Source organism: Azospirillum brasilense (genome assembly GCF_003349955.1).
Taxonomy (GTDB): Bacteria; Pseudomonadota; Alphaproteobacteria; order Azospirillales; family Azospirillaceae; genus Azospirillum; species Azospirillum brasilense_B.
The window spans coordinates 1-51,740 of the sequence record NZ_QLKQ01000051.1; the positions used below are offsets into that span (position 1 = coordinate 1).

Here is a 51,740-nt window from a genome sequence, read left to right on the forward strand (position 1 = left end):
CGCAGGGGAGGGGATAAGCTCCCTCTCCTGCGAAGCGGGGGAGGGAAGGGGCCCACGCGTCAGCGTGGGAAGGGTGGGGGCTCCGTGTGCAATGCGAAAGCTACCCCTCCAACAACCCCACCGCCTCCCGCAGGATCGCCACCTTCGGGCCGAAGCGCTTCGCCGGGTCGCTGTCCTCGATGAAGCCGATCATCATGCGCAGGGCGTGCGCCACCCGCGGGGCGAGGTCGGGATGCGCCGTCACATGCTGCGCCAGATGGGCCAGCGCGTCCCGGTAGGGGCGGCCTTCGAACCCCTCCGCGGCGATCGCCTCGAAGCGGTTCGCGTGCTCGATCACCAAGCTGTGGTCCACCGGGCTGTGGTCGTCGGTCATCGCGCTCACACGAACAGGATCGCGCCGGTCTTCGGCGCGTCGTTCAGGAAGGTGACGACTCCGCCGGTCGTCACCGGCACGTCGGGGCGCAGCGGCACGCCAGCGGGCAGGCCGAGCGCGCGCAGCCCCATCTCGCAGGCCATGACCGTGACCTTGAGCATCACGCAGGCCTCCAGCAGCTCTTCGAAGCCGGCCAGCCCGTTGGCCGTGAAGGCGGCGTCGCGCTCCGCCGGGCGGCTGCCGTCGTCGGCGGGGTCCAGCCGGTGCCAGCCCGGCGCGCCGTCCGCGTCGCCGGCCAGCAGCGTGTTCAGGGCGCGGCCGGTGAAGAACAGCGTGACCTTGCGGTTGGTCGCCGCTGCGGCGCTGGCCATCACCAGGGCGTAGTGAACCCGGTCGAAACCGCCCGCGAACAGGACGATGGACAGGTTTTCAGGACCTTCCATAAGGGGGAGCCTCTCAGCCGCCGCTCAATGGGCGGACAGGTCGTGGATGGTCGGGTGGGCGCCGCACAGCGGGCAGTCGGGGTCGCGGCGCACCGTGATGCGCTGGAACGAGGCGTGCAGCGTATCGAGCATCATCAGGCTGCCCGACAGCCCCTCGCCGATGCCCATGATCTCCTTCAGCACCTCGGTCGTCTGGAGCGAACCGACGAAGCCGGCCAGCGCTCCCAGAACGCCGCCTTCGGAGCAGGACGGCACCAGCCCGCGCGGCGGCGGTTCCGGGAACAGGCAGCGGTAGCAGGGGTGCGGGTCGCCGAGATGCGCCTTGAAGGTGGACACCTGCCCGTCGAAGCGCAGGATCGCCGCCGACACCAGCGTCTTGCCCGCGAAGTAGCAGGCGTCGTTGAGCAGGAAGCGCGTGGCGAAATTGTCCGACCCGTCGGCCACGATGTCGTAGCGCCCGATCAGGTCCAGCGCGTTGTCCTTCGTCAGCCGCGCCTTGTGCACCTCCACCGCCACGTCGGGGTTCAGCGCGCGGATGCGGGCGGCGGCGCTCTCCACCTTCGGAACGCCGAGCGACGACTCGTCGTGGATGACCTGCCGTTGCAGGTTGGACAGGTCCACCGTGTCGTCGTCGATGACGCCGATGGTGCCCACCCCCGCCGCGGCGAGGTAGAGCAGCAGCGGCGCGCCCAGCCCGCCGGCCCCGACGACCAGGACGCGGGCGCGCAACAGCGCCTCCTGTCCGATGCCGCCGACCTCCGGCAGGATGATGTGGCGGGAATAGCGGTGAAGCTGGGTGTCGGTGAATTCCATGATCCGCAGAATAGCGCGGAACGCCCCGTGCCGCGCAAGTCCCCTCGCGCAAGTCTCCTCGCCGCGGAGCGGCGGCGTCAGGCGAGCAGGCTCATCTTGTAGGGGGTGGTCTTCGAGGTGCTGGACGACTTGGCCGCATCGTCCGCCGCCCACTGCTTCAGCCGGGCCTCGCGCTCCCGCATGATCTTGTCGAACGGGCGTTCCTCGCTGGTGTCGTCGGGCGACTTGGCGACCTTCTGGATGAAGTTCAGCTGGTAAGGGATTTCGCCGACCACGTTCTTCGGGGGGACGATCACCAGCTCGTACTGGCCGGGGTCGATCTTGAAGCTGGGCTTCTTCAGCATGTCCTGGCCCGACTTCGCCGGGTCCATCGTGTCGCCGGAGGCCACGACCTTGCCCTCCTTGCTCATGAGGGCCCAGCGCGTGTAGGGCAGGGACATGTTGCCGACGAACTCGCCGCCCTGGGCGACGGTCAGCGTGTGCTTCTGGACGCCGCTGTCGTTGCCGACGACGGCGCGGGCGATGCCCTTCATCTGGGCACCGGTCCCCACCATCATGATGTTCTGGCGTTCGGTGATGTCCAGCGTGTATTCGCGCTCGTTCACCCCGCGCACGGCCTGGGAAATGACCGCGGTGTAGGTGCCGGGGCCGAGCTTGGCGCTGGTTTCCGCCGATTCGTTCTTGGCCTTCGCCTCGGCGACGACCTTGTTGTTCTGGTCGACGATCTTGATGTTGGTGTTGATGTCGGCGATTTTGAAATTGAATTCGCCGGTCTTCGACACCGTGAACTGGCGGTAGTCGGTGGATGCGAGGTTGGAGTCCAATTCGTTGGTGATGCCGCGGAACTGGAACCAGTTCATCGTCGAGGCATTCGGAATCGCGACGCCCATGGTGGCCTCCCCCGCTGGTCCTGTGCCGTCCGCTCCGCATCGTCGGGCGGCCGCGCCGCGAACCGGGCGGTCGCCTCAGAGGGCGGAGCGGCGCCGGCCGCAACTCCTGGCGCAGACTGGCCGGCGCTGACTGGGTAGATTACTAAAATCCAATCTTTTTGTCAAAGCGCCGACCGGTGTGGTCGTCGCGCAAAAAGACCGGACGAGTCCCACTCTACAGCAGGATGCGCGCCAGCGCAATATTCGCCGCCCGGTTGCGCGGGAAAGCGTGCCGGACATCCCTCTCCCACACCCGTGACGGATGCGGGAGAGGGGAGGCCGCTTTACTCCAGCCCTTCGAACAGGGCGGTGGAGAGGTAGCGCTCGGCGAAGGACGGCAGGATCACGACGATCAGCTTGCCCTCGTTCTCCGGGCGGGAGCCGATCTCCAGCGCCGCGGCCAGAGCGGCACCCGAGGAGATGCCGACCGGAATGCCTTCCAGCTTCGCCACCTTGCGGGCCGTCTCGAAGGCGCGCTGGTTGGAGATGCGGACGACCTCGTCGATCAGGTCCTTGTTCAGGACGTCCGGCACGAAACCGGCGCCGATGCCCTGGATCTTGTGCGGGCCGGGCATGCCGCCGGACAGGACGGGGCTGTCCTCCGGCTCCACCGCGATGGTGCGGAAGCCGGGCTTGCGGGCCTTCAGGACCTCCGACACGCCGGTCAGCGTGCCGCCGGTGCCGACGCCGGAAACCAGGAAGTCGGCCTTGCCGTCGGTGTCCTTCCAGATCTCCTCCGCCGTGGTGTTGCGGTGGATCTCCGGGTTGGCGCCGTTCTTGAACTGCTGGAGCATGTAGGCGTTCGGATCGGTGGCGACGATCTCGTCGGCCCGGCGGATGGCGCCCTTCATGCCCTCCGCGGCCGGCGTCAGCACCAGCTCGGCGCCCAGCAGCTTCAGCATCTTGCGGCGCTCGACCGACATGCTTTCCGGCATGGTCAGGATCAGCCGGTACCCCTTGGCGGCGGCGACGAAGGCCAGCGCGATGCCGGTGTTGCCCGACGTCGGCTCGACCAGGGTGGTGCGGCCCGGCTCGATGGTGCCGGCGCGCTCCGCCGCGTCGATCATGGCGAAGCCGATGCGGTCCTTCACGCTGGCCAGCGGGTTGAAGAACTCCAGCTTGCCGACGATCTGGGCCTTGGCCCCGGCGTCCTCGGCCAGCCGGTTGACGCGCACCAGCGGCGTGGCGCCGACGGTGTCGAGAATGCTGTCGTAGATCTTACCGCGAAACTCGGAACCCGGCATTTTTCACTCCTCCGGTGTGTGGTATTTTCCCACTTTCTACATCATGCGTAGAATTTAACCGTTTTCCGGGTGGGATCAAATCGTAAAATCGATGCGGTCTTCGGTCTCGCTCTCGACGCCGGCGGTGCGGGCGCGCAGGCAGAGATCCTCGATGGTGATGTCGTCGAGCTTCTTCATGCATTCCTCCTGAAGCTCGTTCCACAGCGGGCGCACGACCTTGTGCCCCAGGATGGAGCCGGCCGGCTCCTCGATGGGGTCGGTCGCGGTCTCCATGGAGCGGACGACCTTCACGATCTCGCCCAGCGTGATCCGCCGGCGCTCGCGGGCCAGCCGGTAGCCGCCGCGCGGCCCGCGCACGCCGGCCAGGACGCCGTCGCGGACGAGTTGCTGGAGGACCTGCTCCAGATAGCGCTTGGGAATGCCCTGGCGGCGGGTGATCTCGCCGGACTGCACGGGTTCGGTGCCGGCGTTGTAGGCGATGTCCAGCACCGCCTCGATCGCGAACATCAGCTTCTTGGAGATGCGGAGCATCAGTGCTTCTCCTGCGCGGGGGAGGGCGGGGCGAACTGGCCGGTGGAGCCGAAGCCCCCGGCGCCGCGGGCGCTGTCGGGCAGAGCGGCCGACTCGGCCCAGGCGGCGCGCTCGTAGCGGGCGATCACGAGCTGGGCGATGCGCTGCCCGCGCTCCACCGTGAAGGGCTGGTCGCCGTGGTTGATCAGGATCACCCCGACCTCGCCGCGGTAGTCGGCGTCGATGGTGCCCGGGCTGTTCAGCACCGTGACCCCGTGCTTCAGCGCCAGGCCGGAGCGCGGCCGCACCTGCGCCTCGTACCCGTCGGGCAGGGCGAAGGCGACGCCGGTGGGGATCAGCGCGCGGCGGCCCGGTTCCAGGACGACCGGCTCCGCCAGCGCGGCCAGCAGGTCCATGCCCGCCGCGTGTTCGGTCGCGTAGGCCGGCAGGTCCAGCCCCGCGGCGTGGGCGAGCCGGACGATGGGAACGGGAATGGCGGATGCCGTTGCGCTCACGGAAGGGTCTCCTGGGGGGCAGGGGGGGGAGGCGGATTGAAATGCCGGGCGATGGCCTCGGCCAGGCGGGCGGCCACGGCGTCCTTGCCCATGGTGGGCCAGTCCTCGGCGCCGTCGGCGCGGATCAGATGGACGGTGTTGTCGGCCCCGCCGAAGGTGGTGGTGCCCGGCGACACGTCGTTGGCGACGATCCAGTCGCAGCCCTTGCGGGCGCGCTTGGCGGTCGCGTAGTCGACCACGTTGCCGGTCTCCGCGGCGAAGCCGACGACCAGCGCCGGGCGGCGCGGCCCGGCCTGGGACAGCGTCGCCAGGATGTCGGGGTTCTCGGTCAGGGTCAGGCTCGGCGGGCCGCCGCCGTCCTTCTTCAGCTTGCGGTCCGACTCGCCGGCCACGCGCCAGTCGGCGACGGCGGCGGCGCAGACCGCGATGTCGGCGGGCAGGGCCGACTCGCAGGCCGCCAGCATCTCGCGCGCCGTCTCGATGGGGCGCACGGTGCAGCCGGGCGGGTCGGGCAGGCGGGTCGGGCCGGTGACCAGCGTCACCTCCGCCCCCAGCCGCCGCAGCGCCTCGGCGATGGCGTGGCCCTGCTTGCCGGAGGAGCGGTTGGCGATGTAGCGCACCGGATCGATGGGTTCCACCGTCGGGCCGCTGGTGACCAGCGCGCGCTTGCCGGCCAGCGGCTTGGGCGCGTCCAGCTCCTCGAAATGGCTGGCGATGGCCTGGACGATCTCCATCGGCTCGGCCATGCGCCCGAATCCATACTCGCCGCAGGCCATCTCGCCCTTGTTCGGGCCGACCCGGCGCACGCCGCGCTTTTCCAGGAGCGCCAGATTGTCGCGGGTCGCCGGATGCTCCCACATGCGCACGTTCATCGCCGGCGCGACGAGCACCGGCTTGTCGGTGGCCAGCAGCACGGTGGCGGCCAGATCGTCGGCCATGCCGGCGGCCATGCGGGCCAGCAGGTTGGCGGTGGCCGGGGCGACGACCAGCAGGTCGGCGTCGCGCGACAGCTGGATGTGCCCCATCTCCGATTCGTCGGTCAGGGACCACAGGTCCTGGTAGACGGTGTCCTCGGTCAGCGCCTGCACCGACAGGGGCGTGACGAACTGCGCCCCGGCCCGGGTCAGGACCGCGCGCACGCGCACGCCCCGCTCCTTCAGGCGGCGGATCAGCTCCAGGCTCTTGTAGGCCGCGATGCCGCCCGCGATGACGAGCAGGATGCGCTTGCCGGACAGCACGGATGTTTCGGCCACGGGGGTCCGCCGCTCCTTGCTATGGATTTTGTAGAATTCAGATATTCCATCACGGCGTCCGGTACAAGCGTCCTTCGCTCATCCTCACAGCAAATCCGGTGTGAAATGCACATCCATGACCGGAATGTGAAACCATGGATGGGATATTTCGTTGCGCGGCCGCATTCCGGGTCTTTCGTCCAAGACCCGTCATCGCGTAGAGTGCATTTTTAAGGATTTGCTGATAACCAAGGCAATCCGGAGGCTCTTTTCCCTATTTTCCATTTGAATTCAAACGGTCCATGCCCGCGCGCTCCACGCCCGTTCTGCTCGTCGAAGACACGCCGTCGCTGGCCCGCGTCTATGCGGAGTTCCTGAAGAAGGACTGCACCTCCGTCACAACGGTGGAGACGGGGGCCGCGGCGCTGGAGCAGCTGGCCGACGGCGTGCCGCGGATCGTGCTGCTGGACCTCCAGCTTCCCGACATGCACGGGATGGACGTGCTGAAGCGGATCAGCGCCCAGGCGCTGCCCTGCGCGGTCATCATCATCACCGCCCACGGGTCGGTCGGGGTGGCGGTGGAGGCGATGCGCTACGGCGCCTATGATTTCCTGGTGAAGCCCTTCTCGGCGGAGCGGCTGACCGTCACCGTGCGCAACGCCATGGAGCGGCTGCGCCTCGCCCAACTGGTCGACAGCTTCGAGAAGGACCTGGGGCGCACCCGCTATCACGGCTTCCTCGGCTCGTCCCTGGCGATGCAGGCGGTCTACCGGATCATCGACAGCGCCGCCTCCTCCCGCGCGACGGTCTTCATCACCGGCGAGTCGGGGACCGGCAAGGAGGTCTGCGCCGAGGCCATCCACCGGCAGAGCCCGCGGGCCGACCGGCCCTTCATCGCCATCAACTGCGGGGCCATCCCCAAGGACCTGATGGAGAGCGAGATCTTCGGCCACATGAAGGGCTCCTTCACCGGGGCGGTGGCCGACCGCGAGGGCGCGGCGGCGCGGGCCAACGGCGGCACCCTGTTCCTCGACGAGATCTGCGAGCTGGCGCCTGACCTGCAAACCAAGCTGCTGCGCTTCATCCAGACCGGCACCTTCACGCCGGTCGGCGGCAGCCGGCTGGAGAAGGTCGATCTGCGCATCATCTGCGCGACCAACCGCGACCCCCTGCGCGAAGTCGAGGAGGGACGCTTCCGCGAGGATCTCTATTACCGCCTGCACGTCATCCCCATCCACCTGCCGCCGCTGCGCGAGCGCGAGGACGACGTCCTGGAGATCTGCCGTCAGTTCCTGGCCGACTACACGCGGGAGGAGGGCAAGGGCTTCGTCCGCTTCTCCCCGGCGGCGGAGCAGGCGCTGCGCACCTACCACTGGCCGGGCAACGTGCGGCAGGTGCAGAACGTGGTGCGCAACATCGTGGTGCTGCACGACGGCGACACGGTGACGCCGGCCATGCTGCCGGCCCCGCTCGGCACCCCGGCGGGGACCGCCGCACCGCCGCCCGCCAACGGCGGCGCGAACGGTCATGGCGGCGGCCATGCCCACAGCCAAGGCTCCGTGGCCCAGGCGCCGTCGCCCAAGACGGTGAAGCCGCTGTGGGAGGTCGAGCGCGACGCCATCGAGGAGGCCATCGCCGCCTGCGACGGCAACATCCCCCGCGCCGCGGCCCTGCTGGAAATCAGCGCCTCGACGATCTACCGCAAGCGCCTGGCCTGGCAGGCCGAAGGAAAACTCTGAGTCCCGGCCCTTCCGGCAGCCCCATCCCCCGTTCCCGCCCCCGCGCCTCTGGTCCTGCCGAAGCATAGACTTCGTGTGCGTTCAATTCGTGCAAGACCATCGAAAGTCTTGCCGTGCCGGGACCTGCCGCCATCGGCTTATTTCCAAATGACCGGTTTGGCTACATTGGGCATATGCCGTGAAGCCGCCTTGCCGGTTCCGGTGCCATCCGGCTAGCCTCCCCTCGCGTTGCTTTGCTTGCGCTTCCGCGTGGCGCCACACCGGATCGCCACCTATGACCGCCGCCCGGCCCGCGCACAGCCCGCGCACAGCCCATCGTCCTTCGCCGGCTCCTGGCGCCCCGCGGCGCGGACCGGCGGCGGGCCCCGACCAAGGAGCAGGAGTTCGCCTTATGACCACCGGCACCGTCAAATGGTTCAACACCACCAAGGGCTATGGCTTCATCGCGCCGGAGGCCGGCGCCAAGGACGTGTTCGTGCACATCACGGCCGTGCAGAAGTCGGGTCTTCACGCCCTGTCCGAGGGCCAGCGCGTCGAGTTCGAGGTGGCGCGCGGCAACAACGGCAAGGACGCCGCGGTCAACATCAGCGTCATGGAGTGAAGGGACGTCATGACGTGACGTAGCCGCGGAGCCGGTAGGCCTCCACGGCTTCCCGGGTCAGGCGGGGGATGTCGCGGCACAGCGACGTCACCTCGCTCACCGCGTTGCTCCGGCAGGCCAGCTCCAGCGACCGGGCGGCCGCCGACAGGTCGCGGGCGCCGAAGGTCCCGGCGGTGCTCTTCAGCGTGTGGGCCTCCTTCGCCAGCCCGGCGAGATCGGGCGGGCGTCCCTCCGCCGCATCCGCCCCGCCGCGGGCGATGCGTTCGGCCCGTTCCAGCGTCTCCTCCACGAACTGCCGGATGACGTCGGCCAGCAGGTCCGTGTCGAGATCCCGGGCGAGCTGCTGCAGCACCTCCATGTCCAGAACGTCCATCTGCAGCACGCCCATCTCTGCCGCGCCCGCCGGGGGCGGGGCGGTGGCGTCCGACGAAGCGGCGGCCGCCGGGGGAGCGTCCAGCCAGCCGGCCACGGTTTCCAGAAGATGCGGGCGGTCGATGGGCTTGGCGACGTGGCCGTTCATTCCGGCGGCCAGACAGCGTTCCCGGTCGCTGTCCATGGCGTCGGCGGTCATGGCGATGATCGGGACGGTGCCGGCCGGCGGCGGCAGGGCGCGCAGCCGGCGGGTGGCGGTCAGCCCGTCCATCTCGGGCATGGCGAGATCCATCAGGACCAGCCCATAGGGGGACGGGCCGGACGCCGCGGTTTCCACCGCCTCCAGCGCTTCCCGCCCGTTGTTGGCGATGTCCACCCGATAGCCGGCGCCGCGCAGCAGCAGGGCGGCGACCATCTGGTTGGTCGGACTGTCCTCGACCAGCAGAATCCGCCGGCCCGTTCCGGTGGGGTGGGATGCGGCGGCGCTGTGGGGACCCGGCTCCGCGGCGGGCGGTGCCTCCGCCGCGCTCCGCCCGGTCACGGCGGCGAGCAGGCGGGAGGGCCGGGCCGGCTTCGTCACCGTGGCGTCGGCGCCGTTGCCGTCCCCGCCCACGGTCCGGTGCGGCAGGGCGAGACGGACGATCCGCCCCACCCCCCGCGCGCGCAGCCGGTCCGGCAGGGACCCGGCGACCGGGGTTTCCACGCTGCCGATCACCGCGATGCCGGCGGCGGGCAGGGTGCCGGCGTCCAGCCCGGCCACCATCGCCACCACGTCCGGCGCGCTCACCGTCGCCCCCCAGGAGCGGAACTGCTCGGCCAGCGCCCGCCGGGCGACGGGGTTGGATTCCAGAAGCAGGACCGTCTGCCCGGCGAGCGGCGGCGGCCCGTGCTCCAGCGGCCCGTGCTCCAGCGGCAGGGTGAACCAAAAGCGGCTGCCTTGGCCGGCGGCGCTGTCGAAGCCGATGGCTCCGCCCATCATCTCCACCAGCCGCCGGGAGATGGCCAGCCCCAGCCCGGCGCCGTCGTGGCGGCGCGACAGGCGGGGATGCACCTGGGAGAATTCGGTGAAGAGGTCGGCCTGGGCGTCCTGCGGAATGCCGACGCCGGTGTCGGTCACCTCGAAGCGCAGGCGTGACGGCGCGTGGGGGGCGTCCCCGCACAGCGACAGGGTGACGGCGACGCCGCCGCGGTCGGTGAACTTCACGGCGTTGCCGACAAGGTTCAGCAGGACCTGCCGCACCCGGCCCGAGTCGCCGCGCAGCGCCGCCGGCAGGCCGCCGGGGATGCAGACGGCCAGTTCGATCCCTTTGGCGAAGGCGCGGGCGGCCTGCAGCTCGGCCACGCTCTCCACCACCTCGGCGGGGGAGAAGCGGCCCGACTCCAGGGTCAGCTTCCCGGCCTCCATCTTGGAGATGTCCAGGATGTCGTTGAGCATGGACAGCAGCGCCTCCGCCGATTCGCGGGCGGTGTGGGCGTAGGCGCGCTGCTCCTCCCCCAGCGGGCCGTCCAGAAGCAGCCCGAGCATGCCGAGGACGCCGTTCATCGGGGTGCGGATTTCGTGGCTGATGGTGCGCAGGAACTCCGACTTGGCGCGGCTCGCCAGCTCGGCCTGCTCCTTGGCGAGGCGGAGCTGCGCCTCGGTGCGGCGGTGGGCGGTGATGTCGCGAAAGGACACCATCGCCATGGTCCGCCCGCGGTAGAAAACGTAGCGGGTCTCCCCCTGCACCGTCAGCCGTTCGCCGTTGCGGCGCAGGCAGACGGTCTCGAAGGGAGTCTCGTCGCGGGCGCGGATGCGCTGCCAGGCGAGCTCGCGGTCCTCCGGCGCCATCAGCGCGGTGATGGACTGCCCCGTCAGCTCGTCCGGCGCATAGCCCAGGATGATGGCGGCGGCGCGGTTGGCGTCGGCGATCACCCCCTGCTCGTGCACCAGGATGCCGTCGATGGCGGCGTCCGACAGCTTGCGGAAACGGTCCTCGCTCTCGCGCAGGGCCTGCTCCACCCGGCGGTGGTCGGTGATGTCCGTGTAGGTCATCAGGACCGAGCGGTCGGGCAGGAAGCTGGCGGTGATCTCCAGCACCCGGCCGTCGGGGCGCGTGCGCTCGATGCGGCTGACGCCCTCGGGACGCAGGTTGGTCAGGTGGCGGGCGACGATCTCCGCCGTGTCGCCGGTGCCGAACTCGCCGCGCTCGGCCAGGAAGCGCAGGAAGCCGGCCATGCTCAGGCCGGGATGGAGCGCGCCGTCCGGCAGGTCGAGCATCTCGCGCAGGCGCCGGTTGCAGGTCAGGAAATGATAGTCCGCGCTCCACACCACGAGGCCCTGCGACATGGCGCTGAAGGTGGCCTCCAGCAGGTCGGACTTGTGGGCCAGCTCCTGCTCGCGCCGCTTCAGCTCGCTGATGTCGGTGCGCAGCCCGACATAGCCGCCGTCGCTGGTCCGCCGCTCCTCGATCTTGAACCAGCGCCCGTCACCGATCCGCAGCACTTGCGGCCCCTGCGGGTTGCGGTGCCGCTCCATCTCCCGCCCGACCCAGCGGTCGATGTCGGCGGGGCCGCAGTCGGGGTAATGGCCGGTGGCGGCGGCGCGACGAATCAGCGATTCGAAGGGGATGCCGGGCTCCAGAGGCCCCAGCAGGGCGTAGATCTCACGGAAACGGGCGTTGCACTGGACCAGCCGGTCGTCGGCGTCGAACAGGGCGAAGCCCTCGTTGATGACCTCGATGGCCTCGGACAGGCGGCGGTGGGCGTCGGCCGCCCGGCTGTCGGCGGCGCGGGCCTCCGCCTCGGCGCGCTGGGTGGCCTCCCGTTCGCGCAGCACCGCCAGACCCATCACCGCACCGGCCAGCCCGATCCCGAAGAAGGGCCAGATCAGCTCGTCGCTCCCATGCTCCAGAAAATGCTGCAGCGTGTGCAGCGCGCTCGCCATCAGAAGGAGGAACGCGACCAGGGTGAGCCAGCTCCAGCGGCGCGGCTGGCGGTGGGGGAACGGCATTCGGCGCTCCGCATGGGACGAGGCGAAAACGTTACGGCTTTTGCGCCTCCGGAGCAACGAATCCGGGGGCGGCGCGCAGCCGGCCGACGGCGCGGCGCCGGCCCAGCAGGCCGTGGCGCGGCCCGAACAGGACGGCCAGTGCCAGGATCAGCCCGGACGCCACCGCGATCATCCCCGCCGCGTTCAGCGAGTGGGAAGCCCCGAGCAGCATCGGCCCGAAGGCCGCGGCGCCGTAGCCCACCAGCGCCGCCAGCACCCCCAGGGCGACGCTGAGCAGAATCTGCGCGGCCAGCCGGTCGGTCAGCAGGCGGGCGGCGGCGGGCGGGGCGATCAGCATGGCGATGACCAGGATGGAGCCCACCGCCTCGAAGGCGGCGATGGCGGTGGCCGCAACCAGAAGCACCACCCCGTAATGGAACAGCCCGGCCGGGATGCCCAGCGTGGAGGCCAGCGCCGGGTCGAAGGTGGTGATCTTCAGCTCCTTGTAGAACAGCCCGACCAGGGCGACGCAGAGCGCGAAGACGGCGGCCAGCGTCAGCACCTCGCGCGGCAGGGCGGCCCACACCGCGGGATCGGCCAGCGATGCCCAGCCCGTGGGGGCCAGCCACAGGATGGTCTCCAACTGGCCGTAGAGGACGCAGTCGGCGTCGAGGTCGATGCCCCCGGCCGACGCCTGCTCGATCATCACCACGCCGGCGGCGAACATCACGGTGAAGACGACGCCCATGGCGGCGCCGGACTCCAGCCGGCCCAGCCGCCGCACCGCCTCGATCAGCAGGCCGGCCAGCGCCGCGGCGGCCAGCGCGCCGAGCATCATCGGCAGCGTCTCCCGCGTGCCGGCGACCAGGAAGCCGCCGACGATGCCGGGCAGGATGGCGTGGCTGACCGCGTCGCCCATCATCCCCTGGCGCCGCAGCACCAGGAAGTTGCCGACCAGCGCGCAGGCGGCGCAGGCCAGCACCGCGGCGAGCAGGGCGGGGGCGTCGATCTGCAGGAATTCCTGGACGTCGGGCATCATGACGGGGCGCTCCGCTCTTCCAGCAGCCGGACCATGTCGCCGGGCAGGACCGAGTCGATGGGGTCCACGCCCCAATTGGCGTGGGCGGGCAGCAGGGCCGGGTAGTCGGCCAGGAACCGCTCCCACAGCCGGCGGTCGCGCGCCGCCGCGCGGGCGGCGGTCTGTCCGGCGGCGGTCAAGGCGCCGTCCTGGATGTAACCGCGCAGGCGCAGCCAGAGCGCCACAGAGCTTTCCGCCGGCCGGCCGTCCAGAAGGTCGGTCAGGGCGCGCCGCTCCGCGAAGGTCAGGCGCAGCCGCCCTTGGCGCAGCGCGGCGGCGACCAGCCCGCGCGCCGGGGCGAACAGGAAGCTGAGCAGGAAGAAGCCCCCGGCGACCAGGACGATCACCGCCCCCGCCGGCAGCTTGGGCAGCAGGGCCGACAGGGTGGCGCCGAGCCAGCCGGACAGCGCCCCGATCACCGCGGCGATCAACGTCAGGGCGGGCAGCCGGTCGGTCCAGAAGCGCGCCGCGGCGGGCGGGATGATGAGGAGTGCCACCACCAGGATCAGCCCCACGGTCTGAAGCCCGATCACCGTCACCAGCGTCGCCAGCCCCATCAGCGCGAGGTCGAGCGCCCCCACCGGCCAGCCCTGCACGGCGGCGAAGCCGGGGTCGAAGGCCAGCACCCGCAACTCCTTGAACAGCAGGGCGACGGCCAGCGCCGCCCCGGCGGCCAGCAGGCCGATGGCGATGGCCTCGCCCTGCGCCATGGCGGCGGTCTGGCCCAGGATGAAGGTCTTCAGCCCGGCCTGCCCGCCCAGCTCCAGGTTCTGGATAACGCTGAGCAGCACGACGCCCAGCCCGAAGAAGACCGACAGCACGGCGCCGATCGCCGAATCCTCGGTCAGCCGGGTGAAGCGGGACAGCGCCTGCACGGTCAGCAGCCCGACCACCCCGCTGGCCACCGCCCCGGCCAGCAGCAGCGGCAGCGAGCGCTCCGGCAGGCCGAGCGCCGCCCCGACCAGGAAGGCGACGGCGATGCCGGGCAGGGTGGCGTGGCTCAGCGCGTCGCTGACCAGGGCGCGGCGGCGCAGCAGCAGGAAGGTGCCGACCGTCCCGCCGGCCAGCCCCAGCGCGGCGGTCCCGGCGACCACCACGGCGCTGTTGAAGCCGGACTGGAAAGTGAGGATGCGCAGGGCCTCCTCGAACATGGGATCGATCATGACGCCTCCGCCCCGAATGCCCCCAATGCCGCCGGGGCAGGCATCGGCCGTCCGCCGTAGGTGCGGGACAGCAGGTCGGGCGTCATCACCCGCGCGACCGGCCCCTGGGCGACCACGCGGGTGTTGAGCAGCAGGGCGTGATCGAAATAGTCGCTGACCGTCTGGAGGTCGTGGTGGACGCAGATCACCGTCCGCCCGGCGGCGTCGAGGTCGCGCAGCACCTGGAGCACCGCACGCTCCGTCGCCGCGTCCACCCCGGCGAAGGGCTCGTCCATGAAGTAGAGCTGCGCCTCCTGGGCCAGCGCGCGGGCCAGGAAGACGCGCTGTTGCTGCCCGCCGGAGAGCTGGCCGATCTGGCGCTTGGCGAAGTCGGCCATGCCCACCCGCTCCAGCGCGTGCAGCGCCGCCTCCTTGTGGGCGCGGGTGACCGGGCGGAACCAGCCGATCTTCCCGTAGCGGCCCATCGCCACCACGTCGAGCGCCGAGACGGGAAAGTCCCAATCCACGCTTTCGCGCTGCGGCACATAGCCGATCAGGCGGCGCTGCTTCGCGATCGGGCGCCCGAACACCTCGACCGATCCCGACACGCTCGGGACCAGCCCGAGGCACGCCTTGATCAGCGTCGACTTGCCCGCGCCGTTCGGCCCGACCACGGCGATCAGCCCGCCCGGCGGGGCGGCGTAGTCGACGTTCCACAGCACCGGCCGGCGGTGGTAGGCGACGGTCAGGCCGCGGATCTCCAGGGGCGGCGGCCCGATGGGCGAGGCCTCTTCGGGGGCGGTGCGGCTGCCGGGGGTGCGCCAGAGATACTGCATGGTCCGTTCCTCCTCCGCCGCGTCAGCGCTGCGCCAGGGCGAGCTTGCCCTGGAAGCCGCCGGCCGGCGCCTCGCCGCCCAGCGCGCGGGCGATGGTCGTCACATTGTGGTCGATCATGCCGATGTAGGTGCCTTCGTAGCTGCCCGGCGCGCCCATGGCGTCGGAGAACAGGGCGCCGCCCAGCGTCACCCGGTGGCCGCGCGCCCCCGCCCCTTCGACCAGGGCGCGGACGTTGCGGTCGGACACGCTGGTTTCCGGAAAGACCGCCGGCACGCCGCGCTCCGCCAGCAGCGCGGCCAGCTCCTCGATGATCCGCAGCCCGGCCTCGGATTCCGTGCTGATTCCCTGGATGCCGCGCACCTCGATCCCGTAGGCGCGGCCCAGATAGTTGAAGGCGTCGTGGGCGGTCACCAGCACGCGGGCCTTGCCGGGGATGGAGGACAGGATGCGCCGGGCGTACGCGTCGAGCCGCGCCAGCTCCGCCCCGTACGCGTCGGCGTTGCGGGCGTACGTCTCGGCGCCCGCGGGGTCGAGCCGGACCAGCCCGTCGCGGATGGACGGCAGGGTGCTCGCCCAGATGCCCACATCCATCCAAATGTGCGGGTCGTGGGCGCCCTCGAACTCGGGCGGGCTGAGCAGCCTCTCCCTGGGCACCGCGTCGCCCAGCGCCACCACCGGCTTGCCGGACTCGCGCAGCCGGTCGAAGGCGGCGGTCATCTTGCCTTCCAGATGCAGGCCGCTGATGAATACTGCGTCGGCCCGCAGCAGCTTCACCGTGTCGGAGCGGGTGGGCTTGAACAGGTGCGGATCGACGCCTTCGCCCATCAGCGCCTCCACCGCCGCCCGGTCGCCGGCCACCGCCCGCACGAGGTCGGCGACCATGCCGGTGGTGGCGACGATCTTCGGGCGCTCGCCCTGGGGCCGTTCACCCTCGGCCCGCGCCGCTCCCGGCAGCAGCAGGGCGGCGGCCAAGCCGATGATGGCGATAAACTTCGTCAGGCTCTTCGTCGCGAAGGTTTTTGAACATATGTTCATATTCATTGGTCCCGACAAAGATCGGCAAGGTTAGGGTGGGAAGACCAAGTAAACGGGGTGGAGTGCATTTGCGTTCCAAGACTATATGAAGCGTCTTTCCGGCCTTGCAAGGCGGCTCGTGACGATCGGTGTCTTACCGAACGGGGTGGAGTGCGCTACAGTGGCGGGATGATCGTGCTCTTTACGGATTTCGGGTTGTCCGGCCCCTACACCGGGCAGATGAAGGCGGTGCTGGCGCGGATGGCGCCGGGCCTGCCGGTCATCGACCTGTTCGCCGACGCCCCCGCCTTCGACCCGCAGCTCTCGGCCTATCTGCTGGCCGCCTACGCTCCGGAATTCCCGGCGGACAGCGTCTTCGTCTGCGTGGTGGACCCCGGCGTCGGGACCGACCGCCGCCCGCTGGTGGTGGAGGCCGACGGGCGCCGCTTCGTCGGGCCGGACAACGGCCTGTTCGAGCTGCTGCGGCGCCGCGCCGAGTCGGTGCGCGCCTGGAGCATCGGCTGGCGGCCCGAGCGGCTGTCGGCCAGCTTCCACGGGCGGGACCTGTTCGCCCCGGTGGCGGCCAGCCTCGCCATGGGCAACCCGGTCGCGCTGGAGCCCGTCGATCCGGCCGGCCTCGCGCGGCCCGACTGGCCGGACGATCTGGCGCGGATCGTCTATGTGGACGTCTACGGCAACGCCATGACCGGCCTGCGCGCCGACCGGCTGCCGGAGAACGCGGTGCTGCGGGCCGGCGGGCGCACGGTGCGCCGGGGCCGGACCTTCGCCGACGTCCCGGTGGGGGAGGCGCTGTGGTACGCGAACTCCAGCGGTCTGGCGGAGATCGCCGTCAACCGGGGCCGCGCCGACCGTGATGGGGGGCTTGCGGCGGGGACGCCGGTGGAGGTCGTCCTATAGCCCGTCCTATAGCCCATCCAGGCAGCGGTCGAGCAGCGCCAGATCCACGGGGCGGGCCAGCACGGTGACCGGGCTGTTGCCCGGCTCAGCGTCCCATTGGGCGTCCCACTGGGCGTCCAACTGGGCGTCCAACTGGGCGTCCGGCGCGCCGGCGGTCAGGATGATCCGGGTGTGCGGGTAGAGCATGCAGGCCAGCGCCGCGGCCCGGTCCCCCTCGTCCTCCAGCCGGTGGCGGCGCAGCAGGGCGACGGCCGGGCCCTCGGCCCCGATGAGGCCGAGCGCCTCGAAGCCGCCGGACACCGTGGACACGGTGAAGCCGCGCTCGGCCAGATGACGGGCCAGCGCGTCCCGCTGGCCGGGATCGTCGTCGGCGACGACGGCGCCGCGGCCACCCTGGCCGGGGGGGCGGATGTCGGCGTCGATGGAAAAGCCGGTCGTCATGGGGGGCTCACCACGGGCTTCCCTGAACCTCAGGGCTTTCTACGCCACGCGGGGGCCGGTTGCAAATCCCCGTGGGCGGTACGCGTCGTCCGATTGCCCGGTCAGGGAATCTTGACGTCAGCGGATCTTGACGACGGTGGGGCGGTCGACGATGGACAGCATGGGCAGGTCGCTGGGCCGGTTGCCGTAGCCCCAGGTCTCGCCGAAGGGGCCGTTGGCGGCGATCCAGCCGCGCACCCGCTCCAGCTTGTCCAGCCGCACGCAATTGCCGGTGCACAGCCGCCCGGTCAGGGCGCCGTCCTCCACCTCCATACCGGTGGCGAGCAGGTCATCGACCTCCAGCCCGCGCAGCAGGGCCGGCATGTAGACATCGAGCGCCCCGGTGGCGACCACCACGCGGCGGCCCTCGCGCCGGTGCATCTTCAGGGTTTCGACCAGCGGGGCGTGCCAGCGGATGCGGTGGACCAGCCGTTCCGCCGCGGCCAGCGCGTCGGCCACCGGCACGCCGCGCAGCGTCCGGCGCAGCAGGATGGTCTTGACCGACCCCGGAAAATCCACCCCCGGCCCACGCCCGCGCGCGTGGCGGTGCAGGCCCGAGCGCAGGGCGTCCAGGAAGGCCAGCCGGGCGCGGTTGCGCCCGATGACCTCGCCGATGAACATCAGCAGGCTGTCGCCGTGGATCAGCGTCCCGTCGAAGTCGAAGAAGGCCACCCCCGGCGCGATGGAGGCCAGGGGGCCGGCGCCATATGTGGTGGGGCTTCCGGTGGAGGGACCGGAGGCGACGGCGTCGAAAACGGGAGTAGCGCTGGTCTGCATGCGCCCTTATCCGGCGGAACGCGCCGCGTCACAAGTCAAATGCGATGCGGAGGGCCGCCCGCCGCCGCTTAGTGCAGCGACGGGCTGGGGGAATCGTCCGAGTCGTCCGCCTCGATCAGCATTTCGCCCATGGCGATGTCTCCGGCGCATTCCTCCAGCCCGGCCTTGACGGCGATCAGGAGGTTGATGATCTCGCCGTTGTCCTGCTCCAGGATGCGCAGGCGTTCCTCCAGCTTGTCGAGACGGCGGGTGACGCTGTCGGTCAGCCGGTCGAGGCGGGCGAGAACCGGGTCGTTGTTCGTGTCGTCCATGGCGGCGGTTGGTCCGTCGATGATTCGTGTGCGTTCCTGAAGCTAGGACCACGCACCGCCTCTGGACAGACCCGCGCCCGGCGCAACCCGCAATTGATGGGATTATCGTCCGGATGGTGCCCGGTGAGTCCCAAAGGACTCAGCAACGGGCACGCCCGGTCGTTACTCCCCCTCCGATGTGGTGGTGCGGCGGCTCAGCGGAACACCATACAGTTCGAGCCTATGGCCGAGCAGTTCATAGCCCAATTCGCGGGCTATGACTTCCTTCAGCCGTTCGAGATCTTCATTCTGGAACTCCACCACCTTTCCGGATTCGAGATCGATCAGGTGGTGATGGTGCTCCGACCCGGCTTCCTCGTAGCGGGCGCGGCCGTCGCCGAAGTCCAGCCGGTCGATGACGTTCGCGTCCTCGAACAGGCGCATCGTCCGGTAGACGGTGGCGATGGAGATGCGCGGGTCGATGGTGGACGCCCGGCGGTGAACCTCTTCCACATCGGGGTGGTCGGCGGCCTCCGACAGCACGCGCGAGATCACGCGGCGCTGGTCGGTCATCTTCAGCCCTTTCTCGATGCAGAGCTGTTCGAGGCGCGAAGGCATGGAAGTCCCCTTGTTGTCGTCTCATGGGCGCGCATATTCCGGCCGATGTGGCCCGGTCCTTGCGCTGGCCGCCGTCCCTCCCCGGTACGGCCACCCGAATGTCCGAGCACCATACTGTGATTCGGAACCATTCACAAACGCCGACGTTTGGTGTCGGCTTACGGAAAGGGCGCGCGCCATGATGACCCTGGACATCCACCACACCACCACCTACCGCTACGCCAACCCGGTGACCTTCGGCGACCATCGCCTGATGTTCCGGCCCCGCGACAGCCACGATCTGCGGTTGATCGAGACGGGTCTGGTGATCAGCCCGCCGCCCGCCTCCGTGCGCTGGCTCCACGACGTCTTCGGCAACTCCATCGCGGTGGCGAGCTTCGACCAGCCGGCGACGGAGCTGCGCTTCGAAAGCCACATCCGGGTCGATCACTTCCCGATGGGCGAGCTGGAATTCCCGATCGAGGACTACGCGCGTTCCTACCCCTTCAGCTATTCCGCGGAGGAGGTGCCGGATCTGGCGCTGACCACCCAGCGGCACTATCCGGACTCCGAGCATCGGGTGGACGAATGGGCCCGGCAGTTCGTGACGCTGGGCGAGGGCGGGCCGCCCGACACGCAGGACATGCTGGTGTCGATGACCCGCGCCATCAAGGAAACCTTCACCTATCAGGCCCGTGACCTGGAAGGCACCCAGAGCCCGGTCGACACCCTGGCGTCGAACAGTGGCTCCTGCCGCGATTTCGCGCTTCTGATGATGGAGGCGGTGCGCTCGCTCGGCTTCGCGGCGCGCTTCGTGTCCGGCTACCTCTACGATCCCGCGCGGGACGGGCAGGAGGGGGCGATAACCGGCGGCGGGGCGACCCACGCCTGGGTGGAGATCTACCTGCCGGGCTGCGGCTGGGTGGAGTTCGACCCGACCAACGGCATTGTCGGCGGCAAGAACCTGATCCGCGTCGCCGTCGCCCGCGACCCGTCGCAGGCGGTACCGCTCGGCGGCTCCTGGACCGGGGCGCCCGCGGATTTTCTCGGCATGACGGTGGACGTGCAGGTCACGGCGACCGGCGGGACGGGCGGAAACGGTGCCGCTGCGCAAAACCCGGTGCCGGCGGCCGGGACGGTTTGACGCGGCAACCAATTGCAAACGAACGTCTGGCAGGATGGACGGTCCGGGCCCTTTCCGGACCGACCGTTCCATCCGACAGACGAGGCTGCGTCACCCCGTGCTCGATTCCGATCCGACCAGCCCCGCCCCCGGCGGCACGCCGGAAACGGAGGCCGCTCCCGTCCTGGTCGCGGCCCTGCTGGCCGTCCATGAGCCGCCCATGGCGCCGGACGCGCCCTGCCGCACCCTGCGGGACCGGCTGGACGCCCAGCCCGGCCTGCCGGCGCTCGCCGTGACGGCGGCGGACGGGCGCGTCCTGGGGCTGGTGGACCGGCTGGCGCTGGCGGGGCTGGCCGATCCCGAGGCTCCGGCCTCGACGGCGATGGACCCCGCGCCGTTGCTGGTCGAGGCGGACCTTCCGCTGTGCGAGGTCGCGCGGCGGATCATGCAGGACAAGCCCGGCGCGCTGGCTTCCGGCTTCGCCGTGCTGGAGAAGGGGCGGTACCTCGGCATCGGGTCGGGGGTGGCCCTGCTGGCGCGGACGGACGAGCAGATCATCCAGCGGACCCGCCAGTTCGAGGAGGCCCGCCGCGCCGCCGAGCGCGCCAACCGCGCCAAGACCGCCTTCTTCGCCTGCATGAGCCACGAGATCCGCACCCCGCTGAACGCCATGATGGGCTTCGCCGAGCTGCTGGAGCAGGAGGTCCTGGGGCCGATCGCCAACCCGCTCTACCGCGACTACGCCCGCGACATCGCGGAGAGCGGCCGCCATCTGATGGACCTGATCAACGACCTGCTCGACCTGTCGAAGGCCGAGGCCGGGCGGCTGGAACTGGCCGAAACCGTGGTGGACGTGCCGCGGGTCGCCGTGGGCAGCGCCCGCCTGCTGTCCGACCGCGCCGGGCGGGCCGGGGTCGGCATCGAGACGGACCTGCCGGCCGACCTGCCGCCGCTGCGCGCCGACGAGCGCAAGCTGCGGCAGATGCTGCTGAACCTGCTGTCCAACGCGGTGAAGTTCACGCCGCCCGACGGGGTGGTCACCCTGAACGGCCGGGTGGCGGCGGACGGGACGCTGCGCCTGTCGGTGCACGACACCGGCATCGGCATGACCGCCGACGAGCTGGAAAAGGCGCTGGAGCCCTGGGGCCAGATCGACAGCGCGCTGGGCCGCAACCACATCGGCACCGGCCTCGGCCTGCCTCTGACCAAGCGGCTGGTGGAACTGCATGGGGGGAGGCTGGACATCGACACCGCCCCCGACCGCGGCACCACCATGACGCTGGTCTTCCCGGTGGAGCGGGTGGGCGGGTAGCCATTGCCCCCACCCCGGCCCTCCCCCGCTGACGCAGGGGAGGGAGATTTGGTCCCCTCCCCTGCGAAGCGGGGGAGGGTTAGGGAGGGGGCAACGGGAACCCTTACGCCAGCCCCTTCTCCATCGCGCTCGCCAGACGGCGGGCGAAGGCGGCGGGGTCGGGCAGGGTTTCGCCCTCCACGATGCGCGCCTGGTCGAGCAGCAGCCACGCCGCGTCGTCCAGCGAGGTTGCCGCACCGCTCGCCTTGGCGCGCTCGGCGAGGCGCTTGATCAGCGGGTGGGCGGGGTTGACCTCCAGGATGCGCTTGGCCGCCGGAGCGTCCATGCCGAGCTGCTTGTGCTGCTTCAGCAGGCGCTCCAGATGCATGTCCATGTCGTTCTCGTCGGCGACGAGGCAGACGGCGCTGTCGGTCAGGCGCTCCGACGGGCGGACGTCCTTCACCACGTCCTGAAGCGTCAGCTTCAGCAGGACCAGCAGGTCGGTCAGCTCGCCCTCGGAGGCCTTCTCCTCGGCCGGCTTCTCCTCGCCGCCCTGGATCTTGCCGAGATCGGCGCCGCCGCGGGTCACCGACTTGAAGGGCTTGTCCTGGAAGCTGCCGACCGACGGCACCCAGAACTCGTCCACCGGGTCGGTCAGCAACAGCACCTCGACGCCCTTGGCCTTGAAGCCTTCGAGCTGCGGGCTGCGCTTCAGCGTCTCGATGTCGTCGCCGCTGATGGTGAAGATGGCCTCCTGGCCCTCCTTCATGCGGCCCAGATACTCCTCCAGCGAGACCAGACCGTCACCGGCGGTGCTGCGGAAGCGCATCAGCTTCAGCAGGTCGTCCCGGTGCTCGTAGTCGTCGTAGAGGCCTTCCTTGAGGACGGCGCCGAAATTCTCCCAGAAGGCCGCGTATTCCTCTGCCTTCTCGGTGTCGCGGGCCTTCTTGCCCAGCTCCGACAGGACGCGGCGGGTGATGCCGGCGCGGATCTTGGCCAGCATCGGGTTGTGCTGGAGCATCTCGCGGCTGATGTTCAGCGGCAGGTCCTCGCTGTCCACCACGCCGCGCAGGAAGCGCAGGTAGGGCGGCAGCAGCCCTTCCGCCGAATCGGTGATGAAGACGCGCTTGACGTACAGCTTCACCCGGTGGGCGCGCTTGGGGTCGAACAGATCGAACGGCTTGCTGGACGGCACGAACAGCAGGTTCGTGTATTCGATGGCGCCTTCGGCCCGCCAGTGCAGGGTCAGCCACGGATCGTCGAAGGCGTGCCCGACATGGTGGTAGAACTCCGTGTACTGCTCCGCCGTGATTTCGTTCTTGGAGCGCATCCACAGGGCCGACGCGCTGTTCAGCGACTTGGCCTCATCGCCCTCGCCGAACAGGATCGGGATGGCGATGTGGTCGGAGTATTTGCGGACGATGGCGGAGAGGCGGTGCTCCTCCAGATACTCGTCGTCGCCTTCGCGCAGGTGCAGCTTGATCTGCGTGCCGCGCGGCAGGTCGGCGACGTCGGAGATGGTGAACTCGCCCTTGCCGTCGGACAGCCAGCGCCAGCCCTGCGTCTCCCCGGCCTTGCGGGTCAGAACCTCCACCCGGTCGGCGACCATGAAGGCGGAGTAGAAGCCGACGCCGAACTGGCCGATCAGGTTGACGTCCTTCTTGGCGTCGCCTTCCTTTGCGCTGTCCTTCAGGTTGCGCATGAAGGCGGCGGTGCCGGAGCGTGCGATGGTGCCGAGGTTCTCGACCAGATCCTCGCGGTTCATGCCGATGCCGTTGTCGGCCACGGTGAGGGTCCGCGCCTCCTTGTCCACGATCAGCCGGACCTTCAGGTTCGGGTCGTCGGCGGACAGTTCGGGCTGCGTCAGCGCGGCGTAGCGCAGCCGGTCGCAGGCGTCGGAGGCGTTGGAGACCAGCTCGCGCAGGAAGACTTCCTTCTCGCTGTAGAGCGAGTGCGCGACGATGTCGAGCAGGCGGCTGACCTCGGCCTGGAAGCTGAGCCGTTCCTCGGTCATGGTGTCATCCTTGATCGTTCTTGTTGGTGGTGGGCTTGTTGGTAAGCTTGCCGATGGGTCCGAAGGACGGCGCAGATATGTGCGAGCGCGCCGCCCCATGCAAGAGCGATGGGCTGGCGTTGTGCGGGAGTTTCGCAACCGGAGTGGGTGGGGTGGGGGAAGTATTGCCCCCTCCCTGACCCTCCCCCGCTATCGCAGGGGAGGGGACTAAATTTCCCTCCCCTGCGATAGCGGGGGAGGGAAGGGGCCCATGCGCAGCATGGGAAGGGTGGGGGCAAAAGCCGCCCCCGAGCCTCAGCGCTTCTTGCCCTGGGTCGGCTCCAGCTCCGGCGCCGGCTGGCCCATGCCCATCAGCGCGCTCATGTCCGCCCCGTTCAGCAGGAACTGGCCGGTCTCGGTCACGTCGATCTTGTAGCTGCGCACGTCGTTGCCGGCGTCGTCCTTGGACGCCTGCCCGAAGGCCTGGAGCATGGCGATCACCCCCAGCGCGTTCTGGGTGCTCTCGTCGGCCTTCTTGCCCGGCTTGGGCTGCATCGCCTTGGTGGCGGCGTCCAGGCCGCGCAGCAGCACGGTGCTGCTGCCCACCGCGCCGAAGGCGGAGTTGGCGGCCATGCGCATGGCGCCGGTCATGGTGCCGGAGGCCGCCGGGGTGTTCACCACGAAGCGGTCGATGCGCAGCTCCGTCCCGACCTCCGCCATGGCGCCCATCAGCCGGTTGCCGATGGCGGCCACCGCCGCCTCGTCGGTCCCGTCGTCCGGCAGGGCGGCTTCCTCCTCGCCCTCGCCGTCCTCCTCGTTCTCCTCACCGGCGGCGGCCTGGGACTCGGCCAGCGCGGCGAGGTCGGCGAAGGCCCGCCACAGCGAGGCGGTCGGCAGCTTCGCGGTGCTGAGCTGGATGTCCAGCTTGTCCGGCATGAAGGCCTTCGGCGCCACCTCCGGCTCCAGCGTCAGGCCGCTGGACTCGATCCCGAAGGTGGTCGAGGCCATCGGCTTGTCCAGGTCCTCGGCGCTGCCGCGCAGGACGAGCTGGCCCAGCGCGAGGCGGGTGCCGTCCTCCGGGTTCAGGGCGGTCAGGCCGGACAGGCGGACGCGCCCGCTGGCCCCGCCCATCAGGTTCTGCATCAGCGGGATCAGCTCCGCCGCCGGGGGCTGGGTGCCGGCCAGGGCGTGGGTCTGGGTCAGCCGCTGCATGGCGTCGGCGCGGGCGAGGTCGACGCGGGTGTAGGTGCCCTCCACGGTCAGGCCGCCGAGGTTCAGCACCTCCTTCTTCGTCTCGTCGAGGAAGCGCAGGTTGCTGACGGACAGGGCGCCCGGGCCGCTCCACAGCGGGGTGCCGGCGGTGGCGGTGCCGTCCGGCTTCAGCTCCCCGGCGACGGTGATGGCGCCGACGGTCAGGGCGCTCTCGTCCTTCTTGCCCTTCTTGCCCTTGCGGTCGCTGGTGACCGACAGGTCGCCAAGCTCCGCGTCCATGGACAGCGCCGTCTCGTAGGCGCCGGACCACAGGGCGCTGATGCGCTGGCGGCCCAGCCTGACGGTGGCCGACGGCTTGCCGTTGTCCAGGATGGCGACGCGGTCGGGCAGGGTGGCGGTGACGGCGTGGGTGTTGCCGTCCTGCGGCTTCACCGTCAGGCGGATGGTGCCGATGTCGGCGGTGGTGCCGTCGTCCGACACCGCGGTCAGGGCGGGCAGCGCCACCTCGTAATGGTCGCCGGCCGGGGTGGCCACCGGCTCGCCGGTCCAGCGCAGCTCGGTCGCGCCCTCGCCGCTCTTGGGGAACCAGCGGGCCAGCCCGTCCTTCAGCGCGGCGGCCAGCGCCCTGGCCCCGTCCTCGGTCACCGGGGGCGCCTCGGCGCGGGCGGCGGCGGGCGGCAGCGCCAGGGTTGCGAGCATCAGCGCGGCGGCGAGCGGACGGGCGGGAAGACGGCGCATGAGGAATCCCTTAGGGTGGAGCGCGCCAGGGTAGACGGGATAACCGGCGCCCGTCCATCGGCCCGAGGTTTTATACCGTTTCCGGAAGAGTGCGGCCCCAGATGGGCGTTGCGGCATGGCACGGCCGCCCTGACGCTTGCATTGCCGGTCCCCAGGCCCAAAACTTACGCTTATGACCTCTGTCCTTTCTTCGTCCGGGGGCGGTCTGGGTGCGGGTGGCCGGGTGGTCGCCGTGCTGGGGCCGACCAACACCGGGAAAACCCATCTCGCCATCGAGCGCATGCTCGGCCACCGGACGGGGATGATCGGCTTTCCGCTGCGCCTGCTGGCCCGCGAGAACTACGACCGCATCGTGTCGATCAAGGGCAAGAACGCCGCGGCCCTGGTGACGGGGGAGGAGAAGATCCTGCCGCCCAGCCCGTCCTACTGGGTGTGCACGGTGGAATCCATGCCGCTCGACCGGGCGGTGGACTTCCTGGCGGTGGACGAGGTGCAGCTCTGCGCCGATCCGGAGCGCGGGCACATCTTCACCGACCGGCTGCTCAACGCGCGCGGGCTGGTGGAGACGATGTTCCTCGGCTCCGACACGGTGCAGCCGCTGATCCGCCGGCTGGTGCCGCGGGCCGAGTTCATCAGCCGCCCGCGCTTCTCCCAGCTCACCTACGCCGGCTACCGCAAGCTGACGCGCCTGCCGCCGCGCTCCTGCGTCGTCGCCTTCTCGGCCACCGACGTCTACGCGTTGGCCGAGATGATCCGGCGCCAGCGCGGCGGCACCGCGGTGGTGCTGGGGGCGCTGTCCCCACGCACCCGCAACGCCCAGGTCGGGCTCTATCAGGCGGGGGAGGTCGACTATCTGGTGGCGACCGACGCCATCGGCATGGGGCTGAACATGGACGTCGACCATGTCGCCTTCGCCCGCATCGTGAAGTTCGACGGCTTCGCCCCGCGCCGCCTGCGCGCGCCGGAGGTGGCGCAGATCGCCGGGCGCGCCGGGCGGCACATGCGCGACGGCACTTTCGGCACCACCGACGAGGTGGGGGAGCTGGAGGCCGACGTGGTCGACCGCGTCGAGAACCACCAGTTCGAGACGATCAAGACGCTGATGTGGCGCAACAGCAAGCTGCGCTTCGACACGCCGGGCTTCCTGCTGAAGTCGCTGGAGGAGCGCCCGCCGATCCCCGAGTTGCTGCGCGCCCGCGACGCCGACGACCATCTGGCGCTCCAGGCGCTGGTCCGCGACCATGAGGTGATGGACCTCGCCAAGGGCCGCGACAACGTGCGCCTGCTCTGGGAGGTCTGCCAGGTCCCCGACTTCCGCAAGGTGCTGTCGGACGCCCACACCCGGCTGCTCGGGCAGATCTTCCGGCAGCTGCGCACCGGCATCGGGCGGCTGGACGAGGATTGGGCGGCCAAGCAGATCGCCCGGCTCGACCGCACCGAGGGCGACATCGACGCGCTGGTCGCCCGCATCGCCCACATCCGCACCTGGACCTACATCTCCAACCGGCCGTCCTGGCTGACCGACCCGGTGCATTGGCAGGCGCGCACCCGCGCCATCGAGGACAAGCTGTCCGACGCCCTGCACGAGCGGCTGACGCAGCGTTTCATCGACCGCCGCTCGGCCACGCTGGCGCGCACGCTGAAGGACGGGCGGGACCTGATCGGCGGCGTGCGCGCCGACGGCGAGGTGGTGGTGGAGGGCCACCCGGTGGGCCGGCTGGAGGGCTTCCGCTTCGTCCCCGACGCCCCGGAGCGCTCGGAGGAGGCCAAGTCCCTGCTGACCGCCGCCCGCCGCGCGCTGCGCGAGGAGGTGGCGTCCCGCCTGCGCGCCTTCGAGCAGGAGCCGGACGATGTGTTCGCGCTCGGGCCGGACGGAGTGCTGACGGCGGATGGGCTGCCGGTGGCCCGGCTCGGCCCCGGCCCGTCGGTGCTGACCCCGGCGGTCCTGCCTTTCGACGAGGGGCTGCTCGACCAGGGGCAGCTCGACCGCGTGCGCGTCCGGCTGGAACGCTGGCTGAAGGACCGCGTGGCCGCCCGGCTGCGCCCCCTGCTGGCGCTGCGCGATGCGGACGATTTGACGGGCGCCGCGCGCGGGCTGGCTTTCCAGCTCGTCGAGAACATGGGGGCGCTGCCCCGCGCGCCGGTCGCCCCGATGGTGGAAGGGCTGGAGAAGGCCGATCGCAAGGCGCTGTCCCGCCACGGGGTGCGGCTCGGCGTGTCGCACCTCTATCTGACGGCGCTCGCCAAGCCGGGGGCGGTGGAACTGCGTGGCCTGCTGTGGGCGGTGAAGCACCGGCTGCCCCTGCCGGTGCCGATCCCGCCGCCGGGCCGCGTCTCGGTGGAGGCGACCGGTGCGCCGCCCGCCTTCTGGGAGGCCATCGGCTACCCGGCGGCCGGGCCGCGGGCGCTGCGGGTGGACATGCTCGACCGGCTTGAGACCGAACTGCTGACCGCCGCCAAGGAGAACCGGGCGGTGACCGAGCCGGCGCTGGCCCAGATGATCGGCGCCAAGCCGGACGAGCTGGGCGCCGTGATGAAGGGGCTTGGCTACACCCGCTCGGTGGGGGAGGATGGGGCGGTCTCCTGGCGCCGCCGCCGCAACCCGCGCCACAAGCCCCGCCGCGAGGCCCCCGTCAACGCCGACCACCCCTTCGCCAAGCTGCGCCAGCTTTCGGGAATTGGATGAAGAGATTCGCTATTGCCCCCACCCTGACCCTCCCCCGCTGGGCGGGGGAGGGAATGAAGTTTGCGCGGTGGATAACTCCCTCCCCTGCTCAGCGGGGGAGGGAAGGGGCCCACGGCGTCAGCCGTGGGAAGGGTGGGGGCCCCGCATGACCGACCTCGACGACGACGACCTCCCCGACTCCGACCCCACCCCGGCGGGCCGGCTGCGGATCGACAAGTGGCTGTGGTTCGCGCGCTTCTTCAAGACGCGCAGCCTCGCGGCGAAGCTGTGCAACGGCGGCGGCGTTCGGGTGTCCGGCACGGTGGTCGGCAAGGCGCATTACGCGGTGAAGCCCGGCGACGTGCTGACCTTCGCCCAGGGGCGGCACATCCGCGTCATCAAGGTGGTCGCGCTGGGCAGCCGGCGCGGCCCGGCGCCGGAGGCGCAGGCCCTCTACGAGGACCTCGCCCCGCCGGTGCGCGAGGAGGCGATCCAGGACCCCTACCGCGCGCCGCCGGCCCCGCGGGAGGCCGGCGCCGGGCGCCCGACCAAGCGCGACCGCCGGGCGCTCGACCAGTTGCACGGAGAGGAGTAAGCCGGAACAGCCGGGGAAAGCGGCGGGCAAACGCGGGCAGGGCCATTGCCAATTGGTGGCCGCACCCTCATCTGCGCAAAATAATCCCGCAACGGCCGACTTTTTCGGAGCCCGCCGCCCCCATGCTCGAACTGTTCTCCGACCCGCAGGTCTGGGCCAGCCTTCTGACGCTCACCGCGTTGGAGATCGTGCTCGGCATCGACAACATCATCTTCATTTCGATCATGGCGGCCAAGCTGCCGGTCCACCAGCAGCAGAAGGCCCGGCAGCTTGGTCTGGCGCTGGCGCTCCTGATGCGGCTCGCGCTGCTCGCCTCCATCTCCTGGGTGGCGACCCTGACGGAACCGCTGGTCACCGTGCTCGGCATGGGCTTCTCGGGGCGCGACCTGATTCTGCTCGGCGGCGGTCTGTTCCTGCTGGCCAAGGGCACCATCGAGATCCACAACACCGTGGAAGGCCACGAGGAGGACAGCGCCGCCCCCAAGCTCGCCAGCTTCGGCGCGGTGGTCGGGCAGATCATCGTGCTGGACATCGTCTTCTCGCTGGACAGCGTGATCACCGCGGTCGGCATGTCCAACGACCTGCCGGTGATGGTCACCGCCGTCGTCATCGCCATGGCGGTGATGCTGTTCGCCGCCCGCCCGGTGGGCGACTTCGTGAACCGCCACGTCACCGTGAAGATGCTGGCCCTGTCCTTCCTGCTGCTGGTCGGCGTGGCGCTGATCGCCGACGGCTTCGGCTTCCACATTCCGAAGGGCTATCTGTACTTCGCCATCGCCTTCTCGACCCTGGTCGAGGCGCTGAACCTGATGGCCGCCGCCCGCCGCAAACGGAAGAAGGCCGAAGCGCACTGACGCTCCGGCCCTCCTGAACGGGTCCTCCGACGGGCCGTCCCTTCGCGGGGGCGGCCCGTTCGCCGTTCCGGGTCAGGTCCGCATCAGACCGTCGCGGAACTCCACCTCCTCCACCAGATGCTCGTAGGCGAGCTTGAACAGGTCGCGGATCGAGACGATGCCGACCGCGCGCTTGCCCTGGGTGATCGGCAGGTGGCGGTAGTGCTTCGACTGCATCAGGGTCAGCGCCTCGATGGCGTCCGCGTCCGGCGGCAGGGTGTCCGGGTTGCGGGTCATGATCGTCGACACCTCAGTCTCGAAGGCGTCGATCTGGGTGGAGAGCACCTTGTTGTTCAGGTCGCGCTCGGTGACGATGCCGACGAGGTCGCCGTGGTTCACCACCAGGACGGCGCCGATGTTCTTCTCCGCCATCAGCTTCGACACGGTCAGGACGGAGGTGTCCTCCGTCACCAGGATGAGTTCCTGCGACTTCACCACGTCCGGAACCAGCTTCCGCTTCATCATTTCCCCCAATTTGTAATTTGTTTACAAACTCAAGCGCTGCAGGGAAACAATAGCAAATCTCGCGGGTGCAAAACTGCGGCAGAAGACCGCACCTCGGATGGGGGGCGGAGTGGACGCTCAGCGGCGCCGCAGCACGACGGTCAGGTTGTTGGCGGGCATCTCGACCAGCTCCGCCAGGGCGAAGCCGGCGGCGGCGCGCTCCACCGCGTCGAGGTCGCGCACACCCCAGGCGGGGTTGCGGGCCTTCAGGTCGGCGTCGAAGGCGGCGTTGCTCGGCGCGCTGTGCCGCCCGCCGCGCGCGAAGGGGCCGTAGAGCAGCAGCGGAGCGCCCGTGGGCAGAAGGCGGGCGGCCCCGGCGAACAGGCCGAGCGCCGCTTGCCACGGGGCGATGTGGATCATGTTGATGCAGACCACCGCGTCGGCGCTGCGGGCCGGCCAGTCGGGCGCGGCGGCGTCGAGGTCCAGCGGGTCGCGCAGGTTGGGCAGCGCGGCCGCGGCGGCCCAGGAACGGACGCTGTCGCGCAAGGCCGGGTCGGGGTCGCTCGGCTGCCACGTCACGCCGGGCAGCGCCTCGGCGAAGGCCACGGCGTGCTGGCCGGTGCCGCTCGCCACCTCCAGCACGAGCCCTCGCGGCGGCAGGACGCGGCGCAGCACCTCCAGGATGGGGGCGCGGTTGCGCTCCGTCGCGGGGGCGTGGCGGCGGGAGTCCTCGGGGTGCAGCGGATCGAACATGGCGACAGGCTAACCGCGCCCGGCGCCCAGGGCAACCGCGGCGGGGTCGCGCCGCCCGGCCATCCAGGCTCCGGCGGCGAGGAGGAGCGCGCCGGCCAGCACCGCCGCGGCGGCCCCCAGCAGGGCGGAGTCGAAGCTGCCGGTGCGCGCCACCACCAGCCCGGCCGGCACCGGCCCGATGATCTGCCCCAGCCCGTAGACGGCGGTCAGCGCGCCGATGACGCGGGCCGACGCCCCGCCCGACAGGTGGCGGCCCAGCGTGAAGGACAGGGTGACGATCCCGACGAAGGTCCCGCCGAACAGCACCGCCGACAGCAGGGCCGCAGCGGGTGACCCGGTGATCGGCAGCAGGATCCCCACCGTCTGCACCACATGGGCGAGGATCAGTGCCCGCCACAGGCCGAGCCGCCGCCCCGCCGCCGCCCAGAGGATGCCGGATGGCATGGCCGCCAGACCGGTGACCATCCAGGCTGCGGCGCCGAGCTGCGCCGTCTCCGGCATGGTCTTCAGGATGGCGACCAGGAAGGTGCCGGTGACGATGTAGCCGGCCCCCTCCAGGAAATAGGCTAGAGTCAGCAGGACCATGGGAACGGAGGGGCGGAAGGCGGTGGTGGGCGTGGGCCGGGCGGCGGCGGTGTGGCGGGCCTCGCGCGGCGGGTCGTTCACCCACAGCCAGGACAGCGTGCCGAAGCCCAGGCAGGCCACCCCCAGCCACAGCCAGTCGCCGCGCCAGCCCAGCCGGTCGCCCATCACGGCGACGAACAGGCCGCTCGACGCGATGCCGAGTCCGACGCCGGTGTAGAGCCAGCCGGTCCAGGACTCGCGCCCGGCGCGGGCCAGCGCGTCCAGCGTCATGGCGATGCCCAGGATGAACAGGCCGGCGCTGGCCAGCCCGGAGACGAAGCGCAGCACGGCCCAGGCCGCCAGATCGTCGGTGAAGCCCATGCCGGCGGTGGAGGTGACGCTGGCGATCAGCGCGGTGCGGAAGACGGCGGTGCGCGCCGCGCCCTGCGGGACCAGCCCGACGCCCAGCGCCCCCAGGAAGTAGCCGAGATAATTCAGCGAGGCGAGCAGCCCCGCGGCGTCGGTGCCCAGCCCGGTGGCCGCCTGCATCGCCGGCAGGATCGGCGTGAAGGCGAAGCGCCCCACCCCCATGGAGATGACCAGCACCAGCACGCCGCCGATCAGCACCCGGACCATGGCTTCCTCCCGCAGGTTCTTTTTTCGTGCGGGTCCATCCTGGCGCGACGGAACCCTCATTTCTAATGATTTGTTTCGATGCTATGCTTCACTGAGAGTGATGGGAAGCGTGCGGATCGGGGAGGATGGCGATGGACCTCGCGGGCCTGCGGGTGGTGAAGGCGGTGGCGGACACCGGCAGCGTCAGCCGGGCGGCGGAGACGCTGAACTGCGTCCAGTCCAACGTGACGGCGCGGCTGAAGCGGCTGGAGGAGGATCTCGGCGTGCCGCTGTTCCTGCGGCTCAGCCGCGGCATGGCGCCGACGCCGGCCGGGCGGGTGCTGGCCGACTACGCCGACCGGGTGCTCCGCCTCGTCGCCCAGGCGCGCGACGCGGTGGCCGACGCGGCGGGGCGGGGCGGGCGGCTGTCCGTGGGCACCATGGAGACCACCGCCGCCGTGCGTCTGCCGCCGATCCTCGCCCGCTTCCACGCGGAGAATCCGGACGTCGACCTGATCATCGTCCCCGGCCCCACCGAAACCATGCTGGGGGAGGTTCTGGCCGGACGCATCGACGGCGCCTTCGTCTCCGGGGCGGTGGAGCATCCCGAACTGGTCAGCCAGCCCGTCTTCGAGGAGGAGCTGGTGCTGGTCGAGCCGGCCAGCGGCATCACCAGCGAGTCCGGGCGGAACACCCTGCTGGCCTTCCGGCGCGGCTGCGCCTACCGCGCCCGCGCGGAGACGGCGATGCGCGAGGCCGGTCGGGTTCCCTACCGCGTGATGGAGTTCGGCGCGCTGGAGGCCATTCTGGGCTGCGTCGGCGCCGGCATGGGCGTCACCGTCCTGCCCCGCGTCGTGGTGGAGCGGGAGCCCTGGCGCGGCCTGTTCACCGCCCGCCCGCTGCCGCCGGAACTGGCCCGCATGCCCACCCGTTTCGTCCGGCGGGTGGATTCCATGGAGACGGTGGCCCTGCGCACCTTCCTGGAGGCGGTCGCGGAGGGGAATATGGAGGGTGGGGCTGCGTCGCTTGCGCCCACACAACCGGCGGGGTTGATCCCGTCTCGGGCGGCGTGCTAGGCAAGCGCCGCGGTCGGGCCATGGTCCATTCATGCCCCCGGCCGCGCCCACGCGCGAGCACGTCAGTCGAAGCGTCCATCGAAGCGACTCGAACCCCGGCGCGTGAACACCGCCGGAACTGGCGAGAACAGCGGAGAACGAATCATGCCCTACGTCGTGACGGAAGACTGCATCAAGTGCAAGTACACCGATTGCGTCGAGGTCTGCCCCGTGGACTGCTTCTACGAGGGCGAGAACATGCTGGTCATCCACCCGGATGAGTGCATCGACTGCGGCGTGTGCGAGCCGGAATGCCCGGCCGAGGCCATCGTGCCGGACACCGACGGCCGCGCGGAGAAGTGGATGGAGCTGAACCGCGACTACGCGGCGCAGTGGCCCAACCTGACCCGCAAGAAGGACGCGCTGCCCGACGCCGACGCCATGAAGGGCGTGGACGGCAAGTTCGACAAGTTCTTCTCTCCGAAGGCCGGCGGCTGAGCGGAGTCGGGACTATTGCTGCGCATGGCATTCTTTTGCCGCCATGCAAAAACGACAGGTCGGCCATCGGCGGGCAACGTCAGAATCCGGACGGCTGCCCGCGCGTAGCCTTTGTAACCGGGCCGTAACATCGCTATAATACGCGCCCGGAGCCGGCCTCAGCGTCATTGCCGGATTTCCCATCGACCAAGGGCTCAGTGCAACAGTGCGCGGCGTGGAGGACCCCATCCCCACGGTGTGTCGTTGTCACCGGGCCTTTTTCGCCCCCTCCACCGGGGCGGCAAAATGGCGCGATCGCGAGAAGTGAGAGCCAACCCAAATGTCGAACAAGCTTGACTTCGAGGCCGGTGACTTCGTCGTCTACCCGGCCCATGGCGTCGGTCGGGTCGAGGGAATCGAGACCCACAGCATCGCTGGCATGGATGTTCAGCTCTACGCGATCACGTTCGAAAAAGAGCGCATGACGCTCAAGGTTCCGGTCGGCAAGGCCAAGGCCGCCGGGCTGCGCCGCCTCAGCACGAAGGACCGCATCAAGGTCGCCCTGGAGACGCTGCAGGGCCGTTCGCGCGTCCGCCGCACGATGTGGAGCCGCCGCGCCCAGGAGTATGAGGCCAAGATCAACTCGGGCGACCCGGTGGCCATCGCGGAGGTCGTGCGCGACCTGTACCGCGGCGCCGACCAGTCCGACCAGTCCTACAGCGAGCGCCAGATCTATCAGGCCGCCCTGGAGCGTCTGGCCCGCGAGCTGGCCGCCGTCGAGAAGATCGACGAGACCAAGGCCACCGAGCGGCTGGAGCTGGTCCTCAAGAAGGCCGCCTGACTCCGGTTCAGTCCCGTTTCCCGGTCCGGACGCGGGAACCGGTCTCCGATTGTGATGTTGACGATGAAGGCGCGGCGCTTTGGCCGCGCCTTTGTCTTAAGTTTTCGTCTTTCGCCGGGCCTGCGCGGCGCCTACACTCCCGCCCCCGGCCTGTTCTGGGCCGGTCCGTGACCGCTGGATGGGGTGAGCGTCTCCGGCATGTCTGAAGCGCAGAAATTCATCGATCTCCGTAACCCGCGGCGCATCTGGGCCGTCGGCTCGATCCACGCGCAGACGGACCATCTCCACGCCGTGCACGAGGTGATCGCGGCGCGCTTCCTGCCCGGCGACCGGCTCGTCTATCTCGGCAACATGGTCGGCTGGGGTGAGCGGGTTCTGGAGACGATGGACGCGCTGCTGGCCTTCCGGACCTGGCTGCTGAGCTGGCGGGGCATGGAAGCCGGCGACATCGTCTATCTGCGCGGCGCGCAGGAGGAGATGTGGCACAAGCTGCTCCAGCTCCAGTTCGCGCCCGACCCGCAGCAGGTGCTCGACTGGATGACCCGCCACGGCGCGGGGGCCACGCTGGCCGCCTATGGCGGCACGGTGGAGCAGGGCATGGCGGCGGCCCGCGGCGGCACCATGACGCTCGGCCGCTGGACCCAGGGGCTGCGTCAGGCGATGCACGCGCAGCCCGGTCACGAAAATGTGTTCAACAGCCTGCGCCGCGCCGCCTACTGCACCGGCCCGGAGCAGGGGCAGGGCGGCGTGCTGCTGGTCAGCGCCGGGGTGGACACCCGCCGCCCGCTCAACCACCAGGGCGACGCCTTTTGGTGGGGGGCGCCCGGTTTCGCCCAGATGTCAGAGCCTTATGGCGGTTTCGCCCGCGTCGTGCGGGGCTACGACCCGGCCCGCAAGGGCGTCGCGGTGACCGACCGCGTGGCGACCCTCGACGGCAATTGCGGGGTGGGTGGGCACCTCGTTTGTGGGTGCCTGTCGCCTTCGGGTGAGATCCTGGACCTGTTCCAGGTCTGACCCATCTCCCTTTTTCCTTACCCGTCCTACCCATTCCTTCGGCCTCCGCCCCCGAATCCCTTCCGGTGCGGATGATCCGAAACGTCTTGTCCTGCGTAAGACGTGCAACAGGGCGAGGGGAACGGCTGTTGTCCCAACCGTCGGCGCTCCGTGGCGAAGCGGCCACGACGAGCCGGCGGATCTTTGGACCTGAGGGGGCCTGTCCCTTCGGACTCCGCAGCACAGGGCACGAGCAGCCTGAAACGCGGCCGCCCAGACGGGAAGGAAGGGACGTATGGCTTACATCGACGATCCCGAGACTCAGCGCGCCAACCTGAGTTTCATCAAGGCCTCCATGCGGGAGCCTCTGCTGACGCGCGACCACGAATTCGACCTTGCCCGCAAATGGCGCGAGGGCGGCGACGAACGGGCCCTTCACGAACTGGTCCGCGCCTACACCCGGCTGGTGGTGGCGACCGCCGCGCGTTTCCGCAACTACGGCCTGCCCATGGGCGACCTCGTGCAGGAGGGCAACGTCGGGCTGATGCAGGCGGCCAGCCGGTTCGAGCCGGACCGCGAGGTGCGTTTCTCGACCTACGCGGCCTGGTGGATTCGCTCGGCCATGCAGGACTACATCCTGCGCAACTGGTCCATCGTCCGCACCGGCACCACCGCCGCGCAGAAATCACTGTTCTTCAACCTGCGCCGCCTGCGCGCCCGCATCGAGAGCATCAGCCAGGGCAACAGCGGCGGGGGCAACAGCCTGACCAAGGAAGGGCGGGAGTGGATCGCCGGCGAACTCCAGGTCGACGTGACCGAGGTCGAGGCGATGGAGATGCGGCTGTCCGCCTCCGACCAGTCGCTGAACTCCCCGGTGGCCGACGGCTCCGACGAGGACTGGCAGGACTTCCTGGCCGACCAGCGCCCCTCGCCGGAGGAGGTGGTGATCGGCATGCGCGACAGCCGCACCCGCTCGCAATGGCTGGCCGAGGCGCTGGGTGAACTCAGCCCGCGCGAACGCACGATCATCCAGGAACGCCGCCTGCGCGAGGAGGGCGCCACCCTGGAGCAGCTCGGCCGCGAGCTTGGGGTGAGCAAGGAGCGGGTGCGCCAGCTCGAACACCGCGCCCTGCTGAAGTTGCGCCAGTCGATGCTGAAGCGGGTGGAAGGGTTCGGGGATCTGCTGGCGGACGCGTAGGAGCCAGTTGCCCCCACCCTAACCCTCCCCCGCTCTCGCAGGGGAGGGGACTGCCGCCGCTTCGTGATCATCTCCCTCCCCTGCGAAGCGGGGGAGGGCCGGGGTGGGGGCAAGCCCACGCTACGCCTTCTCCTCCTCCCGAACCGCCCCGGCGCCATCTCCCCCGCCGCCGTTGTCCCCCTCGCCATCCAACGTCACCCGCCACACCTCGGTCGTGCCGTTGCGGCCACGGAGCGTGCGGTCGCCGACGCAGTCCAGCGGGGCCGCGCCGTCGCCCTGGAAGGCGGTGGCGGCGCTGGACAGGACGATGACCTCCTCGTCCCCCTGAAGGGCGGAGGCCAGCTCCTCGATGCGGGCGGCGACGTTCACCGTGTCGCCGACGATCGTGTAGTTGATCCGGCTTGCCGACCCGATGTTGCCCACCACCACCGGCCCGGAATGCAGCCCTATGCGCACGCGGATCGCCGGCAGCCCCTCCGCCGCGCGGCGGCGGTTGCCGTCGCGCACGGCGCGGGTGATGGCGTGGGCGGCGCGCAGCGCGCGGGCGGCGTGGTCCGGCTGCTCCTCCGGCGCGCCCCAGAAGGCCATGATGGCGTCGCCGATGAACTTGTCCACCGTGCCGCCCTCCGCCTCGATGCAGTTGGCGAGCAGGGTGAAATGCTCGTTCAGCAGGGCGGCGGTGTCGGCGGCGCCCATATGCTCGGCCATGCGGGAGAAGCCGCGGATGTCGGTGAACATCACCGTCACCTCCCGCTCCTCTGACTGGAAGCTGGTCAGGCCGCCGCGGCGGTGCATCAGCCGCAGCACCAGGGCCTTCGGCACATAGGTCTCGAACCAGCGCAGGCCGGCGACCATGGCGTTGAAGGCGCTGTTGGCACGGGCCAGCTCGCGCAGGCGCGAATCGGGAAGCTCGTCGATCGCGCGGAAGTCGAAGGTCCGGACATGGTCGGCCGCCTCGGCCAGATGGGCCACCTGGGTGCTGATGCGCCGCCCGACGATCAGCGCCACCGCCACCGAGATCAGCAGGATGCCCAGGCCGGCGAGGCCGGTGGTGTAGAGGCGGCGGACCTCGGCGCTGGCCTCGTTGGCGCGGAAGCTGATGCCGATGGTCCAATCCTGCTGGCCGTAGCCGGCCATGCTGCGCATCAGGAACAGGTAATCCTCGTCCAGCACGTTGACGAGCCGGCCCTCCACCCGCTTCTTCAGGGCGTCCACCGGCTGGCCGGTCTGCCAGAGCGCTGCCAGCGCCGGGTCGGCCACCTGATCGATGCGCGGCAGGGGCGGGCCGTCGGTCTTGGTGGAGAAGTCGAACTTCATGCCGGCCAGCGAGGGGTGGGCCAGCACATGCTCGCGGTCGAACAGGACGAAGGCGTTCAGCCCCTGCTCCACATAGAGCGTGGACAGGAAGCGCGACAGGTCGCCCAGCGACACGCCGACGACCACCTGCCCCAGATAGGCGCCGTTGCGCCGCACCGGCTGGAACAGGGTGACGAAGCTGGTCCCCGCCTCCTTCGACCACAGCGGGTCGGCCCAGACGGCGGTGGTGCGGTCGGCGCCGTTGCGCAGCTCCGGCGCCAGCTCCGGCTCGTGGCGCAGATCCTCCCGCCCGACGTGGAGCTGGTTGCCCAGCCGGTCGGCGCGCAGGCCGGTGCGGTCGGGGTGGAAGAAGGCGATGCCGGTGACGTCCGGCGCCCCGGCCAGCGCGCCGCGCAGCGTGTCCCGGAGCGATCGGGAGTCGGCGGGGTCCAGCTCCCCCCGCTCCATCAGCCCGGCCACGAAACGGGCCATGTCCCGCGCGGGGTTGAGCTGGTTGCGGATGCGCACCTCCACCCCCGACAAGGCGAGGTCGGCGCGGTCGTTCAGCAGGGCGAAGGTGTTCCGGCTGGCGCTGACGAGACCGAGCACGAGCACGCTGGCCACCGCCAGCAGCATCAGCGACCCGAAGCCGGCCACCAGCACCGCCGCGATGGGCAGGCGCAGGCGCGGGCGGCCCAGCGCGGGCGGGCGCGTGCGGCGCGGACCACCCCTCTTGCGCACGGCCTCCTTCAGCCGGGCGATGCGCAAGCCGGTTTGCAGAGGACGCCGTTTGGTGGGGTGGTCAGCCATGGCGCGGAGCCTACAGGACGCACGCGGCCATCGGCAATCGGCCATCGCGCCGCGTCCCGCAACGGTCACTCCACCGTCTACCGGGCGCCGCCAACCGGGTGCCGTCAGCCGGTGATGATCTTCACCGGACGCCCGGGCTGGATCGGTGTGCCCGGCGGCAGGTCGTTGATGATCCGGAACAACTCCTCCGCGTAGGGCTCGCGCGGCATCTGGCGCACGAAGCCCTCGACGCTGTCGCCGGGCCGGGCGGTCAGCACGCGGATGCGCCGGGGCTGGTAGGACGCCGCCTCCTGCCGGGTCAGCCGGCGGAAGCTGTTGGCGGTCTGCCGGAAGTCGCCGTCGAAGCGCGACAGCGCGCCGCCGGGCGCCAGGAAGGTGAAGCGGTACAGCGTGCCGGAGTCGGCGCGGATGGCGACCAGCCGCACGTCCACCGCCCCGGCGTCGGTCTTGCCCTGGGTCAGCGCGGTGGCCGCCGGCATGCCGTTGACGGTGAAGGATTGCAGGTCGCGCAACGGCGCCCCCTGCGCCCAGGTGCCGCTCAGATAGGCGGCGGGGTCGCGCACGCCGGGCGCCTTGCCGCCGTCGAACACCATGGCGCCGCCGTTCGGCCCCTTGGCGATCACCTGCTGTGCCCCGTTGAGCAGGCTGTAGCCCTGTGGCACGTCGAAGGCGATGCCCAGCTGCGGGTGGGCGAAGGTCCGGCCGCGGACGAAGCCGTTCTCCGGGCTGTCGCCGTAGATCACCCCGTCCATCGCCGTCATGTAGGGATCGACGGGCCGCGCCCCGCGGGGCAGCTCGCGGGCGATGGCCGCCGCCTCGTCGACGCGCGCCGCGGTCTGCGGGTGGGTGGCGAAGAAGTCGAAGCCGCCCTCCGCCGCCCCCTTGCCGGCGCGCAGGCCGTTGTATTGGGTGTCGCGGCGCATGGTCTCCAGGAAGGTCGCCATGGCGAAGGGGTCGTAGCCGGCGCGGTGGAGATACTCGATGCCCAGCCGGTCGGCCTCCGACTCCTGGCCGCGCGAGTAGCGGGCGAGCAGGGCGGTGCCGCCGATGTTGGCGATCTGCGCCAGCTCCGGGCTGCCCAGAACGAGGCCGATGCCGGCGGCGAGCAGCCCGGCGATGGTCTGGTTGGTCTGCCGCTCCTGGCCGTGGTGGGCGATGACGTGGCCGATCTCGTGCCCCAGCACGCTCGCCACCTCCGCCTCGTCCTTGGCGAGCGCCAGCAGGCCGCGGGTGATGTAGACGTAGCCGCCGGGCAGGGCGAAGGCGTTGACCACGTCGCTGTCCAGGACGGTGAAGGTCCAGGGGCCGGAGCGGTCGGTCTGGGCGGCCAGCCGGTTGCCGATGCCGGTGATGTAGGCTTGCAGCCGCTGGTCGGGGTAGGCGCCGCCATACTGGGCGAGGATCTTGGGATGTTCCTGCGCGCCGATCGACTCCTCGCTGCCGCCGAGGAGCTGGGCGTTGGCCGGGGTGCCGGCCGAGGTGAGCAGCAGGACGGCCAGCGCCGCGGCGGCGATCCGGCGCAGCGGGGACGGGGAATATGGTTGTTTCTCACGTCCCCTCTCCCCTCTGCTCACGCGCAAACATAGTTTGCGCTGACGCGACAGGCGGACCTCTGGTCCGCCGAAAGCGGGGAGAGGGTTAGGGTGAGGGGGTTGCGCGTGTGCCGGACCTACCGCCATGCGCAACCCCCTCACCGGCCCTACGGGCCACCCTCTCCCCAGAGGGGAGAGGGCTGGATCGGCCGATTGCCTTGGCGGAAACAGGGAAGACGGCTTGCGTTCGGTCGTCGGTTCGGGCGTCATGAGTCGTCATATCGGAAGGGGGCTCGCTGAGATCAAACTCCCCGTCCGGCCCGCCTGTTCCACCGTTCCATTCCCATGCCCGCCATGCCGCGCCGCATTCTCTCGCTGACGCTCCTCGCCCTGCTGCTGATGGCGACCACCGCCGGGGCGACGGAGCTGCGCGCCGCCGCGGCGACCGATGGCGCCACGCTGCTGTTGGAGGACGGCCGCAGCCTGCGTCTGGCCGGCATCGAGCCCGCCGCACCGCCCATGGCGGCGGAGCCGGGCGACCATTGGCCGCTGGCCGAGGCGGCGCGGCGGGCGTTGGCGGAACTGGCCGTCGGGCAGCGCCTGACGGTGCGGGGGGAGGCGCGGACCGACCGGCACGGCCGCCTGCTGGCCCAGGTGGAGCGCGGCGACGGGCTGTGGCTCCAGGGCGAGCTGCTGGCGCGCGGCCTCGCCCGCGTGCACACCCGGCCCGACGCCCGCGCCCTGGCCCGCGAGATGCTGGCGGCGGAGGCCGCGGCGCGGGACGCCGGGCGCGGCGTCTGGCGCACCCGCGCCTACGCCGTGCGGCCCGCCGACCCGGACGCGCTGCGCCGCGACCGCGACAGCTTCCAGATCGTCGAGGGGCGGGTGCTGCGGGTGAGCAAGGCCGGCGGCGACGCCTATCTGGATTTCGGCGAGGACTGGCGGACCGACGTCACGGTGCACATCGGGCGGGCCGCGCTGCGCGAATTCGTGGCCGCCGGCATCGACCCGCTGTCCTACGAGGGGCGGACCGTCCGGGTGCGCGGCTGGGTGGGGCTGCGCGCCGGCCCGCTGATCGAAGCGACCCATCCCGAGCAGATCGAGCGGCTGGACGGAGCCGGCCCGCCCCTCCGGCCGGCGCCGCGCCCGTCCGCTCCGCCGCCGGACCTTTCCGACGACGAGGAGGAGTGAGCCTGTGGCGGACGGCGGACGGGCGTCCTACACTTGCTTCATTCGGCCCGGACTGACAGGACCTCTTCATGCCCCGCAGCGAGCTTTTCCCGCCCATCGACCCCTACCAGACCGGCTTCCTGCCCGTGGACGAGATCCACACGCTCTATTGGGAGCAGTCGGGCAACCCGCGCGGCGTGCCGGTGCTGTTCCTGCACGGGGGGCCGGGGGCGGGCGCCTCGCCGACGCACCGGCGTTTCTTCGATCCCGGCCATTACCGCATCGTCGTGATGGACCAGCGCGGGGCGGGCCGCTCCACCCCGCTGGGCGAGGTCCGGCGCAACACGACCGAGCTGCTGGTGGAGGACGCCGAACGGTTGCGCCGCCATCTGGGGATCGAGCGCTGGCTGCTGTTCGGCGGAAGCTGGGGATCGACGCTGGCGCTGGCCTACGGGCAGACCCATCCGGAGCGCTGCCTGGGGTTGATCCTGCGCGGCATCTTCCTGATGCGGAAATCGGAGATCGACTGGTTCCTCTACTCCATGCGCACGATCTTCCCGGAGGCCTGGGCCACCTTCGCCGCCCACATTCCCCAGGAGGAGCACGGCGACCTGCTGGAGGCCTACTGGCGGCGGCTCAACGCGCCGGATACGGCGACCCGCATGGCGGCGGCGCGGGTGTGGAGCCTGTACGAGGGCTCCTGCTCCTCGCTGCTGCCCTCGCCGGAGCTGATCGCGACGAGCGCCGAGGACACCCACGCGCTGGGCCTCGCCCGCATCGAGGCGCACTACTTCCGCTCCAACCGCTTCACCCCGGAGGACCGGCTGCTGCGCGACGTGCACCGCATCCGGCACCTGCCGGGGGCGATCGTCCAGGGCCGCTACGACATCGTCTGCCCCATCGCCAGCGCCGACGAGCTGCGCCGCGCCTGGCCGGAAGCCGACTACCGCGTGGTGCCCGACGCCGGCCATTCCGCCATGGAGCCGGGCATCCGCGCCGCCCTGGTCCAGGCGACGGAGCGGTTCAAGGAATACCGGTAGTGATTCGGAAGGTGGTCGCGCCGGGCCCCCTCCCTAACCCTCCCCCACCTTTGGTGAGGGAGGGGATTCAAAGCCCTCCCCTGCGAAGCGGGGGAGGGTTGGGTGGGGGCCCCGTGAACCCACGTTCCCTCTCCCGCATTCGCTCCCCCTTGCGTTGCGGCGTGGCCGCGCGTATAACCCTGCGCTCCAACGGGCGGCGAGGCCGGGTCCGAGACCCAGGGCATGCCCAACCGTCAGTCGGGAACATCCAACGCAAGGATTGAAAATGCCCAAGCTGAAGACGAAGAGCGGCGCCAAGAAGCGCTTCAAGGTGACCGCGTCCGGTAAGGTGCGCGCCCAGGCGGCCTTCAAGCGCCACTGCCTGGAGCAGAAGAGCCCGAATATGAAGCGCAACGCGCGCGGCATGATGACCCTGGCCGAGCCGGACCAGAAGATCGTGCTGAAGAACTGGCTGCGCAACGCTTGATATCGTAAGGGAATCTGAACCATGGCTCGTGTTAAGCGCGGCGTTACCACGCACGCCCGTCACCGCAAGATCCTGAAGCTCGCCAAGGGCTACCGGGGTCGCAATTCCAAGAACTTCCGCATCGCGATCGAGAAGGTCGAAAAGGCCCTTCAATACGCGTATCGCGACCGCCGCAACAAGAAGCGCGATTTCCGCGGCCTGTGGATCCAGCGCATCAACGCCGGTGTGCGCCAGTACGGCCTGACCTACTCGCGCTTCATCAACGGCATCAAGCTGGCCGGCATCGAGATCGACCGCAAGGTCCTGTCGGATCTGGCCGCCCGTGAGCCGGAGGCCTTCAAGGCCATCGTCGATCAGGCCCAGGCCGCTCTCGCCTCCAAGGCCGCCGCCTAAAGGGTTCGCCGCGCAAGCGGAAACCCCGGTCCGGCGCCGGACACGAAAGAAGGGAGCCGTGCCTCTGGGCCGGCTCCCTTTTTCTTTACGCTCGCACTTCCTTATGGCTCGCGGGAAATGACATGCTCGATGCGCTGAAAGACGAACTCCTGTCGCAGGTCAACGCCGCTGGCGACCTCGCGGCCCTCGAAGAGGTGCGGGTCACCGCGCTCGGCAAGAAGGGGCGCATCACCGGCTTCATGAAGGAGCTGGGCGGGCTGTCGCCCGACGAACGGCGCGAGCGCGGCCAGCAGCTCAACGCACTGAAGGACGAGATCGCCGCGGCCATCGACGGCCGCAAGGCCGACCTCGCCCGCGCCCATCTGGAGGCCCGTCTCCAGGCCGAGCGGATCGACGTCACCCTGCCGGTCCGTCCGGAGACCGAGGGGCGCATCCACCCGATCAGCCAGACCATCGACGAGATGGTGGCGATCTTCGCCGAGATGGGCTTCAGCGTCGCCGAGGGGCCGGACGTCGAGGACGACTTCCACAATTTCACCGCCCTGAACTTCCCGCCGGGCCATCCCGCCCGCGACATGCACGACACCTTCTATCTCCCCGATGCGGGCGAGAAGAAGATGCTGCTGCGCACCCACACCAGCCCGGTGCAGGTCCGCACCATGCTGAACAAGAAGCCGCCGATCCGCATCATCGCGCCGGGCCGCACCTACCGGTCCGACTACGACATGACCCACACCCCGATGTTCCACCAGATCGAGGGGCTGGTCATCGACGAGGCGACCCACATGGGCCACCTCAAGGGCTGCCTGATCGAGTTCTGCCGCGCCTTCTTCGACGTGGACGATCTGCCGCTGCGCTTCCGCCCCAGCTTCTTCCCCTTCACCGAACCGTCGGCGGAGGTGGACATCGGCTGCTCCCGCAAGGGCGGCGAGCTGAAGCTCGGCAACTACGGCGACTGGCTGGAGATCCTCGGCTGCGGCATGGTGCACCCCAACGTGCTGGAGGCCTGCGGCATCGACAGCACGAAGTACCAGGGCTTCGCCTTCGGCATGGGGATCGAGCGCGTGGCGATGCTGAAATACGGCATCCCCGACCTGCGCACCTTCTTCGAAGCCGACCTCCGCTGGCTGAAGCATTACGGCTTCGTGCCGCTCGACGTTCCCAGCATGGCCCAGGGCCTGACGCGCTAAAGGAGCCGGACCCATGAAGTTCACGCTGTCCTGGCTGAAGGACCATCTGGAGACCGACGCCACGCTCGACCAGATCGTGGAGAAGCTGACCGCCCTCGGCCTGGAGGTCGAAGGGGTGGAGGATCGCTCGAAAGAGCTGAAGCCCTTCCGCGTCGCCCACGTCGTCTCCGCCGAGAAGCACCCGGACGCCGACAAGCTGCGCGTGCTGGTCGTCGACACCGGCACCGAAAAGCTCCAGGTCGTCTGCGGCGCCCCCAACGCGCGCGCCGGCCTGAAGGGCGTCTTCGCGCCGGAGGGGGCCTACATCCCCGGCTCCGACATCACGCTGAAGAAGGGCGTCATCCGCGGCGTCGAGTCGAACGGCATGATGTGCTCCGAGCGCGAGCTGAAGCTGTCGGAGGAGCACAACGGCATCATCGAGCTGCCGGACGACGCGCCGGTCGGCGTCGCCTACGCCGACTACGCCGGCCTGGGCGATCCGGTCATCGACATCAGCCTGACGCCCGACCGTGCCGACTGCGCCGGGGTGCGCGGCATCGCCCGCGACCTCGCCGCCGCCGGCCTCGGCACGCTGAAGCCGCTGGCCGCCGAGCCGGTCAAGGGCGCCTTCGCCAGCCCGTTCGGCGTGACCATCGAGGCGCCGGACGCCTGCCCGATGTATGTCGGCCGCTATTTCCGCGGCGTGAAGAACGGCCCGTCGCCGAAGTGGCTGCACGACAAGCTGGTCGCCATCGGCCTGCGCCCGATCTCCGCACTGGTGGACATCACCAACTTCATCACCTTCGACCTGTCGCGCCCGCTGCACGCCTTCGACGCCGACAAGGTCAAGGGCGGCATCGTCGTGCGCCTGGCCCGCGAGGGCGAGACGCTGGCGGCGCTGAACGGCAAGGAATACCCGCTCGACCCGGGCATGACGGTCATCGCCGATCATGAGCGGGCCGAGGCGCTGGGCGGCATCATCGGCGGCGAGGCGTCGGGCTGCACCGAGTCGACGGTCAACGTCTTCCTGGAGGCGGCGATCTTCGACACCGTGCGCACGGCGCAGACCGGCCGCAAGCTGGGCGTCGAGTCGGACGCCCGCTACCGGTTGGAGCGCGGCGTCGATCCGGCGGCGGTCGTCTCGGGGATGGAGCGGGCCACCCGCCTGATCCTGGAGATCTGCGGCGGCGAGGCCTCCGACCTCGTGATCGCCGGTGAGGAGCCGCAGTGGCGCCGCACCCTGACGCTGCGTCCGGGCCGCGTCGCCGCGCTGGGCGGCGTCGCGGTGCCGCGCGACGAGCAGACCCGCATCCTGATCGATCTCGGCTGCGAGATCGTCGGCGAGGATGTGGACGGCACCCTGCGCGTCGTTCCGCCCTCCTGGCGCGCCGACATCCACGGCGAGGCCGATCTGGTCGAGGAGGTGTTGCGCATCCACGGCTTCGACGCCATCCCGGCGACTCCGCTGCCGCGCGACAGCGTGCTGACCCGCCCGGCCCTGACCACCAAGCAGCGCCGCGTCGGGCTGACCAAGCGCACGCTGGCCGTTCGCGGCCTGTCCGAAGCCGTCACCTGGTCCTTCATGGCCGGTCCGGTGGCCGCGCTGTTCGGCGGCGTCGGCGAGGGGCTGACGCTGGTCAACCCGATCAGCGCCGACCTCGACGTGATGCGTCCGTCCATTCTCGGCAACCTGATCCAGGCCGCCGGGCGCAACGCCGACCGCGGCCACGCCGACGTCGGCCTGTTCGAGGTCGGCCCGGCTTTCCGCAAGCCGTCGCCGGACGGGCAGGACATCGTGGCCGCCGGCATCCGCGCCGGCAACGCGGTGCCGCGCCACTGGGCGGAGAAGGCCCGCGGCGTCGATGCCTACGACGCCAAGGCCGACGCCATGGCCGTGCTGGAGGCGGCGGGCGCGCCGGTGGCCAACCTGCAGGTCACCACCGACGCGCCGGGCTGGTATCATCCCGGCCGTTCGGGTGTGCTGCGCCTCGGCCCGACGGTGATGGCCCGCTTCGGCGAGATCCACCCGACCGTGCTGGGCACGCTGGGCGTCAAGGGGCCGGTGGTCGGCTTCGAGGTCTTCCTCGACACCATCCCGCTGCCCAAGAAGAAGGGCGGGACGGCGCGTCCGCTGGTCCAGCTCTCGCCCTTCCAGCCGCTGGAGCGCGACTTCGCCTTCGTCGTCGGCAAGGACGTGGAGGCCGACAAGCTGATCCGCGCCGCCAAGGGCGCCGACAAGGCGCTGGTCAAGGACGTGACCGTCTTCGACGTCTACCAGGGAACGAACGTCGAGGAGGGCAAGAAGTCCGTCGCCCTCTCCGTCACGCTCCAGCCGACCGAGCGGACCCTGACCGAGCCGGAGATCGAGGCCATCGGCCAGAAGATCGTCGCCGCGGTCGCTAAGGCCACCGGGGGCAGCCTGCGCACCTGAAGGGTGCAAAACCCGAAAATAGTTCAATTTCATAAGACAAAATTCGGGCCTCCGCCGCAAGGCGGGGGCCCATTGTTTTTCCATGTCCGGATGGAACGGCTCCCGATCTGGACAGTTCAAAGGATTGTTCCGGAGGCGACACGTCTGGATTCGCGGAACATGCCGCGGTTCGTTGTTTGAAGCACGTTTCGCCACCGCATTCGGGCGTGCCTCATATGCGCTTTTTCAGAGTTGAATAGAGTTTATTCATCAGATAAAGCGAATGAACATAAGTTTGCAAAACATGCGTCCGTATTGTCTCGATGCTGCGCATCGCTGCGTATAAATTTCAGAAATGGAATGTTTTCTTTCCACGATACATGGTGGTCATTCCAAAAAATTAGCTCAGCCGATATTTCGATTTTTTTAATATTTTTCATTCTTTTTTGAAGAGGTCATGTTGAAAACGGCGCGGGGCGCCCTGGCCCCACCGCCCTCAGACTTGGTGAAGAATCCGATGGTGAGCTTACCGAACGACCACGGCAAGACCGTTTCCGTCCTCGCCATGACCGGGGATGCCGGCAACGGTCCGGTGGATGGCGGCGGCGCGTTCCGCCGCGAGGATGGCGATGGAGGGACGCCGGCCGAGGCCAGCCGGCTGGTCATCGTGGTGGACGACGACCGGTCGATCGTGGAAGGGCTGGCGCTGCTTCTGGAAGCCTGGGGGTACGATGTGCTGACCGCCCTGTCGCTGAACGAGCTGGCGCAGCGGTTGCCGCAGGCGCCCGGCCGTCCGGGTCTGGTCCTGGCCGATCATTTCCTGCCGGCCGGCGGCACGGGCGCCCAGGCGGTGGAGATGGTGCGCGCCCATGTCGGCGCCCCGGTGCCCGCCCTGATCCTGACCGGCGACACGATGCCGGAACGTCAGGCCGAAGCCGCCGCTTTGGGCTGCCGGCTGCTGCACAAGCCGGTGCAGATCGGTCCGCTGAAGGACATGGTGGACACGCTGATGAGCGGCGCCGGCTGATCGCGCGTCCGCCTCCTTCTCCGAGTCACTCCCGGCGCAGGCCGCCGGACACCGCCAGGAAGGCGTCGACCACCACCGGATCGAACCGGCTGCCGGACAGGCGCCGGATCTCCGCCACCGCCACGTCATGGTCCAGCGCCTTGCGGTAGGGGCGGTCGCGGGTCATGGCGTCGAAGCTGTCGGCCACCGCGACGATGCGGGCGCTCAGCGGAATGGCGTCGCCCTGCAGCCGGTCGGGATAGCCGGTGCCGTCCCAGTTCTCATGGTGCGACCGGGCGATCTCCGCCCCCAGATGCAGATGCGTCCGTCCGTCGGACCGCCGGCTGGCACGGTCCAGCAAATCCCAGCCCGTGGTGGTGTGGGCCTGCATGACGGCCCGCTCCTCCGGGGTCAGCGGCCCGGTCTTGCCGAGGATGGCGGGGTCCAGCGTGGCGTTGCCGACGTCGTGCAGGATGGCCGCCAGACCGACCGATTCCAGGAACACCGGGTCGAGGATGGCGGGATAGCGCCCCTCCTCGGCCAACCGGCGGGCGATGCGGTCGGTCACCAGGGCGATGCGCGGTCCGCTCTCCGCCTCCGGCCCCGGTTGGCCGGCGCGCTCCGCCAGATCGGCCATGGCGATGACCGTGTGCTCCTGGCTGCGCCGCAGTTGCTCGTAGAGATGCAGATTGTCGAAGCCGACCGAGATCTTGCGGCAGAACACCTCGATCAGGTTGCGGTCGAGGTCCGACAGCGGCCGGTCGGAACTCAGATAGACCACGTTCTCGCGGTCGTTCGGCGTGCGGATGTAAAGCGTGCAATGGTCGGCGGCGTAGCGGTTGCTGCGCGACTCCAGGCAGCGCTTCACCTCCGCCAGCACGGAGGGCTCGACATGGTTGGCCGCCGGCTCGTCGATCAGCGTCTCGAACCGCCCGGACCCGGCCAGCACATACAGCCCGTCCGCCGCGCCGCTGATGACCGGGCCGCGCTGCACGCACAGGATGGCGTCCGGCCCGACGCCGAGGATGCCCGAAAGCTGGGTCAGCACGCCGGCGGCGAACAGCTTCATGGAGCGCGCCTGGAACAGCGACGACGACGCCTCGATGATCTTCTCCAGCCCGCGCCGGTTCATCTCGATCGCCATGATGTCCTCGTAGGAGCGCAGGGCGGCGACCGTGGTGGTGAAGAGCTGCTGGGCGGTGAGCTGAGTCTTGGCCTTGTAGTCGTTGATGTCGTAGTCGAGGATCACCGCGCGCTCCGGCGCTTGGCCGGGCTGGCCGGTGCGCAGGATGATCCGGACGTGGCGGTTCTTCAGCTCCTCGCGGATGTGGTGGACGAGTTGCAGGCCGGCGTCGTCGGTCTCCATCACCACGTCCAGCAGGATGATGGCGATGTCCTCCTCGCGTGCCAGGATCGCCCGCGCCTCCGCGGCGGAATAGGCGGAGATGAACTGGGCGGGGCGGCCCTTGTAGGCGAAGTCGGCCAGCACGAGCTTGGTGATGGAATGCACCTCCGGCTCGTCGTCCACGATCATCATCTTCCACCGGTTTCCGGTGGGCGGCGCCCCGGTTTCGCCGTTGCCGTCGCCGTCCTGGTCGTCCAGAAAGAGGAACTCGTCGTCGGAGTCGGTCATGGGCAGGGCCTGGGGCGGAGCGGGCGGGGGTAAGAAAGATTAACACGGCACGGCGGCACCCGCCTACCGCCACGATCGATGCATTTTCGACGAAAATGCATCGCAATTTACGAAGGCCGCCGTGGCTCGGAACGTGGCTCAGAAGGTCTCCAGCTCGATCACCCAGCAATCCATCGAACGCTGCGCCAGCGCGCCGCAGACATTGTCCACCTGGGTCCGGGTGAAGGGGCCGACGCCCATCTGGTAGGTGGTGCGGGCGCTGCGGAAGACCGGCCAGACCATCGGCGGCAGGTCGCGGTAGGCCGACCCCGGGCCGTAGGTGAATTCCTGCCACGCCCGCAGCCCCTCGGCGTGGCTGACATACTCGCCGAGCCGCGCGGCGAACAGCGGCCCCGGCTCGATCGGCGGCATGCCGGGCAGCGGGTAGGGGGCGACCACCCCGATCAGACTTTCCGCCGTGGCGACCGCCCGCGTCCGGCCGGGCATGCCCAGCGTCACCCGCCCGTTCGCGGAGTCGATCAGGCTGACCACGTCGCCCTTGCGCAGGGTGAAGCCGCGCCGCTTCTTGTTGTCGAGGATCTCGGTCGCCTTGATGGCGTCCGCCGCGACGACATAGCCCTGGGCCGGCACCTGGGCGGCGATCTCCCAGGCGCTGCGCGGCACCACGGCGGCGCTGCGGTGGATGACCGGCGGCTTGCCGGACGAGGGCGGCGATCCGCCGGCGTTGGCCCCGGCGGCGGTGGCGCCCATGGCGGCGGTGATGGAGCGCGACACCATCAGCGCCGGGTCCAGCGAGTCGGAGGGCACGTAGCCGATGGGCTGGCCGCCGATGGCGACCTCCGTCCAGCTGGTGCCGCGCGGCGTGCCCAGCGCGTTCAGCGCCTTGCCGCGCGGCAGGGTCTGGATGATCCGGGCGTCGGCGTTGGGACCGATGCGCACCTCGATGTCGCGGTTCAGCACCACCTCGCCGGTCAGCGGCGCGCCGATGGCGACGGGGCTCTGCGCCAGGGCGGCGTCCGGGGCGAACCACATCGTCGCCGCGGCCAGGAACAGCCGCAGCGCCAGGGCGCGGAGGGCGGTGGTGGAACGCGTGCGCACGGCGGTTTGCCCCTTTGGAGGAGGGACCATTTTGCCTCGCTCCGGCCCGCCGGGGCAACCCGGCGCGTGCGCGCCGGGGCGGATGTCACGGAACGGCACGATCGATCAGGCCGCCCGATTCCCGCCCACCAGATCGTGGATCGCCTCGGCCAGCAGGCGGACCGGCTTGGCGGCCATGCCGGGCGCGCGGTGCAGCGCGATGTCGATGTCCGGCAGGTCGGGAAAGCCGTCCGCCGCGCTCAGCCGGCGCAGGCTGGGCGGAACGGTGCATTCCTCCATGGCGGTGACGCCGAGCCCGCCCAGCACGGCGCCGTGCACCGCCACCACGCTCTTGCTGATGAAGGCGACGCGCCAGCCGCGCCCGATGCCCTCCAGAGCCGCGACGGCGAGGTCGCGCACCACGCAGCCCTTGGGGAACAGCGCCAGCGGCAGCGGGTCCTCTCGCTCGATGGGGATGGAATCGGGGGCGGCGGGGCGTGGCGGGGCGACCCAGGCCACCGGCTCCCGCCGCACCAGTTCGCCGCTGCGGCTGTCGGGGTGGCGGGTGACCAGGGCGAGGTCGTAGCGGCCCTTGTCGATCTCCGCCACCAGATCGGGGCTGTTGTCGCAGATCACCTCCACCGGCACGTCGGGATAGGCGGCGGCGAAGCGGGCGAGCACGCCGGGCAGCAGCATGGTGGCGTAATCGTCCGGCGTGCCGATGCGCACGCTGGCCACCGTGGCGGGGCGGTGCATCAGGGCCAGGATCTCGTCGTTCAGGGTCAGCATCCGCCGGGCGTAGGTCAGCAGAAGCTCGCCCTGCTGGGTCAGGTGGACGCTCTTGGTGTCGCGCTGGAAGACGCGGGTGCCCACCACCTCCTCCAACCGGCGGACCTGCTGGCTGACGGCGGCCTGGGTGCGGCCCAGCGTGTCGCCGGCACGGGTGAAGCTGCGCGCGTCGGCGACGGCGACGAAGGCACGCAGAAGATCGGTGTCGAGGTTGGCCGGCATGGTCACGCATTCAAGCAGAGGGGGCGCGCGGCTTCAACGCGCGGAAGGACCATCACGATCTGTGATGAACCTCATAAAGCCTATTCGTTTCCAAGATTTTTCGCGCGGGCGCAGGGTGCCTCCCGATCTTTGGGAGGGCGGAGCGATGGGTGTGTTCGAGGCGATGACGACGGTGGTGCTGGAGGCCGGACGGCTGGACCGCCGGGAGGAGCGCCGGATCGTCAAGGCGGCAGCGCCGTGGCGCTTCCGTCTGCCGCGGATGCCGGCGCTGCCGGTGCTGCTGCTGACGATCCTGGCGGTGTGAAGGCGGTTGTGAAGGCGGGGTCAGAGAGCGGGCGCGCCGTCCGATGGCGCCGCGGTGGCCGGCGCCGGCTCGGGGGCGGGCGCCGCCACCGGTGCTGGGGG

48 protein-coding genes are annotated in these 51,740 nt (G+C 70.3%); 21 read left to right on the forward strand and 27 right to left on the reverse strand.

Features of this window, described 5'->3' with window-relative positions; genetic code table 11:
* Positions 1 to 100: 100 nt before the first annotated feature.
* The 8 genes from DXK32_RS20820 to coaBC form a co-directional block, all read right to left on the reverse strand.
* Positions 101 to 373, reverse strand: coding sequence for a hypothetical protein (locus DXK32_RS20820; RefSeq protein WP_114860256.1), 273 nt, complete (start codon positions 371 to 373; stop codon positions 101 to 103).
* Positions 374 to 378: 5 nt separating this feature from the next.
* Positions 379 to 816, reverse strand: a complete 438-nt coding sequence (locus tag DXK32_RS20825) for a DsrE family protein (protein ID WP_114860257.1) — start codon at positions 814 to 816, stop codon at positions 379 to 381.
* Between the two features lie 24 nt (positions 817 to 840).
* Positions 841 to 1,629, reverse strand: coding sequence for a HesA/MoeB/ThiF family protein (locus tag DXK32_RS20830; protein WP_114860258.1), 789 nt, complete (start codon positions 1,627 to 1,629; stop codon positions 841 to 843).
* A 77-nt stretch (positions 1,630 to 1,706) separates the two neighbouring features.
* Positions 1,707 to 2,519, reverse strand: a complete 813-nt coding sequence (locus tag DXK32_RS20835) for a hypothetical protein (RefSeq protein ID WP_114860259.1) — start codon at positions 2,517 to 2,519, stop codon at positions 1,707 to 1,709.
* Positions 2,520 to 2,842: 323 nt separating this feature from the next.
* On the reverse strand, positions 2,843 to 3,802 hold the full coding sequence (cysK, locus tag DXK32_RS20840; RefSeq protein WP_114860260.1) for a cysteine synthase A: 960 nt from the start codon (positions 3,800 to 3,802) through the stop codon (positions 2,843 to 2,845).
* 75 nt (positions 3,803 to 3,877) lie between these two features.
* Positions 3,878 to 4,333 (reverse strand): RrF2 family transcriptional regulator, encoded by a 456-nt coding sequence (locus tag DXK32_RS20845; protein WP_014238770.1) that lies wholly within the window; start codon positions 4,331 to 4,333, stop codon positions 3,878 to 3,880.
* Positions 4,333 to 4,827 carry a dUTP diphosphatase gene (gene dut / locus DXK32_RS20850; RefSeq protein ID WP_114860261.1) on the reverse strand — a complete coding sequence of 165 codons (495 nt, stop codon included), beginning with the start codon at positions 4,825 to 4,827 and terminating at the stop codon, positions 4,333 to 4,335. The genes DXK32_RS20845 and dut overlap by 1 nt, the downstream gene beginning before the upstream one ends.
* Positions 4,824 to 6,080 carry a bifunctional phosphopantothenoylcysteine decarboxylase/phosphopantothenate--cysteine ligase CoaBC gene (coaBC, locus tag DXK32_RS20855; RefSeq protein WP_114860262.1) on the reverse strand — a complete coding sequence of 419 codons (1,257 nt, stop codon included), beginning with the start codon at positions 6,078 to 6,080 and terminating at the stop codon, positions 4,824 to 4,826. The genes dut and coaBC overlap by 4 nt, the downstream gene beginning before the upstream one ends.
* Before the next feature lie 281 nt (positions 6,081 to 6,361).
* On the opposite strand from coaBC, the gene DXK32_RS20860 reads away from it, so the two are divergent.
* Positions 6,362 to 7,798 carry a sigma-54-dependent transcriptional regulator gene (locus DXK32_RS20860; protein WP_114860263.1) on the forward strand — a complete coding sequence of 479 codons (1,437 nt, stop codon included), beginning with the start codon at positions 6,362 to 6,364 and terminating at the stop codon, positions 7,796 to 7,798.
* 391 nt (positions 7,799 to 8,189) lie between these two features.
* On the forward strand, positions 8,190 to 8,399 hold the full coding sequence (locus tag DXK32_RS20865; protein WP_014238764.1) for a cold-shock protein: 210 nt from the start codon (positions 8,190 to 8,192) through the stop codon (positions 8,397 to 8,399).
* Between the two features lie 7 nt (positions 8,400 to 8,406).
* Here DXK32_RS20865 and DXK32_RS20870 read toward each other — a convergent pair whose 3' ends face one another.
* From DXK32_RS20870 to DXK32_RS20890, 5 genes are read right to left on the reverse strand one after another with little or no spacing between them, the layout of a single operon-like run.
* Entirely contained in the window at positions 8,407 to 11,760 is a 3,354-nt protein-coding gene (locus DXK32_RS20870; RefSeq protein WP_114860264.1) for a PAS-domain containing protein, read from the reverse strand.
* Positions 11,761 to 11,791: 31 nt separating this feature from the next.
* Complete coding sequence (locus DXK32_RS20875; protein ID WP_114860265.1) at positions 11,792 to 12,778, reverse strand: metal ABC transporter permease; 987 nt, start codon at positions 12,776 to 12,778, stop codon at positions 11,792 to 11,794.
* Complete coding sequence (locus DXK32_RS20880) at positions 12,775 to 13,980, reverse strand: metal ABC transporter permease (protein WP_114860266.1); 1,206 nt, start codon at positions 13,978 to 13,980, stop codon at positions 12,775 to 12,777. The genes DXK32_RS20875 and DXK32_RS20880 overlap by 4 nt, the downstream gene beginning before the upstream one ends.
* Positions 13,977 to 14,795 carry a metal ABC transporter ATP-binding protein gene (locus DXK32_RS20885; protein ID WP_114860267.1) on the reverse strand — a complete coding sequence of 273 codons (819 nt, stop codon included), beginning with the start codon at positions 14,793 to 14,795 and terminating at the stop codon, positions 13,977 to 13,979. Before DXK32_RS20885 ends, DXK32_RS20880 begins: the two co-directional genes overlap by 4 nt.
* 22 nt (positions 14,796 to 14,817) lie before the next feature.
* Positions 14,818 to 15,831 (reverse strand): metal ABC transporter solute-binding protein, Zn/Mn family, encoded by a 1,014-nt coding sequence (locus tag DXK32_RS20890; RefSeq protein WP_247877259.1) that lies wholly within the window; start codon positions 15,829 to 15,831, stop codon positions 14,818 to 14,820.
* A gap of 168 nt (positions 15,832 to 15,999) precedes the next feature.
* Between DXK32_RS20890 and DXK32_RS20895 the strand changes: the two genes are divergently transcribed.
* A complete protein-coding gene (locus DXK32_RS20895) occupies positions 16,000 to 16,728 on the forward strand; it encodes an SAM hydrolase/SAM-dependent halogenase family protein (RefSeq protein ID WP_114860268.1) in 729 nt (242 codons plus the stop codon).
* A 6-nt stretch (positions 16,729 to 16,734) separates the two neighbouring features.
* Here DXK32_RS20895 and DXK32_RS20900 read toward each other — a convergent pair whose 3' ends face one another.
* The 4 genes from DXK32_RS20900 to DXK32_RS20915 form a co-directional block, all read right to left on the reverse strand.
* A complete protein-coding gene (locus DXK32_RS20900) occupies positions 16,735 to 17,169 on the reverse strand; it encodes a response regulator (RefSeq protein ID WP_114860269.1) in 435 nt (144 codons plus the stop codon).
* A 117-nt stretch (positions 17,170 to 17,286) separates the two neighbouring features.
* On the reverse strand, positions 17,287 to 17,985 hold the full coding sequence (locus DXK32_RS20905) for an HAD family hydrolase (protein ID WP_114860270.1): 699 nt from the start codon (positions 17,983 to 17,985) through the stop codon (positions 17,287 to 17,289).
* Positions 17,986 to 18,053: 68 nt separating this feature from the next.
* On the reverse strand, positions 18,054 to 18,296 hold the full coding sequence (locus DXK32_RS20910; RefSeq protein ID WP_114860271.1) for a hypothetical protein: 243 nt from the start codon (positions 18,294 to 18,296) through the stop codon (positions 18,054 to 18,056).
* A 162-nt stretch (positions 18,297 to 18,458) separates the two neighbouring features.
* Positions 18,459 to 18,893: a Fur family transcriptional regulator gene (locus tag DXK32_RS20915; RefSeq protein ID WP_038525613.1), complete on the reverse strand. Its 435-nt coding sequence runs from the start codon at positions 18,891 to 18,893 to the stop codon at positions 18,459 to 18,461.
* Positions 18,894 to 19,071: 178 nt separating this feature from the next.
* Here DXK32_RS20915 and DXK32_RS20920 point away from each other — a divergent pair, with 178 nt between their 5' ends.
* Complete coding sequence (locus tag DXK32_RS20920) at positions 19,072 to 20,016, forward strand: transglutaminase family protein (RefSeq protein ID WP_114860272.1); 945 nt, start codon at positions 19,072 to 19,074, stop codon at positions 20,014 to 20,016.
* A gap of 97 nt (positions 20,017 to 20,113) precedes the next feature.
* Entirely contained in the window at positions 20,114 to 21,307 is a 1,194-nt protein-coding gene (locus tag DXK32_RS20925; RefSeq protein ID WP_114860273.1) for a sensor histidine kinase, read from the forward strand.
* 103 nt (positions 21,308 to 21,410) lie between these two features.
* Here DXK32_RS20925 and htpG read toward each other — a convergent pair whose 3' ends face one another.
* Both htpG and DXK32_RS20935 read right to left on the reverse strand, forming a co-directional pair.
* Positions 21,411 to 23,300 (reverse strand): molecular chaperone HtpG, encoded by a 1,890-nt coding sequence (gene htpG, locus DXK32_RS20930; protein ID WP_114860274.1) that lies wholly within the window; start codon positions 23,298 to 23,300, stop codon positions 21,411 to 21,413.
* Positions 23,301 to 23,594: 294 nt separating this feature from the next.
* Positions 23,595 to 25,229: a hypothetical protein gene (locus DXK32_RS20935; RefSeq protein ID WP_114860275.1), complete on the reverse strand. Its 1,635-nt coding sequence runs from the start codon at positions 25,227 to 25,229 to the stop codon at positions 23,595 to 23,597.
* A 172-nt stretch (positions 25,230 to 25,401) separates the two neighbouring features.
* On the opposite strand from DXK32_RS20935, the gene DXK32_RS20940 reads away from it, so the two are divergent.
* From DXK32_RS20940 to DXK32_RS20950, 3 genes are all read left to right on the forward strand, one after another.
* Positions 25,402 to 27,915, forward strand: coding sequence for a helicase-related protein (locus DXK32_RS20940; protein ID WP_205215783.1), 2,514 nt, complete (start codon positions 25,402 to 25,404; stop codon positions 27,913 to 27,915).
* A 145-nt stretch (positions 27,916 to 28,060) separates the two neighbouring features.
* On the forward strand, positions 28,061 to 28,489 hold the full coding sequence (locus DXK32_RS20945) for an RNA-binding S4 domain-containing protein (RefSeq protein WP_114860277.1): 429 nt from the start codon (positions 28,061 to 28,063) through the stop codon (positions 28,487 to 28,489).
* A 122-nt stretch (positions 28,490 to 28,611) separates the two neighbouring features.
* Complete coding sequence (locus tag DXK32_RS20950; protein WP_038525629.1) at positions 28,612 to 29,343, forward strand: TerC family protein; 732 nt, start codon at positions 28,612 to 28,614, stop codon at positions 29,341 to 29,343.
* Between the two features lie 72 nt (positions 29,344 to 29,415).
* Here the strand turns inward: DXK32_RS20950 and DXK32_RS20955 are convergent, their stop codons facing one another.
* The 3 genes from DXK32_RS20955 to DXK32_RS20965 all read right to left on the reverse strand — a co-directional run bounded on the left by DXK32_RS20955 (position 29,416) and on the right by DXK32_RS20965 (position 31,779).
* On the reverse strand, positions 29,416 to 29,847 hold the full coding sequence (locus DXK32_RS20955) for a CBS domain-containing protein (RefSeq protein ID WP_247877260.1): 432 nt from the start codon (positions 29,845 to 29,847) through the stop codon (positions 29,416 to 29,418).
* 117 nt (positions 29,848 to 29,964) lie between these two features.
* The gene (locus DXK32_RS20960; protein WP_114860279.1) at positions 29,965 to 30,579 is read right to left on the reverse strand and encodes a DUF938 domain-containing protein; all 615 of its coding nucleotides are present in this window, start codon (positions 30,577 to 30,579) and stop codon (positions 29,965 to 29,967) included.
* Positions 30,580 to 30,588: 9 nt separating this feature from the next.
* Entirely contained in the window at positions 30,589 to 31,779 is a 1,191-nt protein-coding gene (locus DXK32_RS20965) for a YbfB/YjiJ family MFS transporter (RefSeq protein WP_114860280.1), read from the reverse strand.
* A gap of 131 nt (positions 31,780 to 31,910) precedes the next feature.
* Here DXK32_RS20965 and DXK32_RS20970 point away from each other — a divergent pair, with 131 nt between their 5' ends.
* From DXK32_RS20970 to DXK32_RS20990, 5 genes are all read left to right on the forward strand, one after another.
* The gene (locus DXK32_RS20970; RefSeq protein ID WP_114860281.1) at positions 31,911 to 32,834 is read left to right on the forward strand and encodes a LysR family transcriptional regulator; all 924 of its coding nucleotides are present in this window, start codon (positions 31,911 to 31,913) and stop codon (positions 32,832 to 32,834) included.
* Positions 32,835 to 32,978: 144 nt separating this feature from the next.
* Entirely contained in the window at positions 32,979 to 33,311 is a 333-nt protein-coding gene (gene fdxA, locus DXK32_RS20975; protein ID WP_014238741.1) for a ferredoxin FdxA, read from the forward strand.
* Positions 33,312 to 33,630: 319 nt separating this feature from the next.
* Positions 33,631 to 34,131, forward strand: a complete 501-nt coding sequence (locus tag DXK32_RS20980; RefSeq protein ID WP_014238739.1) for a CarD family transcriptional regulator — start codon at positions 33,631 to 33,633, stop codon at positions 34,129 to 34,131.
* 198 nt (positions 34,132 to 34,329) lie between these two features.
* On the forward strand, positions 34,330 to 35,145 hold the full coding sequence (locus DXK32_RS20985) for a hypothetical protein (protein WP_114860282.1): 816 nt from the start codon (positions 34,330 to 34,332) through the stop codon (positions 35,143 to 35,145).
* Positions 35,146 to 35,419: 274 nt separating this feature from the next.
* Positions 35,420 to 36,322: an RNA polymerase factor sigma-32 gene (locus DXK32_RS20990; RefSeq protein ID WP_114860283.1), complete on the forward strand. Its 903-nt coding sequence runs from the start codon at positions 35,420 to 35,422 to the stop codon at positions 36,320 to 36,322.
* A gap of 120 nt (positions 36,323 to 36,442) precedes the next feature.
* Here the strand turns inward: DXK32_RS20990 and DXK32_RS20995 are convergent, their stop codons facing one another.
* Both DXK32_RS20995 and DXK32_RS21000 read right to left on the reverse strand, forming a co-directional pair.
* Positions 36,443 to 38,428 (reverse strand): adenylate/guanylate cyclase domain-containing protein, encoded by a 1,986-nt coding sequence (locus DXK32_RS20995; RefSeq protein WP_114860284.1) that lies wholly within the window; start codon positions 38,426 to 38,428, stop codon positions 36,443 to 36,445.
* 104 nt (positions 38,429 to 38,532) lie between these two features.
* Positions 38,533 to 40,002, reverse strand: a complete 1,470-nt coding sequence (locus DXK32_RS21000; protein ID WP_247877261.1) for a M48 family metalloprotease — start codon at positions 40,000 to 40,002, stop codon at positions 38,533 to 38,535.
* A 303-nt stretch (positions 40,003 to 40,305) separates the two neighbouring features.
* Between DXK32_RS21000 and DXK32_RS21005 the strand changes: the two genes are divergently transcribed.
* From DXK32_RS21005 to DXK32_RS21035, 7 genes are all read left to right on the forward strand, one after another.
* On the forward strand, positions 40,306 to 41,151 hold the full coding sequence (locus tag DXK32_RS21005; RefSeq protein ID WP_247877262.1) for a thermonuclease family protein: 846 nt from the start codon (positions 40,306 to 40,308) through the stop codon (positions 41,149 to 41,151).
* Between the two features lie 68 nt (positions 41,152 to 41,219).
* Positions 41,220 to 42,170 carry a prolyl aminopeptidase gene (gene pip, locus DXK32_RS21010; protein ID WP_114860286.1) on the forward strand — a complete coding sequence of 317 codons (951 nt, stop codon included), beginning with the start codon at positions 41,220 to 41,222 and terminating at the stop codon, positions 42,168 to 42,170.
* 265 nt (positions 42,171 to 42,435) lie between these two features.
* A complete protein-coding gene (rpmI, locus tag DXK32_RS21015; RefSeq protein ID WP_014238730.1) occupies positions 42,436 to 42,636 on the forward strand; it encodes a 50S ribosomal protein L35 in 201 nt (66 codons plus the stop codon).
* 21 nt (positions 42,637 to 42,657) lie between these two features.
* A complete protein-coding gene (gene rplT, locus DXK32_RS21020) occupies positions 42,658 to 43,029 on the forward strand; it encodes a 50S ribosomal protein L20 (RefSeq protein WP_014238729.1) in 372 nt (123 codons plus the stop codon).
* Positions 43,030 to 43,151: 122 nt separating this feature from the next.
* On the forward strand, positions 43,152 to 44,219 hold the full coding sequence (gene pheS / locus DXK32_RS21025) for a phenylalanine--tRNA ligase subunit alpha (protein WP_038525652.1): 1,068 nt from the start codon (positions 43,152 to 43,154) through the stop codon (positions 44,217 to 44,219).
* 13 nt (positions 44,220 to 44,232) lie between these two features.
* Positions 44,233 to 46,629, forward strand: coding sequence for a phenylalanine--tRNA ligase subunit beta (gene pheT, locus DXK32_RS21030; RefSeq protein WP_114860287.1), 2,397 nt, complete (start codon positions 44,233 to 44,235; stop codon positions 46,627 to 46,629).
* 496 nt (positions 46,630 to 47,125) lie between these two features.
* Positions 47,126 to 47,635 carry a response regulator gene (locus DXK32_RS21035; protein WP_247877263.1) on the forward strand — a complete coding sequence of 170 codons (510 nt, stop codon included), beginning with the start codon at positions 47,126 to 47,128 and terminating at the stop codon, positions 47,633 to 47,635.
* A gap of 25 nt (positions 47,636 to 47,660) precedes the next feature.
* On the opposite strand, the gene DXK32_RS21040 is transcribed toward DXK32_RS21035, so the two are convergent.
* The 3 genes from DXK32_RS21040 to DXK32_RS21050 form a co-directional block, all read right to left on the reverse strand.
* Entirely contained in the window at positions 47,661 to 49,247 is a 1,587-nt protein-coding gene (locus DXK32_RS21040) for a DUF3369 domain-containing protein (RefSeq protein WP_114860288.1), read from the reverse strand.
* A 138-nt stretch (positions 49,248 to 49,385) separates the two neighbouring features.
* The gene (locus DXK32_RS21045) at positions 49,386 to 50,345 is read right to left on the reverse strand and encodes an SH3 domain-containing protein (protein WP_114860289.1); all 960 of its coding nucleotides are present in this window, start codon (positions 50,343 to 50,345) and stop codon (positions 49,386 to 49,388) included.
* Positions 50,346 to 50,450: 105 nt separating this feature from the next.
* The gene (locus tag DXK32_RS21050; RefSeq protein WP_114860290.1) at positions 50,451 to 51,335 is read right to left on the reverse strand and encodes a LysR substrate-binding domain-containing protein; all 885 of its coding nucleotides are present in this window, start codon (positions 51,333 to 51,335) and stop codon (positions 50,451 to 50,453) included.
* A 145-nt stretch (positions 51,336 to 51,480) separates the two neighbouring features.
* Between DXK32_RS21050 and DXK32_RS32295 the strand changes: the two genes are divergently transcribed.
* Positions 51,481 to 51,639, forward strand: a complete 159-nt coding sequence (locus DXK32_RS32295; RefSeq protein ID WP_162801290.1) for a hypothetical protein — start codon at positions 51,481 to 51,483, stop codon at positions 51,637 to 51,639.
* Positions 51,640 to 51,740: the final 101 nt, after the last annotated feature.

What these genes read in the sequence shown, in the direction of transcription:
- DXK32_RS20820 (WP_114860256.1), bottom strand. Translation starts at nt 373, where the DNA reads ATGACCGACGACCACAGCCCGGTGGACCACAGCTTGGTGATCGAGCAC.
- DXK32_RS20825 (WP_114860257.1), bottom strand. Translation starts at nt 816, where the DNA reads ATGGAAGGTCCTGAAAACCTGTCCATCGTCCTGTTCGCGGGCGGTTTC.
- DXK32_RS20830 (WP_114860258.1), bottom strand. Translation starts at nt 1,629, where the DNA reads ATGGAATTCACCGACACCCAGCTTCACCGCTATTCCCGCCACATCATC.
- DXK32_RS20835 (WP_114860259.1), bottom strand. Translation starts at nt 2,519, where the DNA reads ATGGGCGTCGCGATTCCGAATGCCTCGACGATGAACTGGTTCCAGTTC.
- cysK (WP_114860260.1), bottom strand. Translation starts at nt 3,802, where the DNA reads ATGCCGGGTTCCGAGTTTCGCGGTAAGATCTACGACAGCATTCTCGAC.
- DXK32_RS20845 (WP_014238770.1), bottom strand. Translation starts at nt 4,333, where the DNA reads ATGCTCCGCATCTCCAAGAAGCTGATGTTCGCGATCGAGGCGGTGCTG.
- DXK32_RS20860 (WP_114860263.1), top strand. Translation starts at nt 6,362, where the DNA reads ATGCCCGCGCGCTCCACGCCCGTTCTGCTCGTCGAAGACACGCCGTCG.
- DXK32_RS20865 (WP_014238764.1), top strand. Translation starts at nt 8,190, where the DNA reads ATGACCACCGGCACCGTCAAATGGTTCAACACCACCAAGGGCTATGGC.
- DXK32_RS20870 (WP_114860264.1), bottom strand. Translation starts at nt 11,760, where the DNA reads ATGCCGTTCCCCCACCGCCAGCCGCGCCGCTGGAGCTGGCTCACCCTG.
- DXK32_RS20875 (WP_114860265.1), bottom strand. Translation starts at nt 12,778, where the DNA reads ATGATGCCCGACGTCCAGGAATTCCTGCAGATCGACGCCCCCGCCCTG.
- DXK32_RS20880 (WP_114860266.1), bottom strand. Translation starts at nt 13,980, where the DNA reads ATGATCGATCCCATGTTCGAGGAGGCCCTGCGCATCCTCACTTTCCAG.
- DXK32_RS20885 (WP_114860267.1), bottom strand. Translation starts at nt 14,795, where the DNA reads ATGCAGTATCTCTGGCGCACCCCCGGCAGCCGCACCGCCCCCGAAGAG.
- DXK32_RS20890 (WP_247877259.1), bottom strand. Translation starts at nt 15,831, where the DNA reads ATGAACATATGTTCAAAAACCTTCGCGACGAAGAGCCTGACGAAGTTT.
- DXK32_RS20895 (WP_114860268.1), top strand. Translation starts at nt 16,000, where the DNA reads ATGATCGTGCTCTTTACGGATTTCGGGTTGTCCGGCCCCTACACCGGG.
- DXK32_RS20900 (WP_114860269.1), bottom strand. Translation starts at nt 17,169, where the DNA reads ATGACGACCGGCTTTTCCATCGACGCCGACATCCGCCCCCCCGGCCAG.
- DXK32_RS20905 (WP_114860270.1), bottom strand. Translation starts at nt 17,985, where the DNA reads ATGCAGACCAGCGCTACTCCCGTTTTCGACGCCGTCGCCTCCGGTCCC.
- DXK32_RS20910 (WP_114860271.1), bottom strand. Translation starts at nt 18,296, where the DNA reads ATGGACGACACGAACAACGACCCGGTTCTCGCCCGCCTCGACCGGCTG.
- DXK32_RS20915 (WP_038525613.1), bottom strand. Translation starts at nt 18,893, where the DNA reads ATGCCTTCGCGCCTCGAACAGCTCTGCATCGAGAAAGGGCTGAAGATG.
- DXK32_RS20920 (WP_114860272.1), top strand. Translation starts at nt 19,072, where the DNA reads ATGATGACCCTGGACATCCACCACACCACCACCTACCGCTACGCCAAC.
- htpG (WP_114860274.1), bottom strand. Translation starts at nt 23,300, where the DNA reads ATGACCGAGGAACGGCTCAGCTTCCAGGCCGAGGTCAGCCGCCTGCTC.
- DXK32_RS20935 (WP_114860275.1), bottom strand. Translation starts at nt 25,229, where the DNA reads ATGCGCCGTCTTCCCGCCCGTCCGCTCGCCGCCGCGCTGATGCTCGCA.
- DXK32_RS20940 (WP_205215783.1), top strand. Translation starts at nt 25,402, where the DNA reads ATGACCTCTGTCCTTTCTTCGTCCGGGGGCGGTCTGGGTGCGGGTGGC.
- DXK32_RS20945 (WP_114860277.1), top strand. Translation starts at nt 28,061, where the DNA reads ATGACCGACCTCGACGACGACGACCTCCCCGACTCCGACCCCACCCCG.
- DXK32_RS20950 (WP_038525629.1), top strand. Translation starts at nt 28,612, where the DNA reads ATGCTCGAACTGTTCTCCGACCCGCAGGTCTGGGCCAGCCTTCTGACG.
- DXK32_RS20955 (WP_247877260.1), bottom strand. Translation starts at nt 29,847, where the DNA reads ATGATGAAGCGGAAGCTGGTTCCGGACGTGGTGAAGTCGCAGGAACTC.
- DXK32_RS20960 (WP_114860279.1), bottom strand. Translation starts at nt 30,579, where the DNA reads ATGTTCGATCCGCTGCACCCCGAGGACTCCCGCCGCCACGCCCCCGCG.
- DXK32_RS20965 (WP_114860280.1), bottom strand. Translation starts at nt 31,779, where the DNA reads ATGGTCCGGGTGCTGATCGGCGGCGTGCTGGTGCTGGTCATCTCCATG.
- DXK32_RS20970 (WP_114860281.1), top strand. Translation starts at nt 31,911, where the DNA reads ATGGACCTCGCGGGCCTGCGGGTGGTGAAGGCGGTGGCGGACACCGGC.
- fdxA (WP_014238741.1), top strand. Translation starts at nt 32,979, where the DNA reads ATGCCCTACGTCGTGACGGAAGACTGCATCAAGTGCAAGTACACCGAT.
- DXK32_RS20980 (WP_014238739.1), top strand. Translation starts at nt 33,631, where the DNA reads ATGTCGAACAAGCTTGACTTCGAGGCCGGTGACTTCGTCGTCTACCCG.
- DXK32_RS20985 (WP_114860282.1), top strand. Translation starts at nt 34,330, where the DNA reads ATGTCTGAAGCGCAGAAATTCATCGATCTCCGTAACCCGCGGCGCATC.
- DXK32_RS20990 (WP_114860283.1), top strand. Translation starts at nt 35,420, where the DNA reads ATGGCTTACATCGACGATCCCGAGACTCAGCGCGCCAACCTGAGTTTC.
- DXK32_RS20995 (WP_114860284.1), bottom strand. Translation starts at nt 38,428, where the DNA reads ATGGCTGACCACCCCACCAAACGGCGTCCTCTGCAAACCGGCTTGCGC.
- DXK32_RS21005 (WP_247877262.1), top strand. Translation starts at nt 40,306, where the DNA reads ATGCCCGCCATGCCGCGCCGCATTCTCTCGCTGACGCTCCTCGCCCTG.
- pip (WP_114860286.1), top strand. Translation starts at nt 41,220, where the DNA reads ATGCCCCGCAGCGAGCTTTTCCCGCCCATCGACCCCTACCAGACCGGC.
- rpmI (WP_014238730.1), top strand. Translation starts at nt 42,436, where the DNA reads ATGCCCAAGCTGAAGACGAAGAGCGGCGCCAAGAAGCGCTTCAAGGTG.
- rplT (WP_014238729.1), top strand. Translation starts at nt 42,658, where the DNA reads ATGGCTCGTGTTAAGCGCGGCGTTACCACGCACGCCCGTCACCGCAAG.
- pheS (WP_038525652.1), top strand. Translation starts at nt 43,152, where the DNA reads ATGCTCGATGCGCTGAAAGACGAACTCCTGTCGCAGGTCAACGCCGCT.
- pheT (WP_114860287.1), top strand. Translation starts at nt 44,233, where the DNA reads ATGAAGTTCACGCTGTCCTGGCTGAAGGACCATCTGGAGACCGACGCC.
- DXK32_RS21035 (WP_247877263.1), top strand. Translation starts at nt 47,126, where the DNA reads ATGGTGAGCTTACCGAACGACCACGGCAAGACCGTTTCCGTCCTCGCC.
- DXK32_RS21040 (WP_114860288.1), bottom strand. Translation starts at nt 49,247, where the DNA reads ATGACCGACTCCGACGACGAGTTCCTCTTTCTGGACGACCAGGACGGC.
- DXK32_RS21050 (WP_114860290.1), bottom strand. Translation starts at nt 51,335, where the DNA reads ATGCCGGCCAACCTCGACACCGATCTTCTGCGTGCCTTCGTCGCCGTC.
- DXK32_RS32295 (WP_162801290.1), top strand. Translation starts at nt 51,481, where the DNA reads ATGGGTGTGTTCGAGGCGATGACGACGGTGGTGCTGGAGGCCGGACGG.